General features: G+C 38.4%; 67 protein-coding genes and 1 other RNA gene (1 of these 68 running past the window's edge). 54 read left to right on the top strand and 14 right to left on the bottom strand.

Translation table 11 applies throughout. The features are described from left to right. Together adhE and H8R91_RS11115 are read right to left on the bottom strand one after the other, a co-directional pair. On the bottom strand, positions 1–747 hold the start of the coding sequence (gene adhE, locus H8R91_RS11120; protein WP_186936289.1) for a bifunctional acetaldehyde-CoA/alcohol dehydrogenase. Its footprint begins 1,875 nt before the window's first position; only the first 747 of its 2,622 coding nucleotides appear in the window; the start codon lies at positions 745–747; the stop codon falls past the left edge of the window. Positions 748–808: 61 nt separating this feature from the next. Beyond that, positions 809–1,531, bottom strand: coding sequence for a leucine-rich repeat domain-containing protein (locus tag H8R91_RS11115; protein WP_186936287.1), 723 nt, complete (start codon positions 1,529–1,531; stop codon positions 809–811). A gap of 493 nt (positions 1,532–2,024) precedes the next feature. Here H8R91_RS11115 and H8R91_RS11110 point away from each other — a divergent pair, with 493 nt between their 5' ends. The 3 genes from H8R91_RS11110 to H8R91_RS11100 all read left to right on the top strand — a co-directional run bounded on the left by H8R91_RS11110 (position 2,025) and on the right by H8R91_RS11100 (position 5,513). Further along, positions 2,025–3,290, top strand: a complete 1,266-nt coding sequence (locus H8R91_RS11110) for a cation:proton antiporter (protein ID WP_186936286.1) — start codon at positions 2,025–2,027, stop codon at positions 3,288–3,290. A 318-nt stretch (positions 3,291–3,608) separates the two neighbouring features. Next, the gene (locus tag H8R91_RS11105) at positions 3,609–5,180 is read left to right on the top strand and encodes a peptidoglycan-binding protein (RefSeq protein ID WP_186936283.1); all 1,572 of its coding nucleotides are present in this window, start codon (positions 3,609–3,611) and stop codon (positions 5,178–5,180) included. A gap of 96 nt (positions 5,181–5,276) precedes the next feature. Continuing rightward, positions 5,277–5,513 (top strand): DUF896 domain-containing protein, encoded by a 237-nt coding sequence (locus tag H8R91_RS11100; RefSeq protein WP_186936282.1) that lies wholly within the window; start codon positions 5,277–5,279, stop codon positions 5,511–5,513. 161 nt (positions 5,514–5,674) lie between these two features. Here H8R91_RS11100 and H8R91_RS11095 read toward each other — a convergent pair whose 3' ends face one another. Both H8R91_RS11095 and H8R91_RS11090 read right to left on the bottom strand, forming a co-directional pair. Continuing rightward, positions 5,675–6,952 carry a CobW family GTP-binding protein gene (locus tag H8R91_RS11095; RefSeq protein ID WP_186936280.1) on the bottom strand — a complete coding sequence of 426 codons (1,278 nt, stop codon included), beginning with the start codon at positions 6,950–6,952 and terminating at the stop codon, positions 5,675–5,677. A 178-nt stretch (positions 6,953–7,130) separates the two neighbouring features. Next, positions 7,131–8,510, bottom strand: coding sequence for a TrpB-like pyridoxal phosphate-dependent enzyme (locus H8R91_RS11090; RefSeq protein WP_022234597.1), 1,380 nt, complete (start codon positions 8,508–8,510; stop codon positions 7,131–7,133). 213 nt (positions 8,511–8,723) lie between these two features. Here H8R91_RS11090 and H8R91_RS11085 point away from each other — a divergent pair, with 213 nt between their 5' ends. From H8R91_RS11085 to H8R91_RS11015, 15 genes are all read left to right on the top strand, one after another. After that, complete coding sequence (locus H8R91_RS11085) at positions 8,724–9,650, top strand: substrate-binding domain-containing protein (protein WP_186936278.1); 927 nt, start codon at positions 8,724–8,726, stop codon at positions 9,648–9,650. Further along, complete coding sequence (gene pstC / locus H8R91_RS11080; protein WP_186936276.1) at positions 9,647–10,516, top strand: phosphate ABC transporter permease subunit PstC; 870 nt, start codon at positions 9,647–9,649, stop codon at positions 10,514–10,516. Before H8R91_RS11085 ends, pstC begins: the two co-directional genes overlap by 4 nt. Continuing rightward, a complete protein-coding gene (gene pstA / locus H8R91_RS11075; RefSeq protein WP_186936275.1) occupies positions 10,509–11,399 on the top strand; it encodes a phosphate ABC transporter permease PstA in 891 nt (296 codons plus the stop codon). Before pstC ends, pstA begins: the two co-directional genes overlap by 8 nt. Before the next feature lie 17 nt (positions 11,400–11,416). Continuing rightward, positions 11,417–12,169, top strand: a complete 753-nt coding sequence (pstB, locus tag H8R91_RS11070) for a phosphate ABC transporter ATP-binding protein PstB (protein WP_022234601.1) — start codon at positions 11,417–11,419, stop codon at positions 12,167–12,169. Further along, entirely contained in the window at positions 12,169–12,810 is a 642-nt protein-coding gene (gene phoU, locus H8R91_RS11065) for a phosphate signaling complex protein PhoU (RefSeq protein ID WP_186936273.1), read from the top strand. The genes pstB and phoU overlap by 1 nt, the downstream gene beginning before the upstream one ends. 100 nt (positions 12,811–12,910) lie before the next feature. Then, positions 12,911–13,582 carry a response regulator transcription factor gene (locus H8R91_RS11060; protein WP_022234603.1) on the top strand — a complete coding sequence of 224 codons (672 nt, stop codon included), beginning with the start codon at positions 12,911–12,913 and terminating at the stop codon, positions 13,580–13,582. A 3-nt stretch (positions 13,583–13,585) separates the two neighbouring features. Next, complete coding sequence (locus tag H8R91_RS11055) at positions 13,586–15,256, top strand: sensor histidine kinase (RefSeq protein WP_186936271.1); 1,671 nt, start codon at positions 13,586–13,588, stop codon at positions 15,254–15,256. Positions 15,257–15,448: 192 nt separating this feature from the next. Continuing rightward, positions 15,449–17,215, top strand: a complete 1,767-nt coding sequence (locus tag H8R91_RS11050) for a Na/Pi cotransporter family protein (protein ID WP_186936269.1) — start codon at positions 15,449–15,451, stop codon at positions 17,213–17,215. Between the two features lie 115 nt (positions 17,216–17,330). Next, entirely contained in the window at positions 17,331–18,119 is a 789-nt protein-coding gene (locus tag H8R91_RS11045; RefSeq protein WP_186936267.1) for an MBL fold metallo-hydrolase, read from the top strand. Positions 18,120–18,128: 9 nt separating this feature from the next. Continuing rightward, on the top strand, positions 18,129–18,614 hold the full coding sequence (gene rlmH, locus H8R91_RS11040; RefSeq protein WP_207722768.1) for a 23S rRNA (pseudouridine(1915)-N(3))-methyltransferase RlmH: 486 nt from the start codon (positions 18,129–18,131) through the stop codon (positions 18,612–18,614). A 9-nt stretch (positions 18,615–18,623) separates the two neighbouring features. Further along, positions 18,624–20,360: an Rqc2 family fibronectin-binding protein gene (locus tag H8R91_RS11035; protein WP_186936265.1), complete on the top strand. Its 1,737-nt coding sequence runs from the start codon at positions 18,624–18,626 to the stop codon at positions 20,358–20,360. Between the two features lie 240 nt (positions 20,361–20,600). Then, positions 20,601–21,305: a gamma-glutamyl-gamma-aminobutyrate hydrolase family protein gene (locus H8R91_RS11030; protein WP_186936263.1), complete on the top strand. Its 705-nt coding sequence runs from the start codon at positions 20,601–20,603 to the stop codon at positions 21,303–21,305. A 144-nt stretch (positions 21,306–21,449) separates the two neighbouring features. After that, positions 21,450–21,968, top strand: coding sequence for a hypothetical protein (locus tag H8R91_RS11025; RefSeq protein WP_022234610.1), 519 nt, complete (start codon positions 21,450–21,452; stop codon positions 21,966–21,968). Positions 21,969–22,059: 91 nt separating this feature from the next. Next, the gene (locus H8R91_RS11020; RefSeq protein WP_186936261.1) at positions 22,060–22,626 is read left to right on the top strand and encodes a hypothetical protein; all 567 of its coding nucleotides are present in this window, start codon (positions 22,060–22,062) and stop codon (positions 22,624–22,626) included. Positions 22,627–22,650: 24 nt separating this feature from the next. Next, entirely contained in the window at positions 22,651–22,968 is a 318-nt protein-coding gene (locus H8R91_RS11015; protein ID WP_186936260.1) for a hypothetical protein, read from the top strand. Positions 22,969–23,128: 160 nt separating this feature from the next. Here H8R91_RS11015 and H8R91_RS11010 read toward each other — a convergent pair whose 3' ends face one another. Continuing rightward, positions 23,129–23,923: a hypothetical protein gene (locus H8R91_RS11010; RefSeq protein WP_186936258.1), complete on the bottom strand. Its 795-nt coding sequence runs from the start codon at positions 23,921–23,923 to the stop codon at positions 23,129–23,131. A 437-nt stretch (positions 23,924–24,360) separates the two neighbouring features. Here H8R91_RS11010 and H8R91_RS11005 point away from each other — a divergent pair, with 437 nt between their 5' ends. From H8R91_RS11005 to ssrA, 4 genes are all read left to right on the top strand, one after another. After that, on the top strand, positions 24,361–25,311 hold the full coding sequence (locus tag H8R91_RS11005) for a TAXI family TRAP transporter solute-binding subunit (RefSeq protein ID WP_186936256.1): 951 nt from the start codon (positions 24,361–24,363) through the stop codon (positions 25,309–25,311). Positions 25,312–25,331: 20 nt separating this feature from the next. After that, positions 25,332–26,519, top strand: coding sequence for a sodium/glutamate symporter (gene gltS / locus H8R91_RS11000; protein ID WP_186936255.1), 1,188 nt, complete (start codon positions 25,332–25,334; stop codon positions 26,517–26,519). A gap of 15 nt (positions 26,520–26,534) precedes the next feature. Then, on the top strand, positions 26,535–26,714 hold the full coding sequence (locus H8R91_RS10995) for a hypothetical protein (protein WP_022234618.1): 180 nt from the start codon (positions 26,535–26,537) through the stop codon (positions 26,712–26,714). A 153-nt stretch (positions 26,715–26,867) separates the two neighbouring features. After that, positions 26,868–27,214: a transfer-messenger RNA gene (gene ssrA / locus H8R91_RS10990) on the top strand. Between the two features lie 248 nt (positions 27,215–27,462). Here the strand turns inward: ssrA and H8R91_RS10985 are convergent. The 7 genes from H8R91_RS10985 to H8R91_RS10955 all read right to left on the bottom strand — a co-directional run bounded on the left by H8R91_RS10985 (position 27,463) and on the right by H8R91_RS10955 (position 33,061). After that, positions 27,463–28,503 (bottom strand): site-specific integrase, encoded by a 1,041-nt coding sequence (locus H8R91_RS10985; RefSeq protein ID WP_186936253.1) that lies wholly within the window; start codon positions 28,501–28,503, stop codon positions 27,463–27,465. 49 nt (positions 28,504–28,552) lie between these two features. Further along, positions 28,553–28,750 carry a helix-turn-helix transcriptional regulator gene (locus H8R91_RS10980; protein WP_186936251.1) on the bottom strand — a complete coding sequence of 66 codons (198 nt, stop codon included), beginning with the start codon at positions 28,748–28,750 and terminating at the stop codon, positions 28,553–28,555. Between the two features lie 260 nt (positions 28,751–29,010). Next, positions 29,011–30,150 carry a DUF8426 domain-containing protein gene (locus H8R91_RS10975; protein WP_186936249.1) on the bottom strand — a complete coding sequence of 380 codons (1,140 nt, stop codon included), beginning with the start codon at positions 30,148–30,150 and terminating at the stop codon, positions 29,011–29,013. Positions 30,151–30,302: 152 nt separating this feature from the next. Beyond that, the gene (locus H8R91_RS10970) at positions 30,303–30,641 is read right to left on the bottom strand and encodes a hypothetical protein (protein ID WP_186936247.1); all 339 of its coding nucleotides are present in this window, start codon (positions 30,639–30,641) and stop codon (positions 30,303–30,305) included. Between the two features lie 17 nt (positions 30,642–30,658). Continuing rightward, a complete protein-coding gene (locus H8R91_RS10965; RefSeq protein ID WP_186936245.1) occupies positions 30,659–31,951 on the bottom strand; it encodes a restriction endonuclease in 1,293 nt (430 codons plus the stop codon). Positions 31,952–32,041: 90 nt separating this feature from the next. Next, entirely contained in the window at positions 32,042–32,602 is a 561-nt protein-coding gene (locus tag H8R91_RS10960; RefSeq protein WP_186936243.1) for an ImmA/IrrE family metallo-endopeptidase, read from the bottom strand. 12 nt (positions 32,603–32,614) lie between these two features. Beyond that, positions 32,615–33,061: a helix-turn-helix domain-containing protein gene (locus H8R91_RS10955; RefSeq protein WP_186936241.1), complete on the bottom strand. Its 447-nt coding sequence runs from the start codon at positions 33,059–33,061 to the stop codon at positions 32,615–32,617. Between the two features lie 229 nt (positions 33,062–33,290). Here H8R91_RS10955 and H8R91_RS10950 point away from each other — a divergent pair, with 229 nt between their 5' ends. After that, positions 33,291–33,497: a helix-turn-helix domain-containing protein gene (locus H8R91_RS10950; protein WP_186936239.1), complete on the top strand. Its 207-nt coding sequence runs from the start codon at positions 33,291–33,293 to the stop codon at positions 33,495–33,497. Positions 33,498–33,655: 158 nt separating this feature from the next. Here the strand turns inward: H8R91_RS10950 and H8R91_RS10945 are convergent, their stop codons facing one another. Further along, positions 33,656–34,471, bottom strand: coding sequence for a DUF4393 domain-containing protein (locus H8R91_RS10945; protein WP_186936237.1), 816 nt, complete (start codon positions 34,469–34,471; stop codon positions 33,656–33,658). A 146-nt stretch (positions 34,472–34,617) separates the two neighbouring features. On the opposite strand from H8R91_RS10945, the gene H8R91_RS10940 reads away from it, so the two are divergent. Continuing rightward, the gene (locus H8R91_RS10940) at positions 34,618–34,830 is read left to right on the top strand and encodes a helix-turn-helix transcriptional regulator (protein WP_186936235.1); all 213 of its coding nucleotides are present in this window, start codon (positions 34,618–34,620) and stop codon (positions 34,828–34,830) included. A 203-nt stretch (positions 34,831–35,033) separates the two neighbouring features. Continuing rightward, positions 35,034–35,177, top strand: coding sequence for a hypothetical protein (locus H8R91_RS10935; RefSeq protein ID WP_186936233.1), 144 nt, complete (start codon positions 35,034–35,036; stop codon positions 35,175–35,177). Here the strand turns inward: H8R91_RS10935 and H8R91_RS10930 are convergent. After that, on the bottom strand, positions 35,174–35,362 hold the full coding sequence (locus tag H8R91_RS10930; RefSeq protein WP_186936231.1) for a hypothetical protein: 189 nt from the start codon (positions 35,360–35,362) through the stop codon (positions 35,174–35,176). The two genes, H8R91_RS10935 and H8R91_RS10930, sit on opposite strands and share 4 nt — an antisense overlap. 77 nt (positions 35,363–35,439) lie before the next feature. Here H8R91_RS10930 and H8R91_RS10925 point away from each other — a divergent pair, with 77 nt between their 5' ends. The 29 genes from H8R91_RS10925 to H8R91_RS10785 form a co-directional block, all read left to right on the top strand. Continuing rightward, positions 35,440–35,691, top strand: a complete 252-nt coding sequence (locus H8R91_RS10925) for a hypothetical protein (RefSeq protein ID WP_186936230.1) — start codon at positions 35,440–35,442, stop codon at positions 35,689–35,691. Between the two features lie 22 nt (positions 35,692–35,713). Then, positions 35,714–36,034, top strand: coding sequence for a hypothetical protein (locus tag H8R91_RS10920; protein ID WP_186936228.1), 321 nt, complete (start codon positions 35,714–35,716; stop codon positions 36,032–36,034). Continuing rightward, positions 36,034–36,255: a hypothetical protein gene (locus H8R91_RS10915; RefSeq protein ID WP_186936226.1), complete on the top strand. Its 222-nt coding sequence runs from the start codon at positions 36,034–36,036 to the stop codon at positions 36,253–36,255. Before H8R91_RS10920 ends, H8R91_RS10915 begins: the two co-directional genes overlap by 1 nt. Positions 36,256–36,266: 11 nt before the next feature. Next, a complete protein-coding gene (locus tag H8R91_RS10910; RefSeq protein ID WP_186936224.1) occupies positions 36,267–36,464 on the top strand; it encodes a hypothetical protein in 198 nt (65 codons plus the stop codon). Further along, on the top strand, positions 36,433–36,675 hold the full coding sequence (locus H8R91_RS10905; protein ID WP_186936222.1) for a hypothetical protein: 243 nt from the start codon (positions 36,433–36,435) through the stop codon (positions 36,673–36,675). The genes H8R91_RS10910 and H8R91_RS10905 overlap by 32 nt, the downstream gene beginning before the upstream one ends. A gap of 96 nt (positions 36,676–36,771) precedes the next feature. Then, entirely contained in the window at positions 36,772–37,116 is a 345-nt protein-coding gene (locus tag H8R91_RS10900; RefSeq protein WP_186936221.1) for a sporulation initiation factor Spo0A C-terminal domain-containing protein, read from the top strand. A gap of 145 nt (positions 37,117–37,261) precedes the next feature. After that, positions 37,262–37,444 (top strand): hypothetical protein, encoded by a 183-nt coding sequence (locus H8R91_RS10895; protein WP_186936219.1) that lies wholly within the window; start codon positions 37,262–37,264, stop codon positions 37,442–37,444. Then, positions 37,422–38,579, top strand: a complete 1,158-nt coding sequence (locus H8R91_RS10890; protein ID WP_186936217.1) for a hypothetical protein — start codon at positions 37,422–37,424, stop codon at positions 38,577–38,579. The genes H8R91_RS10895 and H8R91_RS10890 overlap by 23 nt, the downstream gene beginning before the upstream one ends. 136 nt (positions 38,580–38,715) lie before the next feature. Further along, positions 38,716–39,171 carry a methyltransferase gene (locus H8R91_RS10885; protein WP_366477527.1) on the top strand — a complete coding sequence of 152 codons (456 nt, stop codon included), beginning with the start codon at positions 38,716–38,718 and terminating at the stop codon, positions 39,169–39,171. Next, a complete protein-coding gene (locus H8R91_RS10880; protein ID WP_186936213.1) occupies positions 39,168–39,467 on the top strand; it encodes a nucleoside triphosphate pyrophosphohydrolase family protein in 300 nt (99 codons plus the stop codon). The genes H8R91_RS10885 and H8R91_RS10880 overlap by 4 nt, the downstream gene beginning before the upstream one ends. After that, the gene (locus H8R91_RS10875) at positions 39,467–39,646 is read left to right on the top strand and encodes a hypothetical protein (RefSeq protein ID WP_186936211.1); all 180 of its coding nucleotides are present in this window, start codon (positions 39,467–39,469) and stop codon (positions 39,644–39,646) included. Before H8R91_RS10880 ends, H8R91_RS10875 begins: the two co-directional genes overlap by 1 nt. Further along, positions 39,643–40,023 (top strand): VRR-NUC domain-containing protein, encoded by a 381-nt coding sequence (locus H8R91_RS10870; RefSeq protein ID WP_186936209.1) that lies wholly within the window; start codon positions 39,643–39,645, stop codon positions 40,021–40,023. Before H8R91_RS10875 ends, H8R91_RS10870 begins: the two co-directional genes overlap by 4 nt. Beyond that, a complete protein-coding gene (locus H8R91_RS10865; protein ID WP_186936208.1) occupies positions 40,010–40,441 on the top strand; it encodes a hypothetical protein in 432 nt (143 codons plus the stop codon). The genes H8R91_RS10870 and H8R91_RS10865 overlap by 14 nt, the downstream gene beginning before the upstream one ends. 3 nt (positions 40,442–40,444) lie before the next feature. Next, positions 40,445–40,819, top strand: coding sequence for a hypothetical protein (locus tag H8R91_RS10860; RefSeq protein WP_186936206.1), 375 nt, complete (start codon positions 40,445–40,447; stop codon positions 40,817–40,819). A gap of 96 nt (positions 40,820–40,915) precedes the next feature. Beyond that, positions 40,916–41,644 carry a rolling circle replication-associated protein gene (locus tag H8R91_RS10855; RefSeq protein WP_186936204.1) on the top strand — a complete coding sequence of 243 codons (729 nt, stop codon included), beginning with the start codon at positions 40,916–40,918 and terminating at the stop codon, positions 41,642–41,644. A gap of 45 nt (positions 41,645–41,689) precedes the next feature. Then, a complete protein-coding gene (locus tag H8R91_RS10850) occupies positions 41,690–41,905 on the top strand; it encodes a hypothetical protein (RefSeq protein ID WP_186936202.1) in 216 nt (71 codons plus the stop codon). A 253-nt stretch (positions 41,906–42,158) separates the two neighbouring features. Continuing rightward, positions 42,159–42,740, top strand: coding sequence for a hypothetical protein (locus H8R91_RS10845; RefSeq protein ID WP_186936201.1), 582 nt, complete (start codon positions 42,159–42,161; stop codon positions 42,738–42,740). Further along, on the top strand, positions 42,733–44,151 hold the full coding sequence (locus H8R91_RS10840) for a terminase large subunit domain-containing protein (RefSeq protein ID WP_186936199.1): 1,419 nt from the start codon (positions 42,733–42,735) through the stop codon (positions 44,149–44,151). Before H8R91_RS10845 ends, H8R91_RS10840 begins: the two co-directional genes overlap by 8 nt. Positions 44,152–44,168: 17 nt before the next feature. Beyond that, positions 44,169–46,076: a portal protein gene (locus H8R91_RS10835; RefSeq protein ID WP_186936197.1), complete on the top strand. Its 1,908-nt coding sequence runs from the start codon at positions 44,169–44,171 to the stop codon at positions 46,074–46,076. Next, positions 46,073–46,429 carry a ribosomal-processing cysteine protease Prp gene (locus H8R91_RS10830; protein WP_186936195.1) on the top strand — a complete coding sequence of 119 codons (357 nt, stop codon included), beginning with the start codon at positions 46,073–46,075 and terminating at the stop codon, positions 46,427–46,429. The genes H8R91_RS10835 and H8R91_RS10830 overlap by 4 nt, the downstream gene beginning before the upstream one ends. A 94-nt stretch (positions 46,430–46,523) precedes the next feature. Beyond that, a complete protein-coding gene (locus tag H8R91_RS10825) occupies positions 46,524–47,555 on the top strand; it encodes a hypothetical protein (RefSeq protein ID WP_186936193.1) in 1,032 nt (343 codons plus the stop codon). Positions 47,556–47,581: 26 nt separating this feature from the next. Further along, positions 47,582–48,652: a N4-gp56 family major capsid protein gene (locus H8R91_RS10820; protein ID WP_186936191.1), complete on the top strand. Its 1,071-nt coding sequence runs from the start codon at positions 47,582–47,584 to the stop codon at positions 48,650–48,652. 12 nt (positions 48,653–48,664) lie between these two features. Continuing rightward, entirely contained in the window at positions 48,665–49,120 is a 456-nt protein-coding gene (locus H8R91_RS10815; protein WP_186936189.1) for a hypothetical protein, read from the top strand. 85 nt (positions 49,121–49,205) lie between these two features. Next, positions 49,206–49,586, top strand: a complete 381-nt coding sequence (locus H8R91_RS10810; RefSeq protein ID WP_186936187.1) for a hypothetical protein — start codon at positions 49,206–49,208, stop codon at positions 49,584–49,586. A 105-nt stretch (positions 49,587–49,691) separates the two neighbouring features. Further along, on the top strand, positions 49,692–51,800 hold the full coding sequence (locus H8R91_RS12465) for a dockerin type I repeat-containing protein (RefSeq protein WP_186936186.1): 2,109 nt from the start codon (positions 49,692–49,694) through the stop codon (positions 51,798–51,800). Then, on the top strand, positions 51,800–51,979 hold the full coding sequence (locus tag H8R91_RS10800) for a hypothetical protein (protein ID WP_186936184.1): 180 nt from the start codon (positions 51,800–51,802) through the stop codon (positions 51,977–51,979). Before H8R91_RS12465 ends, H8R91_RS10800 begins: the two co-directional genes overlap by 1 nt. Continuing rightward, positions 51,969–52,799: a hypothetical protein gene (locus H8R91_RS10795; RefSeq protein WP_186936182.1), complete on the top strand. Its 831-nt coding sequence runs from the start codon at positions 51,969–51,971 to the stop codon at positions 52,797–52,799. The genes H8R91_RS10800 and H8R91_RS10795 overlap by 11 nt, the downstream gene beginning before the upstream one ends. Further along, positions 52,784–53,941, top strand: a complete 1,158-nt coding sequence (locus H8R91_RS10790; RefSeq protein WP_186936181.1) for a hypothetical protein — start codon at positions 52,784–52,786, stop codon at positions 53,939–53,941. The genes H8R91_RS10795 and H8R91_RS10790 overlap by 16 nt, the downstream gene beginning before the upstream one ends. Positions 53,942–53,950: 9 nt before the next feature. Continuing rightward, positions 53,951–56,999 (top strand): hypothetical protein (locus H8R91_RS10785; RefSeq protein ID WP_186936179.1); only part of this gene is annotated, 3,049 nt, incomplete at its 3' end.

Raw genomic sequence — 56,999 nt, 5'->3', positions numbered from 1 at the left:
AATCATACCGTTATCGAATGTCTTTGAGTGAATAATTGAGTTTACAGCAAGGAGAATATCTGCTGATTCGTCAATAATTGCAGGAGTGTTACCTGCACCAACGCCGAGAGCAGGCTTACCTGATGAGTAAGCAGCCTTAACCATGCCAGGACCACCTGTAGCAAGGATGCAATCAGCTTCCTGCATAAGCATATTTGTAAGCTCAAGGCTTGGAATGTCAATCCAGCTGATAATGCCCTCTGGAGCACCTGCAGCTACAGCAGCCTCAAGAACAACCTTAGCAGCCTCAATTGTGCTCTTCTTAGCACGTGGGTGTGGGCTGATGATGATACCGTTTCTTGTCTTTAAGCAGATAAGTGTCTTAAAGATAGCTGTTGATGTTGGGTTTGTTGTTGGAATAACTGCAGCGATAACACCGATTGGCTCTGCAATCTTCTTAATACCGAAAGATTTGTCCTCTTCGATTACGCCACATGTCTGAACATTTTTATAAGCATTGTAAATGTACTCAGAAGCGAAGTGGTTTTTGATAACCTTATCTTCAGCTACGCCCATGCCTGTTTCTTCAACAGCCATTTTAGCGAGTGGGATTCTCATCTTGTTAGCTGCGGATGCTGCTGCAAGGAAAATCTTGTCAACCTGTTCCTGTGTGTAGGTTGCGAAAATCTTCTGAGCTTCTTTAACTTTTGCTAAAGCTGCCTCAAAAGTCTCTGCGTTTTCTACGATCGGATACTCTTTTGTGCTCATTAAATCTACCTCTTATCTAGCATTTTGTATTTTATTCAGCAAAAAGCTGAAAATGGATGACTTATTCTTCAACAGCTTTAAATTCAAGCTTGTTGGTTTTTCCGTTGGTTTTTACATAGTTTTCTGCGTAAGAACCCTTTGGAGCATTTATTGTAACAGTGTTTGCGTTATCACAAACGCTGTATTCAGACATTTTAGTTACATTGGCAGGAATGTCGATTTCCGTAATGGCAGGGCACTGATAAAAAACATATTCTCTGATTTCTTCAAGACTGCCTGATTCGATAGTTACTTTTTTAACTCCCGAACCCTGGAAAGTGAAAAGACCAAGGTCTGTTACCGAACCCGGAACTGTAACTTCTTCAAGTGAAGTACAGAGGAAAAATACATTATTGCCTAATGTTTTAAGATTTTTGGAAAGTGTAACCGACTTAAGATTTGCACATGACTGGAAAGCATGACCCTCAATCTCAGTTACCGTATCGGGAATTGTTATACTCTCAATGTCCTTTTCGCTGAAAGCGTTAGGACCTATTGATGTTACTTTATAGTTGTTATAGGTATCCGGAATAACAATATTTTTTTCGTTACCTGTGTACTCTGTTACCATAAGCTCATTGCTGTTTACAATGTAATAACCAAAGCCGTTGTCTGTAAGGTCAGGCTTTGTAGCTTCAATGGTATAGCCGGGTTCGTTTTTATTCGAACAGCCACAGCCTGCAAGGCTGAAAACCATTGTTGCACACATTGCACCTGCAATAAGTGCGCATAATATTTTTTTCATAATTTGAAGGATCCTTTCAAACTTATACTGGTACTGATTTTCTAATTTTCAGTAATACCATTTTAACATCTTTGTTAAATATTTGTCAATGTTTTTTTCGTTTTTTTTTCGCTTTTTGTTACTTTTATCGCATTACATAATAAATTAGTATTGAGGTATGCTGTATTCTTACATATTCGACAAAATAATAAGAAATTATTTCTAATTACTAATTAAGAATAAAGGCTTAAATACTTGAATGTCTTTAAAATGGTAATTTAAAATACCATAAAAAAACAACTAATTTTCTAAAATTTTAAAATCAATTATATATAGATAAAAAATACATAAATATTATAGATAAATACTAAAAAATGTAAATAATGACAAAACTGTTGCTACTGTTATAATATTAACAATACTGTCTTGAAATTTAAAGCAAAAGTGCTAAAATATATGGTGGAAAATTTTTAATATTTCCTATATTAATATGTATAGGGAGAAGGGGCGCACTATGGATTTAATGCTTATTCTAAGAAATCTTGCCATTATCCTTGTTGCTGCTAAGCTTTGCGGACTTCTTGCCCGTAAGCTCAAAGCACCGCAGGTTGTTGGCGAAATCATTGCCGGCCTTATTATCGGACCTTCACTGCTTAACCTTGTAGTTAAGGACGATTTTATTTCAGGTATGGCAGAAATCGGCGTAATTTTACTTATGTTCTCGGCAGGTTTGGGAACAGACCTTAAGGAACTTGTAAAAACAGGACCTGTTGCATTGTTGATTGCTTTGTCAGGTGTTGCTGTTCCTCTTGTAGGCGGTATGCTTGTTTATATGGGTTTTGGATTCGGTACTCCGGATACACGGCTTTACGAAGGCATATTTATGGGTACTGTTCTTGCGGCAACATCGGTTAGTATTACCGTACAGGCTCTTAAGGAAATGGGACATCTGAAAGGAAAGGTCGGCACAACGATACTTTCCGCTGCTATACTTGACGATATTATAGGTATCATTCTTCTTACCGTAGTTATCGGCTTCAAGAGCCCTGATGTTTCACCTGTTGATGTTTGCATCAAGACAATTCTTTTCTTTGTACTTGCAATTGTACTTGGTTTTGCACTTTACTTCCTCTTTAAATGGATCAGCAAGCACTGGCCTCATTCAAGAAGAATTCCGATTTTCGGACTTGTTCTTTGTTTTGCGGCAGCTTATTGTTCGGAAGAATTCTTTGGTATTGCCGATATTACAGGTGCTTATGTAGCAGGTATTATTCTTTGTAACATCAATGATGCTGGTTATATTGAAAGAAAAATGGACATCAGTTCATATATGATCTTCGGACCTATTTTCTTTGCAAGCATCGGTTTACAGACAAGTTTTGATAACTTTAATATGCAGATATTATGGTTCTCAATCGCTCTTGTTGCTGTAGCTCTTGTAACCAAAATTATCGGCTGCGGCGGTATGGCAAAAATTTGTAAGTTCAATATGACGGATTCGCTTAAAATCGGTGTAGGTATGATGAACCGCGGTGAGGTTGCTCTTATTGTTGCGCAAAAGGGACTTGACGCAGGTCTTATGGACGCTAAGTTCTTTACAGCTGTAATCATTCTCATTATTGTTTCTTCAATTCTTACTCCTATCCTTTTGAAGGTTCTCTATGCAAAGTGGCCTGACAAAAAAGACAGTGTGATTGAAAACGAAAGGAAACTTGCTCAGGAAGGTGTAGGTGCTACTTACAATATTTCTGACAATGATTTCGAACATGATGAAAAATAATTTAATTATTACAAATTCAGCCGTACTCGTCAGAGTGCGGCTTATTTGTTGCCTCGTGTTTAATAAATAATTATATTTACATATTTACAATTATTTCAAAATGTTACAAAAATTTACTTGATTTGTAATCTAAATGTGAATTAAAATTCTGATATTGAATTATAATAGCGTTTTTATTGTGCTTTTTAACAAAAAAGGAGAGGAATGCTAAACAAGGGGTTGATTTTTTCTTGAATATCTGCTATAATTATTACAAATTTGTTAATAAGTGTAATTTTGATGTAATTATTACACCTGACACAATTTGGAGGTAATACAATGCAGCGAAGTAAGAAAATTGCTTCTGTGCTGTTGAGTGTAACAATGCTTTCGGGTGCGTGCGCAGTCGCAGGCAGTACTACAGCTCATGCATCAGGCACAGGTGCAGGTCTTGCAGAGTGGGCGCTCAATGCATATTACAGCGGTTGGAGCTATGTTTACGGCGGAGCTACTCCCGGTACCGTAGATTGTTCCGGTCTTATTTATTCCTATTGCGGAGGCAACGCAAGAGGCGGAGATTCACAGCTGTATGCATCAAGCGCAAGTGGATATGTCAGCAACGGTATTCCACGAATACACGGACTCGGTCTTCATATGGATGGTCATGTCGGTGTATATATCGGCGACGGTATGGCAGTTGACGCAAGAAACGATGACGAAGATGTATGCTATGACACCGTAGATTATATGGGGTGGACACAGTGGTACAAGGTAGGCGCTATTGACTACATAGAAAACGGTTGGGAAGAGTTCAACGGTGATTATTATTACTATGAAAACGGCGAATACATTGTAGATACATCAAGAACAATTGACGGCACTACATATTACTTTGATTCAAAGGGCAGATCAAGCAATACTCCGTCAGATCCGTCTTCTTCAAATTCTTCCGACAATTCTTCTTCAAGTTCAGATAACAACTCTTCAAACAACACGGTTGACGATTCTTCAACTGACAGCGACAACAGCAGTTCGACTGAAGAGGTAAAAGAAGAAACACCTACAGAGCCTGTTCTTTACAGAAACGGCGATGAGGGTGACGAAGTAACGAAGATTCAGGAAAGACTTAAGGAGCTTGGCTACTATGATGGCGAAGTAAACGGTAAGTTTGACGATGCAACAGAAGCAGCTTACATTCAGTTCCAGCAGGCAGCAGGAGTAGATGTTGACGGTATTTCAGGTACAGACAGAGATATTCTTTACTCGGAAGATTGTCCTACCTATGCCGATGTTCAGGCAAAACTTGCTGAACAGACACCTACATATCAGTTGGGCGATCAGAGTAACTCAATTCTCACAATTCAGAACAGACTTGCTATTCTCGGTTTCTTTAATGAAATAGCTACCGGCTACTTCGGAGAAACTACAGTACAAGCTGTTGAGGCATTCCAGCTTGCAAATAATCTTGAAGCTACAGGTATTGTGGATCAGGATACATATCAGGCAATGTTCTCGGCAACAGCACTTTCAAGCAACGGTTCCGCACTTGCTTCTACAGTAAGCTACACAGGTCCGTATGCAATGCCGCAGGTAGGTTCATCACAATTTGTTTTGCAGAATACACAAAATCAGGATTATACACATTCAGCCGCAGTTGTAGCGCAGGCTGCAAATAAGGTTACAAAGGCTGCACTTTCAAACACATCAGCCAATACACCTGCTATTATTTCGGCAGTTGTAAAGCGCAATCTTAATGTTGGTCTTTGGTTTGTGGTAGTTCTTGCTTTACTTTCGATTTTTGGCGGTGTATATATTATTAAAAATATTAAGGCTTCAAAAAAAGGCCGCCGTACAAGAGCGAGAAGCAAAAAAGCATATACAAGAGTAAAAACCGAGGCTCGTTACTGGTAAAAAATTAAGCCGTATCTTATGGTTGTCCATATGATACGGCTTTTGTATTGCAAAATACTTTACAGTGTGGTATTATTAACATAGGAAGTGATTATTATGGATAAAGATTTAATTAAAAGAATAAATGAACTTGCAAAGAAAAAGAAAACACTCGGACTTAATGCCGAAGAACAGGCAGAACAGAAACAGCTTTATGCCGTGTATCTTGCCGAAATCAGAGATCAGTTTGATAATACTCTCGATAATGTAAGTATTAAACAGGAGGACGGTTCGGTTGTTCCGTTTAAATCCGCCGCCAAAAAGAAAACAAAAGAAGATAATAAATCAGAATAATTTATATTTTATATCAATAATTAAAAATTTAGGTTCTATTCTAAATGCGGAATACTTTTTCAAAACAATTTTAACTGTGTGCTAAATCATAAATTAATTACAATTTTTGATAAAAAACAGGGTTGATTCTATTTTCTGAATCAACCCTGTAATTATTTTTATTAATCGTCAAGACAATTGTCAAGTCTTTCAATAATATTCTGCTTATCCATATGCTGACCGATAAATACAAGTTTTGTTTCACGGTCGCCGTATTTTTCATCCCAATGCTCTTCAATATCAGGATACTCTTTAAAGTATTTCTTCTGCTCGCTCTTAGGGAATGCAGCAAGCCATTTGCCGTTTTCTGTAGCGGTAATCTGTACGCCTGCCTGCTCAAATACATAGAGGTAATCTCTCTTGTCTTTATCGGAGAACCAAAGAATACCCTTTGCACGAACAACGCCCTTTGGCCAATTGTTTACAAATTCCTGTAATTTTTCCTGATTGAACGGACGGCGGCTGTGGTACACAAAAGTACAGATGCCGTACTCTTCGTCATCGTCACCGTGGTGGTGATGGTGGCAACAGTGACCGTGCTCGTGGTCGCAGTGAGAGTGATCTTCGTCATCATGATGATGGTGATGCTCATGCTCGTCCTCGTCGTGGTGATGATGTTCGTGTTCATCCTCATCATGATCGTGATGCTCGTTTTTCTCGTCTTCGTCCTTATCGTAAGCCTGTGCCCAGCCTGCTGAACCTGCAGTTTCTTCAAAGTCATAAAGATTTGTATTGAGAATGTCGCCAACGCTTACCTTACCGTAGTTAGCCTCAATAATTTTAGCCTTTGGCTGAAGAGTTCTGATCATAGCTTTAACTCTGCCGAGCTGCTCCTCATTTACCATATCAACTTTGTTGAGAATGATAGTAGAACAGAACTCAATCTGCTGAATAACAAGGCTTTCAATGTCTTCTTCGTCAACATCGTCTTTAAGAAGATTGTCGCCGCAGCCAAACTCTGTAGCCATTCTGAGTGCGTCAACAACAGTTACAATGTTGTCAAGACGGCAGATAGCAGGAGTGCCTTCCTCTTCGTCACCCTCAAGTACAGCAATAGACTGTGCAATAGGGAGCGGCTCGCAGATACCGCTTGCCTCAATGAGAATATAATCAAATTTACCTGACTTTACAAGTTCTGCAATCTGATTGATAAGGTCAACTTTAAGTGTACAGCAAATACAGCCGTTTGAAAGCGGAACAAGGTTGTCATCTTTTTGAGTAACAACGCCTGCTTTCTGAATAAGTTCAGCGTCAATATTAACTTCGCCTATATCATTTACGATAACGGCACATTTGTAGCCCTCCTGATTGCCGAGGACATGGTTGATAAGTGTAGTTTTACCGGAACCAAGATAACCTGTAAGAAGTGTTACAGGAATTGGAAGCTTTGGTTTTGCCATATATGTCATTTCCTTTCAAGAATAATTTTCTACGAATGGAATAATAGCACAACAGAATTATTTTGTCAAGTAGTTACGAGTTAGTTATGACTAATTAAGTTGATATTTTTACAATTATTAATAAAAATTACTATAATAAAAAGGAGAGAGGAAAACCTCTCTCCATAATATAATTATATCAGTTTTCCGGAACATTCGGAAGACCGTCAAAGCCTTTCTGGAGTTCCTCGTCTGTCGGAATATAGTCGCTCATAAGACCGTCGTTAAACTTCTCATATGCAAGCATATCGAAGTAGCCTGTACCTGTAAGACCAAAGAGAATAGTTTTTTCTTCGCCTGTTTCTTTACATTTGAGAGCCTCATCAATTGCAACTCTGATTGCATGGCTGCTTTCCGGAGCAGGGAGAATACCCTCAACTCTTGCAAATTGTTCTGCGGCAGCAAATACAGATGTCTGCTCAACAGAAGTAGCCTCCATAAGACCGTCGTGGTAAAGCTGTGAAAGTGTACTGCTCATACCGTGGTAACGAAGTCCGCCGGCATGGTTAGCGGACGGAATAAATCCGCTGCCGAGTGTGTACATCTTAGAGAGCGGGCAAACCTTGCCGGTATCGCAGAAGTCATATGCAAACTTACCTCTTGTCAAGCTTGGGCAAGATGCAGGTTCAACGGCAATAATTCTGTAATCAGCCTCACCTCTTAATTTTTCGCCTACGAACGGAGATATAAGACCGCCAAGGTTAGAACCGCCGCCGGCACAACCGATAATGATGTCAGGCTTAACATTGTATTTATCAAGAGCTTTTTTAGCCTCAAGACCGATAACCGACTGGTGAAGAAGTACCTGATTGAGCACACTGCCGAGTACATAACGATATCCTTCTGTAGAAGTTGCAACTTCTACAGCCTCGGAAATTGCACAGCCAAGACTGCCTGTTGTGCCCGGGTGCTCCTTAAGAATTTTTCTGCCGACTGCAGTATCTGTAGACGGGGAAGGAGTAACACTTGCACCGTAAGTTCTCATAACTTCTCTTCTGAACGGCTTTTGTTCGTAAGATACTTTTACCATATATACCTTACAATCAAGACCGAAGTAAGAACAAGCCATTGAAAGGGCGGTACCCCACTGGCCTGCGCCTGTTTCTGTTGTAACGCCTTTAAGACCCTGCTTTTTAGCATAATAAGCCTGTGCGATGGCAGAGTTTAATTTATGACTGCCGCTTGTATTGTTACCCTCAAACTTATAGTAAATCTTAGCAGGAGTACCGAGAGCTTTTTCAAGGAAATATGCTCTGATAAGCGGGGACGGACGGTACATTTTATAGAAATCCTGAATTTCCTGCGGAATATCTATGTATGCGTCTGTATCGTTAAGCTCCTGTGCTACGAGTTCTTTACAGAAAACAGGATAAAGCTCCTCTGCTGTCATTGGTTTTAATGTAGCAGGGTTAAGAAGAGGAGCAGGCTTGTTTTTCATATCTGCACGAACATTATACCATTGAGTAGGTATTTCACTTTCGTCAAGATAAATTTTATATGGAATCTTTGTATTTTCCATTGGCTTCAGCCTCCTAAATATCAATATTTATAATATTATAACATATTATTTGCCTCTTGTCATCACTTTTTATAGAAAATATTATTTCATAACATAATTAAAATAATTTTTTACGGGTATTTTACAAATAGGAGGTAAATAGCTTTACAAAAATTAACTAAACTAAGACCGTACTCAAAAGAAGTACGATAATTATTTGAGGAGATTATATTTATGAAAAAAACAAGTACAAAATTATTATCGGTATTAGCAGCAGGCGTAATTATGGCAAGTGCATTTGCAGGCTGCGGCGGCAATTCTTCATCAACAGCATCAGGCGACAACTCAAGCAATGCCGGTTCATCAAACACAAGTGCTTTTGATACAAGCAAATCACTTTCTGTAATTACAAGAGAGCAGGGTTCCGGTACTCGTGATGCTTTCGTAGAGCTTACAGGTGTTCTTGTTAAAGACGGCGACACAAAGAAAGATACGACAAGAACAGATGCAGTTACAGTAAACGGTACTGAGGCTGTTATTACTAATGTAAAGGGCAATGACGCAGCAATCGGTTACATTTCACTCGGTTCACTCAACGACAGCGTTAAGGCTCTTAAGGTTGAAGATGTTGACGCAACAGCAGAGAATGTAAAGTCAGGCGAATATAAAATCAGCCGTCCGTTTAACATTGCATATAAGGGTGACTTAAGCGGTGTTGCTAAGGACTTTGTAGATTATATCTTAAGTTCAGACGGTCAGGCAGTAATTTCTAAAGAAGGTTATGTATCTGTATCTGAAAATGCAGCATATGCAGGAACAAAGCCGGAGGGCAAAATTACAGTTGCAGGTTCTTCTTCGGTATCTCCTGTAATGGAAAAACTTATTGAGGCTTACAAGCAGATTAATACAAAGGCAGAAATCGAACTCCAGACATCAGACTCTTCGGCAGGTATGCAGTCTGCACTTGAGGGTACTTGTGACATCGGTATGGCATCAAGAGAACTTAAGGATACAGAAACAGCTCTTACATCAACAACAATTGCAAAAGACGGTATTGCGGTAATCGTAAATACAAACAATACTACAGAAAATCTCACAATGGATCAGGTAAAAGCTATCTACACAGGTGAAGCTAAGGTTTGGAGCGATATAACTAAATGAGATTAAGCAATATTAAAGAAAGGGCTATGCAGGGAGTTTTCTTCCTGACAGCCCTTGCCAGCATAGCGGCGGTTGTGCTTATTTGTATTTTCCTTTTCTACAACGGTGTTCCGGCAATGGCAGAAATCGGACTTTTTAATTTTATAGGCGGCACAGAATGGGCACCGACAAATGTTCCTGCAAGCTACGGAATATTTACAATGATTATCGGCAGTATATATGTTACAGCCGGTGCGGTAGTAATCGGTGTGCCGATCGGAATTTTAACAGCGGTTTTCCTTGCTCGTTTTTGTCCGAAACCGTTATATAAGGTTATAAAACCCGCAACAGAATTACTCGCAGGTATTCCGTCAATCGTTTACGGCTTTTTCGGACTTATGGTAATTGTACCGTTTATCAGAGATAACTTTGACGTCGACGGTTCAAGTTTGCTTGCGGCGTCAATAGTGCTCGGAATTATGATTTTGCCTACAATTATAGGCGTTTCGGAGTCGGCAATCCGTGCGGTGCCCGAAAATTACTACGAGGGTGCATTGGCACTCGGCGCAACAAGAGAGAGAAGTGTGTTCAAAACAATGCTTCCTGCCGCAAAGTCGGGTATTCTCGCAGGTGTTGTGCTTGGCATAGGCAGAGCTATCGGCGAAACTATGGCGGTTATCCTGATTGCAGGCAACCAGGTACAGATTCCTACATCACTTACGGACGGTGTAAGAACACTTACAGCAAATATTGTACTTGAGATGGGTTACTCAACAGGACTTCACAGACAGGCACTTATAGCAACAGGTGTAGTTTTGTTTGTGTTCATATTAATTATTACACTTTCAATGCAGGCAATTAAGAGCAGGAGTGAAAAGAATGGCTGATAACAATGAAATAAAGGCAATCAATAAAACAGGATTTGCCCAAAGATTAAGAGAATATAAAAGAAAGCCGCTCTCACTTGTTTTGTTTATATTGGTTGTACTTGCAGCGGCAATATCAGTGCTTGCTCTGGTATTTTTAATTGTATATATTCTTGTAATGGGTGTTCCGCATATTACACCGGAGCTGTTTGCATGGGAATATAACAGTGATAATGTATCCTGTATGCCTGCAATTATCAATACTGTTGTGGTAACTTTGCTTACCTTGGTAATTGCCGTACCGTTTGGCGTAGGTGCTGCGATTTACCTTGCGGAATATGCAAAAAGGGGCAACAAGTTTGTAAAACTTATCAGAACTATGGCAGAAACTCTTTCGGGTATTCCGTCGATTGTTTACGGTTTGTTCGGTATGTTATTCTTTGTAACTACTTTGCAGTGGCGACTTTCATTGCTTGCAGGTTCTTTTACACTTGCAATTATGGTATTACCGACAATTATGAGAACTACAGAGGAAGCTTTGCTTTCTGTTCCCGACTCGTACCGAGAGGGCAGTTACGGACTTGGCGCAGGCAAGCTGAGAACAATTATAAGAATAATTCTTCCGAGTGCAATTCCGGGTATTCTTGCAGGTATAATTCTTGCAGTCGGCAGAATAGTCGGAGAAACTGCGGCTCTTTTATATACATCGGGTTCGGCGTCGGGTCTTGCAAAAGGTCTTATGTCTTCGGGCAGAACGCTTGCTATTCATATGTATGTACTTGCAAATGAGGGATTGCATACAGATCAGGCTTGGGCAACAGCGGTTGTATTGCTTGTGCTTGTACTTTTAATAAATACGCTTTCGGCATTTATCGCCAAAAAGCTTACAAGTAAAAATAAGTAAGAGTGGAAGGAAAATAAATGGATAAGTTTACAATTAAGGATATGAACCTGTATTACGGCAAATTTCACGCATTAAAGTCTGTAAACTTTAATATGGAGGCAAACCGTATTACAGCTTTTATCGGCCCGTCGGGCTGCGGTAAATCAACGCTCCTGAAATCACTTAACAGAATGAATGATTTGGTTGAGGGTTGTAAAATTACAGGTGATATCCGTCTTGATAACGAGGATATTTACGGCAAAAATATGGATGTAAATGTTCTCAGAAAAAGAGTGGGTATGGTTTTTCAAAAAGCAAATCCGTTTCCTATGAGCGTGTATGATAACATAGCTTTCGGTCCGAGAACACACGGTATAAGAAGCAGAAGAGAGCTTGACGAAATCGTAGAGCAGTCTTTGAAAGATGCCGCTATCTGGGATGAACTTAAGGACAGACTTAAAAAGAGCGCACTCGGCCTTTCGGGCGGTCAGCAGCAGCGTCTTTGCATTGCAAGAGCGCTTGCGGTAAAGCCTGAAGTTTTACTTATGGACGAGGCAACATCTGCACTTGACCCTATTTCCACAGGTAAAATCGAGGAACTTTGTATGAAGCTTAAAGATAAATATACCATTATTATGGTTACACATAATATGCAGCAGGCAATGAGAATTGCTGATAATACGGCATTCTTCCTGCTTGGCGAAATGATTGAATGCACTGATACGGCTACCTTGTTTTCTACTCCAAAGGATAAGCGTACAGAGGAATACATTACAGGAAGGTTCGGCTAATGAGAGAGTATTTTGATTTGGAATTAAAAGCACTTAACGATAAACTCATTGAAATGGGCGCTTTGGTTGAAGGTGCAATAAAAAATACGATAACCATTATTACAAACGGCGAATACGATAAACTTGAAACATCAAGAATGATTGAAGAAAAAATCAATAAGATGGAGAGAGAAATACAAAACTATTGCTTAAATCTCCTTCTTTTACAGTCGCCTGTTGCAGGTGACTTAAGAACGGTATCTGCGGCTCTTAAGATGATTACCGACCTTGAAAGAATCGGCGATCAGGCTATTGACATTGCGGAAATGTCAACTTATTTGAAAGACTGCGAAAACATTTATTCAATGACTCATCTTTCTGAAATGGCAGAGCGTTCTTCAAATATGGTAACAACTGCTATTGACGCTTTTGTTAAAAAAGACTTGAAACTTGCAAAGACCGTAGCTACTATGGATGACGCAATTGATGACCTTTTCAATAAGGTAAAACAAGAGGTTATCGATATTATAAACGCAAACAAAGAACTTGATCAGCAGGCTATAGATGTTTTGCTTATTGCAAAGTATTTTGAAAAAATCGGCGACCACGCAGAGAACATCGGTGAATGGGTTGTGTTTTCAATTACAGGAAAGACAGTATAACCTTTGATGATTTTTGTTGCAAATCAAGACTATTGTGATATAATTAGGTTTAAGGCGGAAGTATGTCTGCCTTAAATCTATATCGGGGAGTTAGAATTATATGTTAATTTATATTGTAGAAGACGATACAGACATCAGGGAGCTTGAAACTTACGCACTGAAAAACAGCGGTTATGAGGTTAAAAGCTTTGGAGAAAGCAAGAGCTTTTTTAAAGCGTGTGCGGAAATAAAGCCGCAGCTTGTTATTCTTGATGTAATGCTTCCCGATTTTGACGGATTGTCTGTACTTGAAAAATTAAGAAAAGACAAGTCTACAAAAAATATTCCGGTTATTCTTGTTACCGCAAAGTCAAGTGAGATGGATAAGGTAAAAGGACTTGATATGGGTGCCGACGATTACCTTACAAAGCCGTTCTCCGTACTTGAACTTATTTCAAGAGTAAGGGCAATTTTAAGACGCTGTACGGTAGAAGAAAAGCCCGAAACCGTGGAACTTGGCGGAATTGTTCTTGACGATTCAAAGCATATTGTAACTTCAAACGGAGAACAGTGCAGCCTTACATATAAGGAGTACGAATTGCTCAAATATTTGCTTAACAATAAAGGTATGGCACTCACAAGAGAGAACATTATCATTAATGTTTGGGGTTACGATTTCGAGGGAGAGAGCCGTACGGTTGATATGCACATTACAACTCTAAGACAAAAACTCGGAGAATGCGGCAATCTTATTAAAACCGTGCGTAATGTAGGATACAAGGCAGGAGAATGATAAATGAAACTAAGAAAAATTCTTTTAAAAAGATTTATAATCACCGCTGGTGTATCCATTCTTTTGACGGCTGTTTTTTCAACAGCCGCTTTCTGGTTTATTTTTTCTTCTTCGGAAAAAACAACATTAAAAGATTATACAAATATAGCCGCAAATCTTTATAATAAAAACAGCAGCTATGAATTGCTGCACGATTTAAGTTCATCACGAATAAGAGTTACATTGCTCGACGGCAACGGAAATGTTCTTTTGGAAAGCGATGACGGCGTTGATGTTACAAAAATGGGAAATCACTCCAATCGTCCCGAATTTATAAATGCAATGAAAAACGGATACGGCGATGACAGCAGAAAATCAGAAACACTCGGCAATGTTACATATTATTATGCTGTAAAAACTTCAAACGGAAATGTTTTGCGATTGTCTGAAACTATGGAAAACGGCTACTCCATTTTTATGCACCTTGTTCCGATTTTGTTTGCCGTAATAATTATTGTATTTATTCTTTGCTGTGTGCTTTCAAAAAGGTCAACGAAAAAAATTATTGCGCCTATAGAAAATCTCGAAAGCAATGTTGACGGCAATCAATATGAAGAATTAAGTTCAATTTCCCGCACCATTTCAAGTCAGCAAAAGCAGATTAACAAGCAGGTTTCACGCTTACAGCTTGAAAAAGACAGAATAGACACGCTTATTCAAAATATGTCCGAGGGCTTTATAATGCTTGATATGGATAAGAATATGCTTATGTGTAATCATTCCGCTTCAAAATATCTCGGCACGGATTCAGAGGGCACTGTTGGCGAAAGTCTTATTTCATTTTCACGCAATGAGGTTTTGTGCGAATGTGTTGACAAGGCTTTCAGCGGTGAACGCAGTAGTAATGAAGGCAATATAAACGGCAGAGTATTGCAGATAATTGCAAGTCCGGTGTATTCCAACAGCGAACAAAAAGGTGTAATCTGTCTTATAATTGATATTTCGGCTAAACGAAAAGCCGAAAAAATGAGGCGTGAATTTACCGCAAATGTTACCCACGAGTTAAAAACTCCGCTCACTTCAATTTCGGGTTATGCGGAAATTATAGAAAGCGGAATTGTTGCACCGGAAGATATTGAAAGATTTGCCGGAAAAATTCATAAAGAATCAGGCAGACTGCTTTCTTTGATTGGCGATATTATAGAGCTTTCCGAACTTGACGAAAACACAAGACCCGTAAATTACGATAAGGTCGATTTGTCGGGACTTTCAAGAGAGGTAGCGGAAGATTTACATACAAATGCAAATAAACACGAGGTTGTCATTAAAGTTAATGCGGAAGATAAAATTTTAATAAACGGCAATCGTAACCAACTTTATGAACTTGTTTATAACCTTTGCGACAATGCGATAAGATATAACCGCAAGGGCGGAAATGTTACCGTTACTGTTAAAAAAGAGGACGAAAACGCCGTTCTCAGTGTTGCGGATACGGGAATCGGTATTCCGTTAAAACATCAAAAACGAGTTTTTGAGCGCTTTTACAGAGTTGACAAAAGCCGTTCTAAAGAAACCGGCGGTACAGGTCTTGGACTTGCAATTGTAAAACATATTGCCGAAAGACATGACGGTACTATTACATTAAAGAGTAATGAAAACGGTACGGTATTTACATTTAAAGTAAAAGCATTGTAAAAATTATAAAATGTACTTTTAGCAAAATTAAATATTAATATTTAATATTACGGCTGCGTCTTGTTTAAGTCTTACTTATAAACAGGGCGCAGTTGTTGTTGTGTAAAAAACTTTACATAGATTTTACAAATGCAAAATAAAACTTTGACTTAATACTAATATCATTACAAAGGAAAAGGAGAGTTTAGGGATATGGATATTTTTTCGATTCTTCAGCTGTTGAGTGGCTTGGCACTCTTTTTGTATGGTATGAATACAATGGGTGACGGCCTTGAAAAATTCTCGGGCGGTAAACTTGAAAAAACTCTTGAAAAAATGACTAACAATACTTTCAAGGGATTTTTGCTCGGTGCAGCCGTTACAGCTGTTATACAGTCATCATCCGCTACTACGGTTATGGTAGTCGGCTTTGTAAACTCCGGTATTATGAAGCTAAGACAGGCAATAGGAATTATTATGGGTGCTAATGTCGGCACAACAGTTACAGCGTGGATTTTGAGCCTCTCGGGTATTGAGGGCGACAGCGTATTTATGCAGCTGCTTAAACCGACATCTTTTTCTGCTGTTTTCGCTTTTATAGGCATAATTCTTATTATGTTTACAAAGAGCGACAGTAAGAAAAACCTTGCGTCTATTCTTTTGGGATTTGCAATTTTAATGTTCGGTATGGATTCTATGAGTTCTGCGGTAGCACCTCTTTCTGACGATCCTAACTTTGCAAATCTTCTTACAGTCTTTAATAACCCTGTATTCGGTATTATTGCAGGTGCATTGCTCACAGCAATTATCCAGAGTTCAAGCGCATCGGTCGGAATATTGCAGGCACTTTCAAAAACAGGTGCGATTACATACTCAATGGCAATTCCGATTGTAATGGGTCAGAATATAGGTACTTGCGTAACTGCCTTGATTTCTTGTATAGGTGCAAAGAAAAACGCTAAGCGTGCTGCTTTGGTACACCTTTATTTTAATATTATAGGTACACTTGTAATTTGTGCGCTGTTCTACGGTTCAAATTTAATATTCCAATACGGATTCCTGGACGATGTGGTTGCCGAGGCAAATATCGCTGTTATCCATACAGCATTTAACATTGCAGCAACAGCTATGTTACTTCCTTTTACACGCCAGCTTGAAAAACTCGCTTGCCTTACAATTAAGGATACGGAAGAAGAAAGTGAAGCACCATTCCTCGACGAGCGTTTCCTCAACACACCTTCACTTGCAACAGACCGTGCTTTAAATGTTACGGAAAAAATGGCAAGACTTTCGGAGGGTACACTTCTCGGCGCACTTGAAATGGTTGGTAATTATAACGAAAAAGCGGCTGACACCCTTTCTGAAAATGAAGACACAATTGATATGTACGAAGATGTAATTTCGACATATCTTGTAAAACTAAGTCAGAAAAATCTTTCTGAAAACGACAGTAAAAGTGTTCAGAGAGTTTTGCACGGTATAGGTGATTTCGAGAGAATCAGCGACCACGCAATGAATATTGTCGGTGCCGCAAAAGAAATTGAGGAGAAAAAAGCGGTTTTCTCCGAAGGGGCTATGGCGGGTCTTAATGTTATGATGGACGCTATAAAAGAGATTATAAATAATGCAACGCTTGCATTTATCAATAACGATGTAAAACTTGCGGCGAAAGTTGAACCTCTTGAACAGGTTATTGACCGCATCAGAGATAAACTTAAAGAGGCTCATGTTAAGCGTCTTACAAACGGCGAATGTACAATAGAACTCGGATTTATTTTCTCTGACCTTATTACAAGTATGGAAAGAGTTTCCGACCATTGTTCAAACATTGCGGTCGGTGTTATTGAAATCAACAACAACGGCTACGATGCACACGAATATTTGCACGAACTTAAAAATTCCGATGATATTCAGTACAACGCAGACTATAAGGAATACAAGAAAAAATATGCACTTCCCGCAGCTGCTTTGAAAAAATAATTTATTTAACCCACAGCAAATTTCAGCTGTGGGTTTTTTATTATGCAGATGACAAAATGCGAATTTTGTGTTATTATATATTATTATGATTATTATTGAATAGGAGTAGATTAGTTTGGCAAAAGCGGTCCCGCTTTTTAGCGGCAGTAAAGGTAACAGTTATTTTCTGGGTACGGCAACACAGGGCGTGCTGATAGACGCAGGTCGTTCATGCAAACAGATTGAAAATGCATTACTTACAAATTCAATAGATCCACGCATAATAGGTGCGGTATTTATTACCCACGAGCATACAGACCATTGCAGTGCCGTAAAAGTGCTTGCATCACGCTATAATTTTAAGGTGTATGCAAGTCAGGGTACACTTGAGGCGCTTGAAAGGGCAAATCGTCTGGATAAACGCTTTGAAACCGAGGTTATCGAAAACGAAGTTGCGGTAGGCGATATGCTTATTAAAAGAATCGATACTCCGCACGATGCCGCAGAGAGCTGTTGCTACAGTGTTACGCTTGCAGACGGAAAGACTGCCACAATAGCAACTGATATGGGATATATGACCGATGATGTAAGAAATGCCGTTGCACACAGCAATTTTGCGGTTATTGAGTCAAACCACGATGTTGATATGCTGAAAAACGGCCCGTATCCGTTTGTACTCAAAAAGCGAATACTCTCTAAATACGGTCATTTGTCTAATCCCGATTGTGCCGCCGAGCTTGCGGGACTTGTGCAGTCAGGTACTTTAAGACTTATGCTCGGTCACTTAAGTGAGCAAAATAATACTCCGTCAATAGCGCTTAATACAGCTGTAAACGAACTTTCAAAGTACGGAATGAATAGGGGAATAGATTATACTCTCGATGTAGCGCCCGTAGAAACTAATGCTAAATCGGTAATTTTTTAATGGTGAAAGATGATTAGAATAAATATAATTTGTATAGGAAAAATTAAAGAGAAATATTTTACAGACGCAATTTCCGAATACGCAAAACGACTTACTGCCTTTTGTAAATTTGCGGTAGTTGAACTTGCGGAAGAAAAAATAAGAAATAACAATCCGAACGGGGCTGAAATTTCAGAGGTAATTGAGGCAGAGGGAGAAAGAATACTTAAGAAAATCGGTGCAGGTGATTATGCCGTGGCAATGTGCATCGAGGGCAAACAGCTTTCAAGCGAAGAACTTTCTGCAATGCTCGACAATGCGGCAATTACAGGAAAAAGTACGGTGGATTTTATTATCGGCGGAAGTTACGGACTTAGCAATAAGGTGAAAAACAGAGCAGATTTCAAACTTTCTATGAGTAAAATGACATTTCCTCATCAGATGGCAAGAATGGTACTCTCGGAACAGATTTACCGTGCGTTTGAAATTTCTACCAACGGCAAATATCATAAATAGAGGTAAAAGATGGCTTTAGACGGAATTTTTTTAAGATATATAAAACACGAAATAGAAACCGAGGCGCTCGGTGCCAGGGTATCGCAGATTTATCAGCCGAACAGAGATGAACTTGTATTTGCGATGCGTACCTTTAACGGCAATAAAAAGCTTTTGCTTTCGGCAAGGGCAAATTCACCGAGGGTGCATTTTTGCGGCAATACACCTGAAAATCCCGCTTCACCGCCTATGTTTTGTATGCTTTTGCGTAAGCGTATCGGCGGCGGAAAGCTGGTTGCGGTTCGTCAACAGGAATGCGACAGAGTGCTGTTCCTTGATTTTGAATGTGTAAACGAACTTGGTGATACCGTTCTAATAACAGTAGTTTGCGAAATTATGGGAATGTACAGCAATATTATTATTGTGGATTCAAACGGAGTAATTATTGATTCTCTCAAGCGTGTTGACCTGACTATGAGCAGCCGTAGACTTGTGCTTCCAAATATAAAATACGAACTTCCCGAGGCGCAGGATAAACTTTCAATTCTTAAACATTCGGCAGAAGAAATAGCGGAAAAAACAGTTGATTTTGACGGTGAAATGATGCTTAACAAGGCACTGCTAAGGGCAATTCAAGGTGTATCGCCTCTTGTGTGCAGAGAACTTGAGTACAGAGTGGGCGAGGGCACAACTACCCGTATGGATAAACAGCATTATGACAGACTTGTTGATGTGCTCAATAATTTGTATGTAAATGTTAATAAATATGCAGGCAAACCGTGTATGGTTATAAGAGATGACGGCAAGCCGATTGATTTTACATTTACAGATATTGAGCAATACGGAAATTTTGCTCAAATAAAGCACTTTGACACATATTCACAACTTCTTGACAGCTTTTACGAAACCAGAGATTCAAGAGAGAGAATGAGGGTCAAATCTCAAGACCTTACAAAAATGCTTGTTAATTTAAGCGAAAGAATTTCCCGTAAACTTGCAAAGCAAAAGATTGAACTTAAAGAATGTGCAAATCGTGAACAGCTTAGAATAAACGGCGATTTGTTGCAGGCAAATCTCTACCGTATTGAGCGTGGCGCATCTTTTGCGGAAGTGGAAAATTTTTACGATGAAAATATGTCGCTTATCCGCATAAAACTCAATCCTGCAATTTCTCCGGCAGCAAATGCTCAAAAATATTATAAAGATTATCAAAAAGCGAAAAATGCAGAGCATATTTTGACCGAACAGATTGAGAAAGGCAGGTCAGAGCTTGAATACATTGATTCTGTACTTGATACGGTCAGCCGTGCGGAGAGTGAGCGTGAACTTGCGCAGATAAGGGAAGAGCTTACCGAGCAGGGATATTTACGCAAACAAAAGGGTAAGCAAAGACCGCAGGCGGCACTACCGCCGCTTGAATTTACTTCAAGTGACGGATTTAAAATTTTGGTAGGCAGAAACAATACTCAAAATGATAAACTTACATTAAAAATTGCAAATAAAAATGATATGTGGCTGCACACAAAAGATATTCACGGTTCGCATACAGTTGTTTTTGCGGAAGGCAGAGAAATTAGCGATACCGCAATTTTAGAGGCGGCACAGCTTGCCGCATATTACAGTAAAGCAAGAGAAAGCAGTCAAGTGCCTGTAGATTACACGCTTGTGCGTTATGTAAGCAAGCCAAGCGGTGCAAGACCGGGTATGGTTATTTATGTAAATAACAAAACTGTTTATGTCACACCAAAAGCAAATATTTCCGAATAAAAAACTTGGCAATCTTTACGGTTGCCGAGTTTTTTGCTGTCAGTCAATATAATCAAGATATTTTAAGAACCGTTTTACGGCAAGGGAGGCGGTCTTTTTGCCTTTCAGTCCGACATTTTCAGATAATTTGATTTCTTTCAATACTTGAAAAAATATTTACAGTGTGCTAAAATATTCTTATAAATTTGGACAAGGAAGTTCGGCAGGACTTTCTTGTCTTTTTTATTGGAGGTAATAGGTATGAAAAAGCCGTTAATAGGTGTTGTTCCGCTTTGGGACTCTGAAAAAAACTGCTATTGGATGTTGCCAAACTATATGCAAGGAATTGAAAAATCGGGCGGTATTCCCGTTATGTTGCCTTTAACCGAGGATGAAGAGATTATAAAACAGCTTGTAAATACTTGTGACGGATTTCTTTTTACAGGCGGACAGGATGTTGACCCAAAAATTTATAACCAAGTGAGAACAAAGCAGTGCGGAGAAAGCTGTACGCAAAGAGATAATATGGAAACAGAGCTTTTTCGTCTGGCTTATGAAAAAGACAAGTCAATCTTAGGCATTTGCCGTGGCATACAGTTTATTAATGCTGTTATGGGCGGTACGCTGTATCGGGATTTACAAACAGAGCATCCTACCTATACCGTGCATCATCAGCCGCACCCGTATGATAAACCTATTCACAGTGTAAAAATAATGAAAAATTCGCCTTTACATAAATTGTTGAATACAGATGCCTTAGAGGTTACAAGCCTGCACCATCAGGCAGTAAAAGATATTGCACCGAATCTTGAGTGTATGGCGGTTTCGGAGGACGGACTTATAGAGGCGCTGTTTGCACCCGACAAAAAATTTGTATGGGCGGTGCAGTGGCACCCGGAGTATTCTTTCTTTACAGATGAAAACAGCAGAAAAATATTTCAAAAATTTACAGACAGTGTTAGTTGATTACCTAAATATATTTCAAAGCCTTGCCTTGTGCAGGGCTTTTTTACTGCCCGAAACTTTACAATCTTTTACAAGAGTGATAAAAGAATATGACTGTATTATAAAATTACGGTGTTAGAATATCGTTAGAAAAGGGGAAGAAAAATGGAAGATAAAAGTAAAAACTCAAAAGTTTTGGTAATTGTTCTTATTGCGGTTATAGCAATTCTTGCGGCAGTAGGCATTACTATGGGTGTGTTGCTGATGAATAATAACAGCTCACAAACACAGGATACGGCAAAGCAGCAGGGCGTTGTGTTTGACAGTGACGCATCGCATTACGAACAGGAAGTTTCAAATGCGGGCGGCGCTGAACAGGGAATTAAAATTCCGGGTTATCCCGATATGACAATCTCAAGTGAAAGCACAGACTTTCCTATCACTCTTTTAAATCCCGAGGAAAATCCGTGTAATTTTAAATTTACGCTTTCTTTGCAGGAAACAGGTGAAACACTTTGCACTACAGACCTTGTAAAACCGGGTGATGCAATTAAGGGCGTAACTCTTGACAAACCGATTGAAAAAGGTACATACACTTTAATAATTAATATTTCAACATATTCTGTTGACAGCAATTCACAAATGAACGGCGCACAGGTTAAGAGTACGCTTACAGTTGAATGACAATAATCCCTTATGGGTTTATCATATATAAACAGCCGTCAATTTGGCGGCAAGGACATTAGAATTTGAAAATCTAAGGAGAAGAAAATTTATGAAAATCAATGCAAAAAGAATTACAGCAGTATTAATGGCAGCAGCTATGAGCGTATGCGCTACAACAGCAGCATTTGCGGCATCAACAACAGACACCCCGATTGTTGACGAAAACCACGCAACAGCAGACTTCCAGCAGAAAATTACATATTCAAAAAGTGAATCGGAAATCGTACCCGCTTACACTGTTTCTATCCCTCTCACAGCAGAACTTCAAAAAGAGTCATCAACACTTTCATATTCACTTGCACTTGAAAATGATACAGCCTTTGTTCCAAGCGGCAAAAAAGTAAGCGTAAAGATTGAGAGCGCAGGTTACTCCGGCAATCTTCACACTCTTGCAGTATGGGATTCAAGAAATCTTCAGGAGGCTGAATATGTAATCTACAATTCAGACGCTTTTGCAAATCCTACTTACTACACAATCGGTGACGAGATTGCTTCTTGGGACGGCTCAAACTTCGGTACAATCACAAGAAAAATCAAACTTAAAGACTACTATAGCGTAGGTGCCGGTAACTATAACGGTGTAATTAACTACACAGTATCTCTTGAGGACAAATAAGATAAATAAAACTCGAGGTTAATTATGAAAAAAACCGTTATTACCGTAGTTTTAGCTTTATGTGTTATTTCGACAGTTTGCTGCGCATATGCAGCGGCTGCCGAAAGTGCAAAAACAGATGTAATTCTTACAATCGAAGAAACAACCACACAATTCACTACAGTTCAGACTGCAACACAAACAACAGAAAATCAAAACACAGTTGTAGAAAATGATACTAACACAATCAAAACAGGCGCAATTGTAAGTTACACAACTGTTGTAACAGTATTTTTAATGCTCACAGCGACAGTATCATTTTTCTGGTTCTATAAAAAGAAAAAATTATTATGTAAGGAGTAACAATATGAAGAAGTTTTTATCAATCGCAACAGCACGCTGAAAAAGTTATCTAAACTTTTCCTTCCCTTACAGCAGATCGTTACATTACAGTAGCGGTCTGTTTTTATTTATAATATCTTTAATTTTCTAAAAAAGTATGTTACTATTGGAAATTTAATAATTAATAGTCTTTTCCTTCTATTAATACCGCTCCGTCATCAATTTTGTAATGTTCGGAAACCTCAAGGGTATTTGCAACCCATAAAGCAACATCTCCTGAAGAAATCTCGTTGCTATCATCAAAAGCACCGCATACTGAGTAATTATCGTCTCTATAACAATTAATAGCTTTATGCGTAATATCATCAACCAAGTATGAATATTCTACAGTAATAATTTTACCGTCTTTCCCTTGATATTCTGTATATTTAAAATCAGATGCCCACGTTTTGTTGCGCAGGGAATCAGGAATTTCATAATCAGGAAAGCTGTCAGGATCTGAAAGAATATTCAATAAATCTAAAAAACTGTACTTCGAGCCGGTTTCTCCGTCAGGTAAGCTGTCCAAATATTTGCTTATATTTATGTATTCAATGCTGTCGCTGATGATTTTTTCTATTCCGTCATATGTTCCTTTGAACAAATCTTCATAGCCCTGTTTGTATTCGTCTGATACCGGCAAAATATCATTTGTAGTATAGTTTGAAATAACTAAATAATCCTGAGAAATATAGTTTTTATATTCCTCCGATTCGTTTGATGATGGACTCCTGCAAATAAGTGAATCTTTATCTGCGGCTACAGTTGTCCAGCTGTCGGGCGACTCAAATGTAAAGGTTACTAAATCTAATTGGCTGTTTTCCGTGACCATTTTTGTTTCTACATAAGGCTTAATAATGGTATTATTCTGCTGACATCCTACAAGTGAAATCATAAGCACGATGGATATTATTGCTGATAAGATTTTGTTTTTCATTTGTATGCTCCTATTCCTATTATATATTTTAACTGGAAATTATTTGGGATTTTTTGATTTTATGCATTTAATATTACTAAATTGTGATATTTATTATACTTCTTGTATTGCTTTTTGTAAAGTAATAAAGGTAAGTATATCAGGACTTATGCAAAGTTACATCAGAAGGAGAGCCAAATGAAAGTATTTCTTTATATCCGTGTTGCCTGTGCGGATCAGCTTGCAGCGGCAAATCAGCGTGAAGAGCTGGAACGCTAACGATACTCCTACAACAGTTGAACTGACCTTTGTAAACGGCAACAAGGTTGAATTGAAACTTAATTAGCAATTTGCAGGTTTGACATTTTTACACGAAATATGTTATAATCAATTGTAAATATCGGGGAATTGTACGCTGTTTACAATTCCTCTTTTCTATTAAAAAAAGAGGCGATAAGATGAAAAAAATTATTGCACTTCTGCTTATTGTGTTAACTGTTTTGCTTTGCGGTTGTTCGATGGGGGACGGAAGTATTCGATTCGGAGCGGCAGGTTTGGGCGGTGTTTATCACCAGGCGGCAACTTCATTAAAACAGCTTGCCGAAAATGACAGCGCTCTTAAGATTGAAGTAAAGACCACAGCAGGCTCTGCGGCAAATGTTCGTTTGCTGTCACAAGGTTATCTTGATGCGGCAATTGCTCAATCTGATATTATAAGCGACGCATATAACGGAGAAAATTCATTTAAAACAGCATATAAAGATTACAGCGCTGTTGCGGCTCTTTACACCGAAGTGTGCCATATTATAGTAAGGGCAGATTCTGACATTAACAGCGTTGATGATTTACTCGGTAAAACGGTCAGCATCGGTGAAGAAGAATCGGGTTCACAACTCAATGCAAAACAGATTTTATCCGCATACGGTTTGAATGAAAAAATGGTTAAAGAGGAAAACTTTAATTATGCGGATTCAGCCAAGGCACTCGTATCGGGTGAGGTTGACGCTTTGTTTTGGACAGTCGGCATAAACGCCACAGTTGTGGAAGAGCTTTCAAGACAGTGCGACATAAAACTTCTTAGCATTGACAAAGAAGCGTCAGACAAGCTTAAATCAGCGTATTCGTACATTGACTGTAAGGTTGACGGAAACACATACAACGGTCAGACTAAGGATGTAAATACCGTTGGAGTAAAATCGGTACTTATTGTAAGTGACAGACTTTCAAATGATAAGGTGAAAACACTTACAAAACTTGTGTTTGATAACGCAAACGAACTTCAGCTTACTGTTTCGGCTGACCTTGATATTATAGAAAAAGATGCCGTAACAGGTGTAAATATTCCGTTCCACAGCGGTGCGGCAGAATATTACAGTGAAAAAGGCATTGAAGTAAAAACAGCAGAATAACTGCGAAAGGAATGTAAACATTGAGCATTACACTTGATATGTATCAGACAATCGCAGTTGCTGTAGTTGTACTGATATTAGGAGCTTTCCTTAAAAGAAAAATTTCTTTTCTTGAAAAATTCTGTATTCCCGCACCGGTAATCGGCGGATTGATATTCGCAATATTTACTTTGATTTGCTATTCTACAGGAATACTTGAAATTGATTTTGACGATACTTTAAAAGAAGTATGTATGGTATTTTTCTTTACCTCGGTAGGCTTCCAGGCAAACTTAAAGGTACTTAAAAGCGGTGGAAAACCGTTGCTTATTTTTCTTGTACTTGTAATTGTTCTTATAATAACTCAGAACTTCACAGCCATAGGACTTGCAAATCTCCTCGGGCTTGATTCGCTTACGGGTATGACAACGGGTTCAATCCCAATGGTAGGCGGTCACGGTACGGCAGGTGCATTCGGTCCGGTGCTTGAGGACTTCGGTATTAGCGGAGCAACAACTGTATGCACTGCGGCGGCAACATTTGGTCTTGTTGCAGGTTCGCTTATGGGTGGCCCAATCGGCAACCGACTTATTAAAAAGCACAATCTTCTTGAAACAATCAAAAATGATGACGATACTCTTCTTGTTGAAGAAGAAGAAAAGCACGAAAGACATTTTTCGATGTATGCGCCGGCTGTATTTCAGCTTATAATTGCGGTAGGTATCGGCACGATATTTTCAAAATTGCTCTCGCTCACAGGTATGACATTTCCAATCTACATCGGAGCAATGATTGCAGCGGCAATTATGCGTAATATCGGCGAATACACAGGCAAAATCACAATTCATATGGGTGAAATTAACGACCTCGGCGGTATTTGCCTTTCGCTTTTCCTCGGCATTGCAATGATTACACTAAAACTCTGGCAGCTTGCTGACCTTGCACTTCCGCTTGTTATATTGCTTGCAGGACAGGTAGCTCTAATGTTCCTATTCTCTTATATTGTGGTTTTCAATGTAATGGGCAGGAATTACGATGCGGCGGTATTAGTAGCCGGTACTTGCGGATTTGGTATGGGCGCAACTCCTAACGCTATGGCAAATATGCAGGCAATCTGTGAAAAGTATGAGCCTTCTGTAAAAGCATATCTGATTATTCCTATAGTAGGCAGCTTGTTTGCAGATTTTCTTAACAGCCTTACAATCACATTCTTTATTAATCTGTTGTAAAATGGAGGTAATATTATGAAGGATAAGGATAAATATTTTGTAGAAACTGAAAACCTTGCTTTTCCTGAAATTCACACAGGTAAGGTAAAGCAAATATCAAGCGAAAAACCTAATGCCGACGAATCTGTTATTTATGATACAGTGGCAGTTCCCGAAATTCATATAAAAAAGAAAAAAGATAAGCACAGCAAATAATAACAAAGAGCCGTACATTAATTTGTGCGGCTCATTTTGTCAGTCTTTAAATAAAATTTGATCATTTAGCATATATGACAAAAAGTGATTGACAATGCTTGTTATATATAGTATAATGATACTCCTAAAACAGGCTAAACTTTGTTTATATCCGGGGATGTAAAGGCTTCGACGGGGAGCGTGAACCTCGGTAAGCGAGCAGTGGTGCGGAGAGCCACTATAAAATCCGCAACTTTTAAAATAACTGACAAAACTACAGTTAGATTAGCAGCGTAAGCTGCTCGTTCCTGCACAGAGTACCACGGCTGTGTAAGGGGCGTCGATTAGTGGTAAATGTGAATACAGCAATGCTTCGGGCTGTGTCACACATTAGAAGCTACCGAGCCGTATAACCCGTTGTCGGGTGCTGCGGTAAGGGAATTTTAAAACGACAACTACGCTCGTAGAAAGCCTTGGCAAATACTTTTCGGACAGGGGTTCGATTCCCCTCATCTCCACCAAAACAAAAATCCAGCAGATAAGCCAAAATCCTTGGGAATGGCTTGTTTGCTGGATTTTTTAGTTTGCATATTTAATTGTAAAAAACAGAAATTAGCGGTAAAAATAGGTGTTTTGAGTATAAATGCAACACGAAATGCAACACGAATTTATAGAAAAAAGTGGCTGTAAATCGTGTTGCATTACTGTTATTGAATGATTAAGTTTTTGGCTTTTGGATAGCTTGTTGTCTTAAATACTTAACTTAGAATTATGCTTGGTTTTGTAGATTGCTTGAATCAGCGGTAAAATTATTCTGAAAAATGTTTATGATTTTCTTATTCATTTCTTCCTGCTTATCTCTTAGAGTGTGCTGATAGATATTTTGCAGTACTGCAACAGATTTCCAACCTCCGATTTGAGCTATGTGCTTGTCTGGGATACCGCAGGCGTGGAGTTCGGAAGCAAAGTAATGGCGTAGTTTGTGAAAGGATATATGCGGCACATTACATTGTTGTACAAGTCTGTTGAATGAGTCAGATAGCTTTGCCGGAGAGCAACCAAAGTATTTCCATTCTTTGACCTCTTTTATGATGTGAGGAGGCAAGGGAACAAAGCGATTACCTGCATTCGTTTTTGGCGGCTTTATTACGACATTATTGTTTTTGTCATAGACAGCTGCTTTATTTACCGTTACTCCGAGGTCGCTTACATCGTTGAGAGTTAGGGCACACACCTCGGAACGGCGAAGACTGCCGGAGCTTGCAAGCAGAATTGGCACTCTTATGAAATCGCTTGCGCTGGCGAGCAGAGTATTGATTTCTTCTGTAGTGGGAATTGTGTATGTAGGCTCTACTTTTTGCGGTAGGCGGGTAGTAAGAATTAGCTGAGGCTTGTATGCACGCAGAACCGCAGACAACAGTCCGTGGGAGTTGCGTACTGATTTAGGCGATTTTGTTGCTGACATCTCGTTGACAGCAAGCTGAATATGCTCTTGATTTATATTACTCAGCTTCATAGGCATTAGCGTTTTAAAATCGTTTCGCAAATTCTTTTCATAGCCGTCTATTGTTGAAGGGGCAAGAACCGATGACTTGCTGTCTATGTAACGGCGGTATGCTTCCTGCAAGGTGAGGTCATTGTATGTTTTAGCACCTCTTTGCTTGTTATGACTGTATTCCTTTGCCATATATTCTGCCTCTTTTTTAGTTGAGGCGGTAAATGACTTGTAATGCCGTTTATTGTTTTCGTCTGTATAATCATATTCAAGTACTCGCCAGTTGCCTGATTTTAATTTTTTTGCGTTTGCCACGGTATCAACTCCTTATGGTTTGAATTTTTGAAAGTGATATGGTTAAACTTTATTCATCTTTTAAAAGTGAATCAATAGTTATTTTAAAATATTTTGAAATTTCAATTATTGTTTCTATTGAAGGTTGCATTTTTCCTGCTTCGTAATTTGAAATTGTTGATCGACTTAAATTTAATATTTTACCTAATTCAGCTTGAGTCAATTTGTTTTTGGTTCTTAGCAATTTTAAATTTTCATTAAAAGGCATTTGCTCACTTCTTTTGTGCGTTTTATTTGAATTGTATTTACAAATTGATAAAAGTGTTATAATATTATAATAGGAGGTGGAGTAAATGAAAAAAAAATTACGAACATTTTATGGGGTTCTTTCATATATGATTTTCATTTTGCTTATTTTTTCTCTTATACTCAATATTATTGCTTTAATTGTAAATTTGAGTATTGATAATGATTTTACTGTAAGTGTATGGGAATGTGCTTTTTTGCCGTTAGTTATATACTTTACAATTAAGTATTATCATCCGTATTATCCTCGTTGTCTTGAATAAATTTTTCTATTTGTATAATATTTGAATTTGCCGGACGGACATTTAGCTTTTGTACTGAATCCAAGAGTTGAAGTTCGTCTGCTTTTTTTATCATTTGATCAAATTCTTTGTTAAGTTCTAACTCTTTAATCTCTAATTCTTTTTTTGTGATTTTTTGTTTAGTTTTTTCGTTTTCATATTTTAGTTCATTTATTTCTTTATATTTTATTTTTTTATATATCTTTTTTATGTGCCATAATAGTCCTGTTATTTCAAAATTGGTTTTTTTGGATTTTATTTTTCCTCCAAAAATCATAATGTATATTACAAGTATATATAGCAAATTATCTTTTATAAATGTTAATCCGTCAAAAATAAATTGAAAAGATATGTCACCGGGAGAATTAAGAGCTGTTGTTAGGTTTATGTCAGTATTTTCTTTATTGAAAAGATATATCAAATAGCTTGTAAAATTTGAAAAACTGATTGCGTCTATTTTTTCTTCTGAATCAATATGAAAAGTAAGAGATAGTTTATTTCCTACTACATATATTCCGTAACAGGCATTTAGAATGAGTTCTGCATAATCATTTAGCGAACTTAGACTGTGGTGATTACTGTAAATAGCTTTAGATAAGTATGGATTAAGAGCATAGATATTTGTTTTGCCGATTATTTCAATTTTTCGTCTTTTTACATATGGGCATAATATATCGTTTGTCTTATGTAAATTATTTTCAATTTGCTTATGTGCTTCAAGTTCACTTATATAGTTAAGGTTAGAATTGCTTTCTTCGTAATATTTACCTACTTTCGCAAAGGTTATTTCATAATCCCCAATAATTAAAACAATATCATTTTCTTTTAAGTCAAATATAAACTTATGACATTTATTTAATGATGTTTTGGGGTGCTTTTCGGGATATAATTCTTCTAATTTATTTTTTAATCTATCTTCCTCATTATTAATATTATTCTTTAATACAATATTCCAACCTATTGCAATATAGCCTTTTGTTATGTACTCATAATAGAAGGCACTTCTTTTAGTTCTTAACATCCAAAAATTAATGTTTTTGCTTATTTTTGGAATATGTATATACTCTTCTAATTCATTCATAGTTGTAACCTCACATCTGAGTAATAAAATATAGATTTATTAGTTCTGTTTATTTTGCTCGGTTTTATTTAAATTCTTCAGATATATTATATTCATTATTACTCATTTGTTTTTCCTCACATTTTAATTTTAAAATACAAATAATGATACTATTATTTTTCATATTTATGGACTGCGTAATAATAAAGTGCACCTAAAACAAACCATAGAATAATGGTAATAATGCCAAGATACATATACATATCATAGTCATAATATGATTTTGGCATAAAAAAGAGTGTGTTAATTTCTGCAATTGCTATTGAAACACCGCTGTAAATTGACGGAAGCCAATATAAATAATACTCTTCTGTCAGGTGCTTTCCTATTACCGCTAATAATACAGGAATAATTAACCACAAATTTTTTATATCAAAGTATGAACCTATAAGAAAACAAGGAGATAACAACGACCCATAAAAATAGAATCCGCTTACAAAACTTAGAAACATTTTAATTCCTCCGTGTATTAATTGTTGCCAAACCATTTAAAAGCTCTTCTAAAGCCTGCCTGCTCTGCTTCGGCTACTGTCATTGCGAAAAATTCACCTTCATTTTTTATTTGTGTTACATCATACTTTTGATCAAATGGCAAATGATATATTTTAGTTATTCCAAATTCATTGTGACCAATATTACATTTTATACAAGGATAGTCACCTTTAGGGACATTTTCTTTATAATCAATTTTTAAAAACTTAGCCATTTTTTTAGCAGTATCTGATAGCTCTATGTTGGTTATAAAAAGTCCTTTAACATCTTTTTGCTTAAGGTTGTTTTCGATACAATAGCTTGCTACTGTTCCGTAAAGCTGAGTAATATGCTTTTCATGAATCAGCTTTTTGGAACTCCAATATTTGCATTGGATAATAAGTGTTACATTATCTTTAGTGGCTATAATATCTCTGCCTAAATCTTCCAATCCCATATAAGAGCCAAAATAATCAATACTGTAACCTTTTATATAATAGCGGTAACCAATGTAAAGTTCGTAATCTCGCCCTATTTGCCATTTGCTTTTATTGTGTGAGTTTTTGTATCTGTCTAATGCAAGCTGATTTCTTTCAGTTGTGCTTAGATTATTATATTCATCTTCTGTTAAATAATCTTTTGTTGTATCATATTCTTTTAATTCATCAACTTTAATTAGTGGAAGTTGGTTGAAATCACATTCAATTACATCTTTAAGTGCAGGATAAAGAGTGAATAAGTATGCAAGTTGATACTGTGCATCTTTATTTTTTTCTACAATATTTTGAGCGTCTTTTCGTATTTCTCTAATTGATTTTACTTTGCTTAAACGCTGTACATTTTGACCCCAGTCTAATTCCTTAGCTAATTTTTCTATTCCATATGTTTCGTAATCAGCCATAATTTGTGACATATACGGAATTGCAGTCAGATTGGAATGAGTTGATTCTAAAAATTCTATTCTATTTTTTAACAATATTATTTCTTTTGCAGTATTTATATTATCACTTTTGGAAAGGCTATTTAATATTTCCGTAAGTGCGGCTCTTTTGTTAAGACTATTATCAAAAAGAGAGGATAGATCAACTAAAGTATCAATTTCTTTTTCTAACTCATTGATTTGTGTTTCTAACTCATTGATTTGTGTTTCTAACTCATTGATTTGTGATTTTAAATTTTTTATTTCTATTTTTGGCTCGTTCCATTTATCTTGAATATAGATTACTAATCGAATTATGAGAATTAATATAAAAAGACCTATAAAAAAACCAAAAACTGTTGACAACTCCATTATATATCTCCATAAATAAAATGTTAATTATTCGCACATCGAAATTTAAAAAATATACCGCTCGTTAGCGGTTACGTTATGCACGCTTGTTTAACAGGCGTGTATTTCTTTTTGTATATAATCTTCAAACAGTTTATATACTTTCTTTTCAATGTCACTTTTAAGGAACATTTGCCTTTTATATAAAACAGACATTCGTCTTGCTCTTGCAGCGGCTTGTTGAGATGTAAGGTTACACTGTTTTGAAATTTCATTTGTTGAATGTAAATCTAATCCCCATAATACACATGCCGGTGAGAGAAGTTTTGAGGCAAAAGAATTAGCTTCTTTTTCAAGCTTATAGTTATCGTGAACAAAGTGACCGTTTTTGAGCCTGTGTCCCAAGAAAATATGACCGAGTTCGTGTGCCACGACAAATCTTTTTTGTGATGAGGATAATGTGTCGTCATATATTATGTACCATTTATCTCCGTCACAAAGAGCTGCACCGAGTTCAGATTCTTTTAATTCATTTATCAGACTGTTTTTAATAACTTTAATATCTGCCGTTTTTGCAATTTGTAAAACATCAACAGGCAAAGAGTTAATTTTAAAATCTATTAAACATTGCCATGCGGAATTTCTGACATTCTTATATGCACCGTAAAACAATCCGTTCACCTCCTACAATTCATCAGTTGACGGTGCCTCTTCAAGTTTTTTACGCTGTTCATCCGTAAGTGTAATGTACTCCGGATTTTTGCCGTTACAAGCAGCACGAAAAACTTGCCCTACAACTTTATTTTCTTCTACTCCGAGAAGTCGGTCAACTGCCTGCTGCATTTCGGGCTTTGACCTGTATGCGGTTATTACTTCTTTTTCGTGTTCTGTTAATGTAAACGGAACTTGAAAGCTGGATTTATTATCTGAAATATACTCATCATAAAACACTTCCATCTTAACATTAAGTGCTTTACATATTTTAGCAAGAACTGAAATATCTACTTTCATATTATCCCTTTTGATAATACTGTATATTGTAGATGATGTAATACCGATTTTATCCGCCAATTCATTAGGATTACTGTTTTGTGATTTAAGAATTTCGGATAATTTTGCACCAATTCCCATATCAGTACCTCCTTTGTAATTATTATATAGCAAAAAATTGCATAAATCAACATAAAATAACGCATTTGCGTTAATTTAGAATATTTGCTAATAAACAAAATTGTTTTTTATGCAAGATACCAATATTTACGCAAATGCGTAAATATGTGTTGACAAATAACGCAAACGCACATATAATTATCTTAAAGATTACGCAGATGCGTAAATTAAAAATAAAGGAGGTTTAAAAATGTATCCTAATTTAGACAGAGAAATCAATGCAAATGGAATGTCATGGCGATCTGTGTCAGGTGCAATAGGAATGCCTGAGAGTACCTTCCGCAATAAAATAACCAAAGGCGACTTTTCTATTGGAGAGGCTTTTTCAATTAAAGAAAGATTGTTCCCTAAGTATGAACTGGAATACCTATTTGAAAAAGCAGAACAGCCGGCATAAGGAGGTGTGAAAAGTGAACTTATGTATAATTATGATACTAACAAATCTGTGTATATCTGTGGTATCCTTAACTATTGCAATAAAAATAATAGCTGTCCATTTGTATAAAACAATAGACAGCTACCTTGATAAGCACGACGCTCAAATTATGGATCTGATTAAGTGGGCAAAGGACGAAGACAAACATCAATGAACGCTTTTCCAACAGGAGTAAGTTTTGCTACTCCTTTTTGAAGTTCAATCTTCAAATTAGTATTATTTGATTTGTTTAGATACTCTATATAATTTTTATAATATCTTACTATGGGCAAGAAATCAAAAATCTTATAGAGTTCAGCATTGGTTAGATATTCATCATATGCAATACTTATCAAACCCATGCGAGATAGAGATGACATAGAAATCGATTGTTGCTCAATTGAATCGCAAAACTCATTACTACAAAAAATATTAGTTTGCAAAGTCTTCTGACCTTTATTTTCAAATATTTCTATTATTTCGCATATTGGCAAATTTTCTTCAACTGAAAAACATTTTAGGTTTTGGGCATCTATAGGCGACATTTGTTGAATGATGTCAGAAAAAGACGGATGAATTTTTTCGATTTTTCTACTGTCGAATGAATTGACGATTAACTTTTCAAACATTTCACGAATTTCGTCTTCATTCATAAAGTATTTCGCTTTTTCAAGAGCAGGTCCAATAATCGATTCTCTCGATTCAACTTTATGTTCTGTTGGAATATTATCTACACCATTTTGAATGTTAGCTTTAAAGTCTTCAAACTTTTTTTGGCGCTTTAATTCGGCTTTTATTGAAGCATAATGTATGCCACCTACAGTTAAGTTTATGAAATCGGCTAACAGACCACCTGCAACTTTTGTTGGTGGATTTGTAAGATTACTTACTGCTTCTGATTCTAAAACAGCTTTTGTAACACCATAAGCAGTATCATTTATGTTTTGGTCACTCATATGTGCACCACCTTTCTAAATAAATAATAACATTATTTGGGTAATAAAGCAATAAAATATCGAAAAGCAGGTGAGAAAATGGCAAAACTTAAACTTAGTTCTTCTTGATATTGATCCTAATGTTTTCAGACAACCGGCATAAGGAGGTGGCTAATATCAATTCGGTAAAATTAAAAGAAGAAATAAAAAAAGCCGGATATACACAAGTAAGGCTGGCAGAAGAACTTGAAATTACACAAAATTCGCTCTCATCTAAGATAACAGGAAAATCTGAATTTACTTTATCTGAGGCAATAAAAATTTGCGAATGTCTTAATATTACAGATATTAACAAAAGGGCAGAATTATTTTTGAGATAAAAAAACAAGCATCAACGGTCCTTTCGTTGATACTTGTTCCCAATTTTTTAACCTGTGCAAATTGCAGATAGAGTTAAATGTAAAGTTTTCTCTTAATTTTTTATACCGGTTAAGGTTCCGGTTATCTCTACATTAACATCTATCATCAGTAAAAGGACTACCAATTTGAAAAAGCAGAACAGCCGGCATAAGGAGGTGGAATAATGAAAGGTGAACAGGCTGCAAAAGTGATTGATTCACTTGTAAATTTTATTGAAAGAGTGGCAAATAAAAAACGACCTACAAAGGAAGAAGTGGAAGTTCTTCCCAAGGTCGTCAGAGCATTAAAAGAGTTTACTACTCTTTAGAGATTTGTTGTATCCAGATTTGAGTTACCGAGTGTTTCAGCAATACCGTTAAAAATTTCGGAATAAAACTCTGAAATGGCTTCTCCGCTTTCTGCGTCAACAGTGAAATTAAAGGACGAAGCCATTGCAACAACAATTTCTTTTGCAGTGTCAGCTGCAAATTTATCGATTTCATAATTACGCATAGTTACACCTCCTTTCAGTAATATAGTAGCACATAAAAAGAGGGGAGGCAAGAAAATAGAATAAGGAGGCGGAGAGAATGCCAAGACCACTTAAAAAGCCGGAGGACAAAATGAAAAGGCTGCTTATTGCAAACATTCAGTATGAATCGGAAATAAGAGAGATTGACCGAAAAGGGCAGGCACTTGTGGCTCACTGCTCGGAGGGGACATATCGCACAAGGCTTGAGGACCCGGGTAAGTTTACGGTTGAGGAGTTGAGCAGGTTTGCTAAAAAGTTCGGCATACCGATGGCGGACCTTTTTAAATCACGAAAGGTATGCGACGAATAAACAATTAAGGAGATTATTAATTATGAGAATTGCAATTATTACAAAAGAGAGTATGTATAAGCTTGTAAAGACATATGCAGGCAGTGAATACGAAAAAGACAATGAGGATTACTTTGCTATGGCAAAAAGTGCAGAGGACTGCAAGTTTGAATTGCGTAATGACAAAGCAGTGCTTAGATACAAGAACGATGATGAGTTTATAACGGCTACACTGTACAGGAGATGTTACCCTGACTATGAGGACGAGATGTGCTGTAGGTTATCGGTGAAGGTCGATAAAGAATTTGTTGAGTTTGAGGTAAGCGTGGACCTAATGGAACTTTGCGGGATGGTGGTTGAGTAATGGAAAATATACTTATTAATATCAAAGACGGCGAGGTAATGACATTGCAGGGGCTTGATACAGTGACAGCCGAAAGGCTCGAAGACATACTAAACTATGTAGCTGAAACTAAAGAGAGCCTCGACAACCACAAACTTTGCAACAAGGCAGTCGGATTTAAGCGTGTTGTTAAGAACTGCAAGAAGTTTATTAAGTGCTGTAAGTACGCAATAAGAACTTAACAGGAGTACATATGTTTAAAGTCAGATGTAAAGAAGATATATCAGAAGTCTTTGAAGTATATGATGTATGTCGCTTTAGAGCTCAAAACAAACAAGGATATGACATAAGATTTTTGATTTATGACGGATGTTTTAAGTATGTGACAGCGGATGTATTTGAGCCTGCGGAGGAAAGCAATGACAGCAGCAATGACAGCAGCGGAGATTAAAGAGGCTTTTATAAAAGAAGAGCCGGTTATTTTAAAATTGCCAAATGTAATTGAAAAGCGTTTTGACAAGATTAATGCAGTTATATACCGCAGAAGTCAGAAAGGTAAGCTAATGGTATCTGTAGAACTTGTTGAAACAGTTGATACAAATATGGGCAAAAGGCAGCATTTGATTGTTGCAAGAGGTGGAAACATAAAAAAGGAGCGTTGACACAGGGCAGTGATCAACGCTCAAGTAAGGCTTATTGCCAAATCTACATATTTATTATAGCAATAAGTTTTATAAAAATCAAGAGGTGAAATCAAAATGGAAAAAACTATTAAGAGAGCAAAGAAATTGTTGCTTACACTCGGAATTACTCCAAATTTAAACGGATACAACTATTCGACCATAGCTATTTGTAAGTTGTATGAACTTACAAATGCTTGCGAAGATATAAGTTTTTGCAAATTGTATGAAGATGTTGCAAATGAAGTTGCTTCGACGGGTTCACGAGTTGAGAGATCAATAAGACATGCAATCAACTATACATCTTCTCAAAATCTTGAACACTGGGAAAAAGTGCTTAATTGTAAGCTGCAAGACGGCATAACGGTAAGCAAATTCTTATCGTTGTGCGTAGAAAAGCTTTTGATGAATGAAGGCTTTTAATTAAGTTAGTAAGCTCCGCACGGCTTTACTATATATCAGAAAGTACAACTTTCGTTGATTATTCTTCCTAAAATATAATACTGACTTGCATAATGTTACTGCAGAGCAGGTGCGGCTGCTCTTTTGGTATTTAAGGAGAAATGATATGAAACGGAAAAAACTTGATCATCTTGATTTGGTATGTCTTGAGATTGCTAAGTATAACAAAATACATAACACATATTACAGCTACGGCGAATACACAGCTTTAGTGCGTGCAGGAAAGATTATATCAGATGTTGTGAGTGAAAAGAGAGTTAAGAAAAATGAGAAGAAAATGGACAGATGATGATGTCAACAGTTTGTGCGAAATGTGGGGCAATTCAAGTGTTGAAAGAATTTGTACAAAACTTGAAAGAAGCAAAAGTTCTGTAATTCAAAAAGTTAATAGACTTAAGCTGGGAGCTTTTCTTGATAATAGTATTTACATTACAAAACATCAATTGTTTGTTGCTTTAGGAATAAACTCAGATTCATATAAAAATGTATCCTGGCTTAAAAACAGAGGATTGAAAACACACAAAGTAAAGCGTGGAAAACAAACTTTTAATATGATTCTTATAGATGAGTTTTGGAAGTGGGCATATGAAAATATGAATTTTCTTGATTTCAGCAGCTTTCAGAGGAACAGTTTAGGTAAAGAACCAAAGTGGGTTGATGAAAAAAGGCGCAAAGATATAAAAAAATCATATCAGTTTAAAAGAACTCCTTGGAGTGAGTTTGAAGATAAAGAACTTATGCGATTGCTTAGTAAATATAAATACAGTTACAAAGAACTGTCTCTGAAACTTAAAAGAACTGAAGGAGCTATACAAAGAAGAATATGCGACCTTGGTATCAAAGAGCGACCGGTTAAGGCGGATAATCATATCAAATGGACCGAAAGCGAATATATGATGCTTGGCGAAATGATTAAGAACGGATACAGTTATGAACTTATATCAGAAAAAATATCTAAGTCTGTTAAAGCAATCAGAGGCAGAGTATACAATACATATCTAACAGAAAGACTTGATAAAGTAAGAGCAATTATCGGTGACGGTAATTCCGGGGATAACGCTGCTTCTAAACAGTTAAAACATAAAAACTTACTTAGTGCAGAAGAAAAGTCAGAAGTTAAAGAGTTGATGTCAAGATTTATAGCGTGCTTGAGTGCTGATTTAGACGAAATAAAAAAGTTTAATGTATATTTTCAAAAAGATATGTGCCAAAACTGGGACAAGTACAGAGGATGTAAAGCAAAAGAAAACGGCTGTGACGAATGTATATCATTTGTAAGATTAAAACCGCAATTTTGCAAAAGATGTGGCAAAGATTTTATTGAGCACGGAGAACACCTTTATTGTCAGAATTGCAGAGAAGCAAGATTAAAGCAAGCACAGAGAAAATATGCGATATTAAATCAAAAAGGAGAATATAGATGAGAGAAATATTATTTAGAGGTCAAACTCGCAGAAGCTGTTTTGATGATGATTGCACCGCTTGCATAAAACATTGGCTTGAGAGTGAGGCAGAAGAATGAAGGTACATCATTGCATAGATGTTTGTTGTGGAGGCCGTATGTTTTACTTTGATAAACATAACCCAGATGTAGTCTTCATGGATAACCGTAAATTTACTGATACTCTTTGTGACGGTAGAGCGTTTGAAGTCAAACCTGATGTTGTGGCCGATTTCAGGAATATCCCTTTTAAAGATGATACGTTTAATTTAGTAGTATTTGACCCACCTCATCTAATCAAAGTAGGGGATAAGTCTTGGTTGGCAAAAAAGTACGGTAAACTTAACCAACATACATATAAAGATGATTTATCTCAAGGGTTTAGGGAATGTTTCAGAATTTTGAAACCATATGGAATTTTGGTTTTTAAATGGAATGAAACGGATGTTAAAACTAACGAGATAATTAAATTATCACCAATACCTCCACTTTTGGGACATAAAAGTGGAAAATTGAATAAAACACATTGGCTACTTTTTATGAAAAATGGTACTGAAAGTGAGGCAGAAGAATGACATCAAAAGAGACTATGTATAAAGCAATCAATACATACGGTGTGGAAAATCAGTTGATAAAGACGGTCGAAGAGTTGTCTGAATTGTCGCAGGCTTTGTGTAAAAGCCTTATAAGATTAAATTATACTAAAGAAAAAATATCACTTGAATCTGTTGATAATATTTTTGAAGAAATAGCAGATGTTGAAATTATGCTTGAGCAATGCAAGATGATGTTTCAATGCGATAAAGAAGTGAGTGCATGGAAACATAAAAAGATTGAGCGGCTTGAAAGAAGATTGGAGAGTGGAAATTAATGACTCTTGACGAATTAAAAGCTGAAATATCCGAACTCATAGAAAGTGAACAGGAGAAGATGAGCGGATATAATGACAGCAAAAGCAGAAAGGACAAACATTATTACATAAGCGAAGGAATGGTGATAGCGTACGGAATTGTGGCTGATTATCTTGGTGATTTGGAGGTGCTTGAATGACAAATGAAGCGTATGAGCAGATTAAGCTATTCAACTGGGTTGCGTATGCGAGAAATACTTATCCGCAGCTTGACTTGCTGTATCATGTACCAAATGGTGGCAAGAGAAATCAGAAAGAGGCGTTTAACCTTAAAAGGCAAGGTGTGAGAGCCGGTGTGCCTGATTTGTGCCTGCCTGTATCGAGGGGGAAATATCACGCACTTTACATTGAACTCAAGGTGGGCAACAACAAAGCGACTGAAAAGCAGCGAAAATGGATAAAGAGACTGAGAGAGCAGGGCAATTTGGCGCTTGTTTGCTATGGCTGGGAGGAGGCCTCGGCTGTACTGCTTAAGTACATAAAGCTAAAGGCGGACAGTGAAGATGAAAAGCTGTGAGAATTGCAGGCATTTTACACGCTGCTCAGCGAGGAGCAGAGGTGTTGTGTGTAACTGCTACGAAAAATATACAGGAAGAAAGGACGGAATAAAAACGATGGCAGAGGAAAAGGTACTGGTTTTCAAGTACGCAGAGCCGCTCGGCTACAAGGACGAGATTAGAGGTATGGTTGAGATGATTGACAGGGTTGAGATTGAGAACTTTTTGAGGAGTGAGAAACTCAAAAACAAGGACTTGCTTAAAGGCAGAATTAAGATGATTTATTCGGGCAGCGGCAAGGATAATCTTGAGAACAAGGATACAGGCGAGGTTTACAAGGGAACGGTGATGTTTGTAGGCGTTTCAAGAGAGGACATTGTTAATCTTACTGATAATCAGATTAAGGCGATTAAGTGCGTTTACAGAAAGGTGGGTTAGAGAATGTACGGGGTTATTGTAATTGCACTATTTGCGGCTTATTCTTTTATCTTTTATGGAATTCACAGAATTGATAAAAGGGAAACAAAGGAAGAGATAGAAAACTTGAAAAGCTGCATTACTCACAGGGACAAGTTGATGGATGAAATGTCGGAAGAGGCACAAAAGCTCGCAGATGAAAAAGAAAAAGCTGTAAAGGCTTGCAGAAAGTACAGAGAAAAATTGAACCTTGTGTATGGAAATCTTAAGAATCTTAATGATACATACAGCAGCAATGAAGTGAACTTGTGCAAGGCGATTGAACAGAACATATACCTGAGCGGACAGCTGAAAACGTATAAGGACGCATATGGTGAGATAAAACAGAGCGAAAATTGAGATGTAACGAAAAAAAAAAGCGGCCATTGAGCCGCTTGACTTTCCTGCTAAAGCAATTATTTAAGTGACGAACTTTGAGAAAGGATATATAATATAATGTTTACATACAAAAGAACTATAAAAAGTGGTCCGCTCACTGAAATTGAATATTACAGATCCTTTCGCAAAATCGGGAAAAATTACGGGGGCAGAAAAATAAATCAAAGTCTTACACCCGAAAAGCAAAAAAGAGCTAACAGAATGCGAGCAATCAAAAATATGCAGAGGCTTATACTTTGCAATTTTACAAGCGGTGACTATTTTGTAAGGCTGAGCGTGCCAAGGGCGGAGCTTACGGAAGATAAATTTGAAAAGATTGCAAGCAAATGGAAAAGAAAAATGCGTGACGCTTTTCGCAAAATTGGAAAAAAGTTTAAGTACATATCGTTTACGGAGTGTGGAAAGCTGGGAAAGAACTGGCATATGCACATTATTGTTGAGCGTGAGGCTCTTGAGTTTGTAGAGAAATATTGGGAGTATGACGGAATAAACTTTACTGCACTGTATCAGAGCGGATATTATGAAAAACTTGCAGAGTACATCACCAAAGATGTGGCCGGAGAAAAGAGGATAAGGACAGCGAGATGTCTTAAAAAGCCTGATGTTACTGTAAAAGAGGCAGGGCGCAGGGAGATTAAGAAACTTGAGCGTGGTGAAATGATAAAAATTCCTGACGGATACTTTTTGCTTAAGGATGATGATAATTATAATTACAACGATATAACAGGTGCAAGCTGGTACTTTGCTTTTTTGCCTCTTGCGTACGAAAAATTTGATATTTCATAAACAAGCTGTCTGCGGACGGCTTATTGGTGCAGGGGGGTGAACGAAATGGTGGACAAGAGTACGAAAGCGATTTGCCCATTTTTTTGCAAAAGTGGGGATATGAGAATAAAATGTGAGGGGTTTTGTGAGGAAGTTGTTAAGCTCACACTTGAATTTGAAACGAAAAAGCAGCGGCAAGAATATGAAGTTAATTTCTGCAACTGCAAATGCTGGCGTGGGTGCTGCATTGCAAAAATGAATGAAGAAAGATACAAAGAATGAGAAAAGCGTGTGATTTATTTCGCACGCTTAAATTAATGTTTAAAATTACGCTTGATTTTGTTGGTTTTAAGTTGAAAATTAATAGCTACGCTATTAGAATGATAAATTTATGAAATATGTGTGCGACGGATTTGAATGGTTGCGTGTGATAAGAGGATAGCAGGGCGGTGGGGTTGATTTGGTCGCAGATTGCTTTAAAATTTAAGTAGATGTAGTTAAATTTGAGCAAAAAGCAAAAAAGAAAGTGGTGCAGATGAGTGATCAAAAGAGAATTGATTGGAAAAAAATCAAAGCTGAATATGTAACGGGCGAAATAAGTCTTGCAAATATTGCGAAAAAATACTGCGTGAGCGCTTCTGCTGTGCAGAAAAAGAGTGTAAAAGAAAAATGGGCAGCAGAAAAGCGCAAGCAGCACAAGAAAGCAGCGGACAAGGTGGCGAAAAAACTCAATGACAAGAATGTGCGAAAGACCGTAAGCGACATTGAGCGTGTATGTTCTGCTGCAAGCAAGCTGATTGCAAAGATTAACAGAGCTATCGATGAGGTTGACAGGCGTGAAAAAGTAACTGTGAGAACGAAAAAGACAAAGACAGAGGGCATTAACGATAAAGGGCAGGCAGAAGAAATTGAGGAAACCGCAAGGGAAACGGATATAGAAATCTACAAGGGGCTTGTGGACACAAAAAGTATAGCGGAAATATCGAAGAGTTTGCTTAACATTAAGCAGGTGCTTGCAGGTACGGAGCAAGAGGAGAGCAACAAGGAAATCAATATTATTGAGCTGCCCGAAATGCAGCTGCTCACTCCACCCGAGGAGGATATTTTGAATGATTAAAAACAAAATTTGGACGCCGCAACCTAAGCAGCGGCTTATGCTGAGCCGAGGCGAGGATGAGGGCTTTTACGGAGGTGCGGCAGGAGGTGGAAAATCGGACTATCTTGTGATTGAGGCAGTGCGGCAGGTGAATGTGGGCAATTACAGAGGACTTATTTTGAGAAAGACAGTGCCAGAACTTGAGCAGTTGATTGAGCGTGCAAGATATTATTACACACAGCTTTGTGCAGATGTTAAATTTAATGACACGAAGCACACATTTACATTTCCGAGTGGTGCTAAGGTACAATTCGGGTCGCTTTTCCGCACGCAGGATAAGTTTAAATACCAGGGATTGCAGTATGATTTTATCGGCTTTGACGAGTTGACACAATTTACTTTTGAAGAGTACAGCTATTTGAAATCACGAAACAGAGCAAGCGGCCCGGGCACAAGGGTGTATGTACGGGCAACAGGCAACCCCGGAGGTGTGGGGCACGGTTGGGTTAAGAAAGAATTTGTTACTGCCGGAAAGCCGTTTACTACGATTTGGAAAAAGTTAGCGGTAAAACAGCCTGACGGTACGCTGAAAAGCTATTGGCAATCGAAGGCGTTTGTACCGTCAAGCGTATTTGATAATAAGAAATTGCTTGAAAATGACCCGATGTACCTCAAGAGGCTTGCAGACCGCCCCGAGGCGGAAAGGAACGCACTCCTTTACGGCAGTTGGGATAGCTTTGAAGGACAGGTGTTTACTGAGTTTACGGACGATCCGCAGCATTACAATGACAGACGATTTACGCATGTGATTAATGACTTTAAAATTCCGTGGGGTTGGAAGATTATACGCAGTTTTGACTGGGGATATACAAGGCCGTTTTCGGTCGGGTGGCACGCTGTGGACAATGACGGTCGGTATTACCGCATACGAGAATACTACGGCTGTGCGAAAAACAGCCCTAATACAGGACTTAAAAAGAATTTTGACAAGCTGGCGCAGGAGATAAGAGAGATTGAGCAGAACGATGAAAATCTTAAGGGTAGGAAAATAATGGGTGTTGCTGACCCTGCAATTTTTGCGGATAATGGCAGCGGTGCAAGCATTGCGGCAAGTATGGCTAAATACGGCGTTTACTGGGAGCGTGGGGACAATGAGCGTATAGCAGGATTAATGCAGTTTCATTATCGCCTGGCGTTTGATAATGACGGAGTGGCGATGTACTACATTTTCAAGAGCTGCAGGGAGTTTATACGCACTATACCGAACCTTGTGTACTCTGAAAAATATGTTGAGGATATTGATACGGACGGAGAGGACCACCAATATGATGAGGCGAGATATGCGATGATGATGAATGTTATTAATCCACGCAGGAACGCACTTGAGCAGGTGCCGGAGTTTGATCCGCTTGACAGAAGTAATATTTTTTAGGAAATAAGGAGGAGAAAATGGAAGTAAAGAGAGATGAGAACGGCGTTATTATGCCGATACGCACATACTCGGCTGAGGCGGAGGGTGTGCACCCAAAGAAAAGTTTTAATGCGGTAGTAAAAAGTAGGGACATTAATGCAGTGGCAAATGGCGGTGCAGACTATGAAACCGATGAAGCAGCGGCTCAGGGCAGTACAAAGGCGATTGGCAGCGAAGAGATTGCAAAGGCGAGAAGTGTACTTAATGACTACATAGCGAGTAAGAAGAGCTATGATGTGCGGTACAAGAACAATTTTGATACATACAATTTGCTTTACACAGATAACGATAAACCGAAGAAGTACAAAAGTGAGGACGGCAGTATAAGAAATGAACTGATTCCGAAACGCCTGGGAGGTCAGACGCTTAATGTGATTATGAACAAACATGCAGACCTGATGGACAATTTTCCCGAACCTGTTTTCTTGCCGAGAGCGAGAGATGACGAGGAAACGGCTAAGATACTGAACAGTGTAATGCCGTGTGTACTTGAGCGCAACGGCTTTTTACAAGTTTACAGTGATGTGAATACTGACAAACTTGTCGGCGGTACAGGTGCGTATGCGGTAGTATGGAACGGAAAAAAAGATAATGGCGTTGGCAATGTAGAAATATGCAAGGCGGATATTCTGAGCCTTTTTTGGGAGCCGTTTATTGAGGATATACAGGACAGCAGAAATGTGTTTTATGTGCGGCTTTATGACCTTGAGGAAGTCAAGGAGATGTATCCACAGCTTGAAGATGTAAGCTCAAGTACAATGGGACTTGAGAATTACAGGACATATGACAACAGCAATAAGGAAAACGGTAAAGCAGCGGTTATAGACTGGTACTACAAGAAAAACGGCGTACTGCACTTTGTGAAGTTTTGCGGGGAAAAGGTACTTGAGGCTACGGAGAACGAGCCTGAAAAGTACCCGAACGGATTGTATAACCATGGGCTTTATCCGTTTTTCCTTGATCCTTTGTTTAAGCTGAGGGATACTCCGGCAGGATTTTCATTTGTTGACATTTGCAGGAGCTGTCAGAGCAATCTTGACGAGCTTAAAAGGGATATTCTAAAGAACATAAAGGTAAATTCTCAGACGAGGAGCATTATTAATTCAAATGCAGGACTTAATATTGCTGACCTTAACGATTTGAGCAAGGATTTTATTGAGGCACAGAGTGTTGAGAACGCAACAAAGCCGTTTGAAACTAAGGACATTGCGGCAGGTGCGCTGAATATGTACAATGCACTGATAAATGAAATCAAAGAAACAACCGGTACTAATGACGCAAGCAACGGTGCCGGCAGTGCGGGTGTGACATCGGGTTCGGCTATTGCGGCACTGCAAGAGGCAGGCGGAAAGATAAGCAGGGATATTAATAAGAGCGGTTATCATATATTTACAGAAATTTGCAGCTGCATTATTGAGCTGATGAGGCAGTTTTACACTCTACCGAGATTTTACAGAATTACGGGAGAGGACAACAAGACAGAGTACATTGATTTTGACAACTCGCAGCTTATGAAACAGCAGACAGATGAAAGCGGACAGATATTTGACCGTATGCCGATTTTTGACATTAAAGTAAAAGCGCAGAAAGCGAGCCCGTTTGCAACGGCTGCAAGCAATGAAATGATGATGAACCTTTACAAGCTCGGATTTTTTAATCCGCAGAATGCAGATTCTGCGCTGATTGCTCTTGAGGGTATGAGCTTTGAGGGGAAGACAAAAGTAGAGGAAATGATAAAGAAAAATCAGACGCTTGAGCAGACGGTTCAGGAGCTATACAACAAAAATCAGATGATGAGTGAAATGCTTGCAAACAAAGAGGCAGTAAATCAAAATCCTATGCAGGCTCGGAATAATGCGGTTATGAATGGAGGTGTAGCGGTATGACAGAGATAAAGACGCAGATAGAGTTTGATTTTGAGCAGCCGAGCACAGCAGTTTTTGAATTTGAATGCAAGGGTCACTGTACGCACGATGTGTGCGTGAGTGTAAGTGCACTTGTGAGCACGCTTGTGCAGATTGTTAAAGACACAGAGGCAAGACTTGAAGAGCTTGAGATTGTATACGAGTACGGCGATGTGAAAATTAAATGCGTATGCGAAAGAATGGTATTTGAGCTTAAGTTAAGACAGAAGATTGAGGCGATTATGACAGGCCTTGAGATGTTTGAGGAAAACTATCGTGACGAGATTGAAATTAAAAACGGTGGGGTTGTTTTTAAAAACAGCGAAATATTATAATTAAAATATAATGGTGAGAGTGAGTGGAGCTTATCGCCCGGCACGCCGGAAAGACGGTAGGACACCTCGGAAAGACGAGAGAATGGAGAAACTTATGGAAAAATATACGAAGGTCATTATTAACCTTTTTGACGGTGAAGGTGCAGGAACAGCAGACGGAAACGGAGAAGGGGCAGGTGATGGCAGCGGTGCGACCACAGGCACACAGGAAACTGAAATAAAGCAGGAAACCAAAGCTAAAGCGCAGAGGCTCGGGCTTAGTGATGATTTGCTTGAGAGCTATCAGAATGCTTACGGCTACAAGGAAGGGGAAGAACCTGCGGCTGAAAGTACAGAAAGACAGCAGGCGGAAAATCTTGACGAGGAATTTGAAAGCCTAATTAAAGGCAAGTACAAAGACCAGTTTGGCAAGAAGATGAACACTTCATTTTCTGAGAGATTTTCTAAAGCAAAAAATCAGATTGACACGCTTAAAAATCAAGTAAGTACCGACAATGAGATTTTGAGTATTATTGCGAACAAATATAATATTGACAGCAACGATACTAATGCTTTACTTGAGGCTGTAAAGGGTGATTCGAGCTACTTTAGCGAAAAAGCACTTGGCAGCGGTATGACTGCCGAAGAACTGCAGGATAAGTATTTCAGTGACAAAGAAGTAAATGAAACCAAGGAAGAGCTTAACAGATTAAGACAGGAAAAGGCGATGGCAGAGCTTGATACAAGACTGCAAAACATGGCGCTGAAAACAAGAGAAACTTACCCTGATTTTAATTTGCAGGAAGAGATGAATAATCCTGCATTTACGGCTGCGCTTGATTTTATTGCTAAGAGAAATACGGAGAAAAATAAGTCCACAGGCAAAAATGATGAAGTGTTTGACACAACATTCGCATATGAGATGGCGCACGCTGATGAACTGAGGCAGCAAATGGTGAACAGAAGCGCAAAGGCTGCGATGAGTGCTGCTACTAAGCATATGCAGGCTAATGCTAACAGAATAAGCGAGAATGTTAATCAGAGAAGTTCAAGAGCTGTGGCGAAGAGTGTAAAAGATATGAGCGACAGTGAATTTGATACGCTCGTAGAGAACATTAAGAACGGAACGGCACATATTCCGAGATAAGACGCCGTTTCGGGAAAGGAACGGATATGAAAAAGTTTATTGAAATTAAATTAAATCTCTTTGATGTTACGGTAGACGCAGGTGGTGTGAACCGCTCAAACGGCTATGTGGTGAACGCATACGGTAACACTGAGGAAACAAGCGGCAATGATTTTACACCGGAAAAGGCGGTGTTTTACAACAGAGTGTTTCTGAAAAACCATCAGGAAAAGCTGGTGCACGCTCAGTTTGGCAAGAGGGAAACATTCCCAAAACATAACGGCGGTATTGTAAACATCAGAGGTCTTACACCGTACCCGACTGCAACTACACCGCTTACCGAGGGTGTTACACCTCCGGGTAATCAGATGAATTTCTATTACATTGAAATTCCGGTAAACCAGTACGGTGCGTACACTCCTGTGACCGATTTTGCACAGTTTGCGAGCCGTGATGATATTCTTGTGCATGACGCAGAAGAGCTTGCAAGTCAGAGCGGACGAACACTTGAGGAGATTGACGCAGCGGCACTTAACACAGGTACATCGGTTATTTATGCACCTGCGGTTGCAAGTGACGGTACAGAAACCGAGGTAACCACACGAAAGGGTGTTACTAAGCTGTCTACCCTTACGGTTGATGTGCTTTACAGAGGATTAAACTACCTTGAAATGCAGAATGCCGAGCCGATTGGCGACAGTTTTGTAGCGATTATTCACCCGAATGTAAAGTATGACCTTATGCGTTCTAAAGACTTTATCGAGGTTACAAAATACTCGGCAACTGAGAGAATTTTTAAAGGCGAAATCGGTATGATTGGCAACATTCGTTTTGTGAAGTCGAATATGTCTTGTGTGTTCAAGAAAGCAGGTGCTGAGGGCATTGATGTTTACAGCACACTCTTGCTCGGTAAAGAGGCGTACGAGGTGCTTGAGATTGAGGGCGAGGGTATGAAAACAATAATTAAACCTCTCGGCTCCGGCGGCGCTACCGACCCACTCGACCAAAGAGCAACACAGGGTTGGAAGTGTACACACGGTATCGGTATTATTGCACAGACCTGTATGGTGCGAATTGAGAGTGCGAGCAAGCTCAGCACAACAAAAATTACAGCGTAAGGAGTGAGAGTGATGGCAACTAAAGCAGCGGAAAAGGTTACTGCCGAGGGTGAGAAGATTGAGATTGACAAGTCACAGCTTGACAGTATTCTTGCTCAGCAGGAGGAAATGAAAGCAACGATTGCTCTGCTTACTAAGCAGACACAGAGGGACGCTGAAAAACTTGAAGCCGATGACAGGGAAAAAACCGAGGAAAAAAGACTTTTACAGCTTGTGAAAAAGGCAAATGAAGAGGCAGAGGAGCTTGTGGAGGCACATATTGATATGGGTTCACTAAAGAGCAACAAGAACCTTGAGCTTAACATTAACGGCGTGCAGTCGATTATTCCAAAGGGTCAGACGGTGACTATTCCAAAAAAGGCAAAGGAAATTATCGACAACGCTAAAGAGCAGCAGGCGATTGCACTCGGCATTCAGAGCAAAAGAGCAAAGGAAGCAGAGGACGCTATTGCCGAGGAAAGAATTTAACAACAAGTTCCATTTGGAAATCTCTAATAATCTGAAACGGACGGTGGCGGTGGCTATCGTCCGTTTTGCGTATGGGGTGATATTGATGACTATTGAACAGGTAATTGACAATGTGAAAAGGCTCAAGAGAGATTATGCGGTGAGTGATGAGCAGATTATTGCAGATATAAATAAGGTTGAGATGTACATTGTTTTGAATGTTGCAGCAAACAGAGAGGGCGGAAATGAGATTGCAAGAGAGTACGGAAAGTATGATTTGCAGACGGACAGAGGAAAAGAGCTGCTTGTGCCTGCGCCTTATGACGGAATATACGAGGCGTTTTGTGCAAGTATGATTGACCTTGAGTACGAGGACAGCGAAAGATATGTGAATGACAGTATAGTGTATAAAGACCTGCTAAATGACTTTACAAGCTATTGGTACAGAACGCACAGGCAGACAAGGTATAACAGATATTATATGTAAGGGGTGAAAGGAATGTTGCCGGAGCTTAACAATATAAGGAGAGCGACAAGTGAGATAACTGTATTTAAAGGTTTAAACAGGACAAGCAATACAGGATTTTCGAGAGTGTCTACATCAAGCACTACTTTGTATACGGAATTTAAGGATATGAAGAATATGAGCGGTGACAATTTTCCTATTCTTTCGCCGAGAAAGAATAGGGCAAGAGTTACTGCGAGAGAAAGTGCAAGGATTGTAAGTAATGTGATATGCGCTAATGACGGACTTATTTACCTTGACAGCAGAGGCTATTTGTGCAACAACGGCAGACTTATTGAGATTAATGAGTATGATACAAAAATAGAACATCAACTTGTCCAATACGGCAACAATGTATTGATTTTTCCTGATAAAAAGTATGTAAACCTTAGCAGCGGCGCTGTAACGGATATTGAAGTGCATAATAATGGAATACAATGCAAGGCTGCGCAGGACAGCGAGTATAACGGCTTTTATTGTTCGATTGACAAAATTGCGCTTAACACAAGCGTTAAGCCAAGAAAAAAGGTGATGTCGATTGCGGCTTACATTAATTTTGCGGACAGCAGTGAGCAAAAAGGAAAGGAAGGCAGAGCAAACTATGCAGAGTTTATAAGCAAAATTGAAGTAGGCGATACGATTGAGGAATGTAAAAGTGTGCCGAGTAAATTATGGATGTGCACAAGTGAAGAAACAAATACGCAGTATTATAATAACAAGTTGAAACATTTTACAGAAATTGCAAGCTATTACTTGAAAATAAGTGCTGATAAAATCGGGGCAGGACTTAAAGTCGGCGATTTTGTAAAAATATCCGGTATAGAGCACAATGTAGGCGAAGCAGAATGGGACATTGGTACAAGCTATGTTGATACGCTGAATAACAAATTTTTTAAATTGTATGATGTGGCTAACGATTATATTGTGATTAAGGCAAGTATTGATTCAAGTGTACCATACTGCGGAATAATTAATCTTGAGAGAATTATGCCTGATTTGGAAACCGGCATGATAATGGAAATTGACAACAGACTGTGGGGATGTTCAAGTAAGAGTAATGAGATATATGCCTGCAAGCTCGGTGACTGTGAAAACTGGTATGCGTACAGTGACGGCATAGCAACGGACAGCTTTGCGCTGACTGTGGGGGTTGAGGGTGAATTTACAGGAATTGCAAAGATGAACAGTTCTGTTATTTTCTTTAAGGAGAATTACGCACTGAAAATATATGGCACAAAGCCATCTAATTTTACTCTTACAACATACAGGGTTAGCGGAGTTGAGAAAGGCAGCAGGCAAAGCGTAGTGAATATGGGAGATTATCTGCTGTATAAAACGAAAAACGGAATTGCGCAATACTCAGGCGGTACGGCTGTGTTGATTTCGGAAAGTGCGTTTGGAAACGAAAAGTACAGAAACGCTGTGGCAGGAAAGCACAAGAGCAAATATTATGTAAGTCTTGAAAACATTAAAGGTGGAAACGAGATGTTTTGCTTTGATGTGCAGAAAGGTTTATGGCACAAGGAAGACGATACAAGGATGCTTTGTACAGCGACATATAATGATACGATGTACTATGTGAATGATGAGAATAACTATATTGTGTGTGTTGAGAGCGAAAACAGCTTGCTTGACAACATTATGTATTACGATACAAAAAAGTGCGGAAAAGAGTTTGAAGACGGTACAGGCAGAATATACGGCGATATTGATGATGACGGTGTGGTAACTGCTGATGATTTGCAGTTACTTAAAGATTATATAGCAGCTGAGAAAGAACTAAATCAAAGTCAGATTGAAACAGCTGATGTTAATGATGACAACAGTATTGACGCAAGAGATGTAACACTGTTGCAGACATATTTGACTAAGCAGAAACTTGAAATTGAAAACAGTTTTGAGTGGTTCTGCGAAACCGGAGATATGTATGACAGCGACTTTGACACGAAGTTTATAAGCAAGGTTGCAATAGGGATTAAGCCTGAAAAGGACACGAAGGTAAGAGTGCTTGCGAGGTTTAGCGAAAGCGGCGAATGGAGCGAGCTGTATAGGATATATTACGATGAGAAAAAGCCGAGGGTGATACCTGTGCCGCTTAGGAGAGCTGAATTTTTAAGACTTAAAATCGAAGGTGTGGGGTATTGTGAGATATACGGCATTAACATTACATATCAGAAAGGAAGTGCGGTGAGATAATGGCAGTACTTAGAATTGACCCTCCGCCTGCGAGCAATGATCCGGGTGTGCTGAGGAATTACATTGCAGACCTTTACGAGGCGCTTACGGGAGTGCTGTACAGTCTTGATACGGATAATATGAGCGAGGACTTTTTGAAGAATATAAGCACGAAAGGGGACGATGAGAGTGGCATATAACATTTATGACGCAAACAGCGTGAATGACGCTACAAGAGCATACAACAATGTTGCAAACAATGCGCCCACATTTGCGGAAAGCACGCCAACAAAGCAGGCAAGAGCGCAAGCAGATAATTATGCTAATTCGTACAAAAACAGAATAGACGGCGGATATAAGAGTAATTACAGTGATACTTTGAATAGTCTTGCGGACAAATATATGAACAATGAATTTAAATTTAATGCAAATGACAGTTCGGAATATCAGCAGTATAACGACAAATACAAGCGTGAAGGAGCGACGCAACAAGAAAATGTGCAAGGGGCTTACTCTGCAAATACGGGCGGTTATACAAATTCGTATGCGCAAGCAGCAGGACAGAAAGAGTATAACAACTTTATGGACGAACTGCAAAATAAGATACCGACTCTGAAAAATAATGCATATCAGAATTGGAGCAGTCAGCAGGAGGATACGCTTAATAAGATAAGTACATTGCAAGGCTTTGATAATGCACAGTATCAAAGATACAGGGATAAGGTGCAGGATGACTACGATTTTATGACCTATTACGAAAATAAGTACAGCACAAGCAAGGGCCTTGATATGAGTAACTTCCAAAATGAGCTTGCGAGGTGGCAGGCTCAGATGTCGGCAGCGACAAGCAATTTGAGTAATATACGAAACCTTGCAGAGCAGCAGTATGAGCACAATAATGTTTCTGCTGATACGCAGGCGAGTATTGACAGTTCAAAAAGGCAGAATGACGCTTATTATAATTATTTGAACGGTAAATTGCAGAATGATTGGGAGAATAACATATGGGAAAAGATATGAAGTATTTGGATGTGGCTGAGGACAATGCAGCAAAGGCGGCGACGGAAAGCGGAACATACAGTGGTTCTTACGGTGATAAGATTGATACAGCTATTAACAGCTGGCTTAGCAACAGAGGATTTGACTATAATACGAGCAATGACAAGGACTACCAAAAATATGTTGAACAGTACAAAGACAACACGCAAACGGGCGCACAGTTAAGCAGACAAACAGCTGCACAGCTTGCAAACGGTTATGAACCGAGCTATGCGGATATAGTGGCGGGTGAGGTTGCCAATAAGCAGATGGAGAATGTGAGCGACGCAGTGCCGACTTACAAGCAGATGGCGCAACTTGACTATAACGCTGAACAGAACAGGCTTGCTAATGCAGGCAATATATATTCTCAGCTTGACAGTACCGAATACAGCAGAAACAGAGATTTGACACAAGACTACAAAAATCAGCTTAATACTTTATATAACAGATATGTTGCAGACAGACAGAGCAACTTACAGCTTAACGAGCTTAACAACAATATATATGAAACTAAGCTGAATGCTGAACAGAACAGAATTGAGGACGAGAGAAACGCTGAAAACAGCAGATACATTTACAACACACAGAGTGCAGACAGCAAAGCGCAGATAGCGCAAGCTGAGGAGGAAAACGACAGGAAAATACAGTACAACAAGTCGCAGGATGCATACAACAACTGGCTTGCGAGAGTGAGTGAAATGCAAAAGGCTGATGAGAACAAGGGAAAAACGAGAAATGCCGAGGCGGTATTTGCTGCTATGGGTGTTACGGAGAATGACTTTAAGGAAGACGGGGACAAATATGACGAGAAAGGCATTAACAACTATGTGACATACTCAAAGGCGTATATTGACGGAGCACTTGAGGCAGGAAGAATTAACAGCGACGAAAGAGATTATTTGTACAATAAGATTGGCGTTACATCAGATGATGAAAAGTACAATAACGGTATTGCAGAAAGTTTTATTAATGCTTATTTGAAGAAAGAAGATAAAAACGGAAATGTATCGTATGCAAACGAGGCGTTCACGAAAAAGCAGCTTGAGATTGGTTTTGATAAGGGCCATATATCTAAAGATGATGTAGCGTATATTGCTGCCAAATTGGGAATTAACATATAGGAGGAAAAAATGATTAGTAATATTGATAAGACAGAGAGTGAAAGACTTAATCAAAAGCTTAGAGATATAGTGACAGGTAAATATCAAAGTCCTGCGAAGCAGAGAAATAATTTTTTCAGTACAAATCTTAATCATGTACAGAACGAAGACAGTAATTTAAGTATTGTGCCAAATGGAACGAAAGATTCCAACGGAGTAAAACATTACACTCTTGAAAAGAATGCACCTGCATATTTACCCGGTGCAGAGAAACTGTTTACTGTTCGTAACAATATTGTTGAAAATCAAATTAAAAGCATAAACAAGCAGTCGGAACGAAACGAATATTATACACAGAAGTATAAGGATACTCCAAAAACTTATGAGGGGTATATGAATCATGCTGCATATGTAGGTGATGATGAAAAGCGTTGGCTTGAAGAACAAGCTGCACAGTATGCGACAGCGGATGATTACAAGAGAGAGGCCGCAAAAGCAAAGGCGGATTATAATTATTATAAAATTTTGGGTGAAAAAGTAAAAAATGAGTCTGTATATTACCAATATGTAAGTGCAAGCAAATATGCTCAACAAAAACAATCAGACCTACAAAACAGTGCCGATAAAATTGAAAAACGAATGAATGAAGCTCAAGATTCCGAAAGAATTGCCGAAAGCAAAGGAAAAGAAAAGTATTACGAGGAAAAATATAAAGACACTCCAAAGACATATGAAGGATATATGAAGCATGCGCCTTATGTAAGTGAAGAAGAAAGACAATGGCTTGAAAGTCAGGCGGATGAGTTTGCAACAAGTGAGGATTACAAGAAAGAGATTGAAAAAGCAAAAGCTGAACATGCTTATTTATATAATATATATAAGGAAAACGAGAGTAATGGCACTACTGCATCAAAAAGTGATGCAAAGGTCGAAGACAGTATTATTTCTAAACTAAATGAAATAAGCAAATACGAAAGTAAATTAAGAAAAAAAGAGTATGAAGAAAAGACAAAAGATATTATTGAGGGTGACGCAAGGGTAAGGAGTATTGTACAGCAGTATTATGCTTATCAGAAAAATTCTGAACAGAGAAAGTCTGATAATGATGAGGCTGTGAGAATTGATTTAAAAAGCGGAAATAAATACACTCCTGAGCAGGAACAAAGAATTGTTGAGAACTTTAACAATCTTGCAAACGAGGGATATGATCCGAAAGAATTATACACTTATTATGACAGAGCTATGCAGGAGCAGGCATCTATTGAAAACTTGCAGAAAATTCAACAGGACGCAATGAACAATCCTGTAGGTGCGAGTGCGTGGAGTGTACTTGATAATGCCGTTGGCTCTGTAGGTGACGCATTTAAGTATATTGGTGCCGGTATTGCAGAAGAAGTAACAGGAGAGTATCAATGGATTAATACATATGATACCGCAGCGGCAAGGGTTAATACTGTAAGAAGCACGGTATCTGACAAAATAGGTGCGGATATCGGGAATGAAACTGCCGGCAAGGTTGCGTCATTTTTATATCAAACAGGTATGAGCCTTGCTGACTTTGCTGCAACCTTACCGCTCAATCTTGTACCCGGTGTCGGTACAGGTCTGCAAATGGTTTTGCTTTCGACAGAGGCAGGAACAGCAGCGGCAAAAGACGCATATGAAAATACAGGTAAAGCCTCTAATGCACTTATGACCGGTGTTGCGGCAGGTATTGCGGAGGCGTTTTTTGAAAAATTCAGTATTGAAAATTTAAAAGCATTTGAAGCGGTAAGTCCCGACAGCTTGAAAAGTGTTTTAAAAAATGCAGGAAAGCAGATGTTTACGGAAGCAAGCGAGGAGGGATTAACCACTATTGTTAATACTATGACAGACTGTATTATTAACGGTAATATGTCATCTATAGCACTTGAATACCAGGGGTACATTGATGAGGGTTACACAAAAGAGGAAGCAACAGCAAAATGCGCAGGAAGTTTTGGAAAACAGGTGTTACTTGATGCAGCAGGCGGTGCTGTAAGCGGCGGTGTACTCGGCGGTTCGGTAAGCGGCATAAGTTATGCCAAAGGCAAAATAAACACCAATATTGATATGAAAAAGAGTGCGGAAGAGATTGGCAAAGAGGTTATGTCAGGTGAGAACTTTGACATTAATCTGCTTTTGGAACAGGCAAAAAACAGTAGTAACGAAAAAGCTGAGAATATTGCTAAGTCGATTGAGAAGAAGATGAGCGGCAACAAGAACTACAAGGTAAACAGCGTTGATGTTGGCAACCTTATGAAACTTATCGGTGCTGAAAGTTTAAAAAATACGATTAGTGAAAACACTGATGTAAAAAATGACGGAGTTACCGCAAATGAAGAGAATATCAACACTATAAGCAAGGAAGAGATTACAGAACATATAAAATATAACTTTGGCAACAGTCATAAAAACGGCATTACGGCAACAGACAATAAAGGCAAGAGTGTTGTTATTGTAGGATTTGAAAGCAGTGCGAGATATTACGGAGAAGCGGATAATAAGGTGCGTGTTATTGCTGATGACGGCAGGGTATATAATGCAGACAGTTTGACTTTTAATCTTCCGGAATATCAAAGTCTTATGAATGCTGCGAAAAACTTTGATACAAACGGTGCGGGCACGCTTGTGCAGGAATACGGCGATTATGTTAATTTTAAAGGCAAAGAAAGCGATATTAATAATTATATAGATACATTTACACAGTTATACGAAGCGGGAAAAATGGGAGCCCGTTATAACAGAGTAGCCGCAATGAAATATTACGGGAAATATATTGACGCAATCGGTCCGCAGAGAGCAATGCTTGCGGTTGAGGCGGGCAATAAAGATTCTGATTTATTCTTCAACAATGAAGAAAAACTTGCGAGAATAGACAGAAGTTCAAATGTAAAGGCTAATGTGTATGTTGAGAAGAGTGCCGAGGAAACGGTAAACCTTGATGAGGGTACAAGACTTGCACTTGAAAAATTAAGTGAAATGACAGGCAAGGAGATTATACTCACTGCCGATATGGACGAAAACGGAAGAATTGATTTTAGAAACGGTAAAATATACA

The organism is Ruminococcus intestinalis (assembly GCF_014288065.1).
Lineage (GTDB): Bacteria > Bacillota > Clostridia > Oscillospirales > Acutalibacteraceae > Ruminococcoides > Ruminococcoides intestinale_A.
The sequence above is the reverse complement of the archived record's forward strand: the minus strand, read 5'-3'. Positions and strand labels throughout refer to the sequence as shown.

Bases quoted from the DNA above. Each gene is read 5' to 3' on its own strand.
- H8R91_RS11115 (WP_186936287.1), bottom strand. From the start codon at position 1,531: ATGAAAAAAATATTATGCGCACTTATTGCAGGTGCAATGTGTGCAACA.
- H8R91_RS11110 (WP_186936286.1), top strand. From the start codon at position 2,025: ATGGATTTAATGCTTATTCTAAGAAATCTTGCCATTATCCTTGTTGCT.
- H8R91_RS11105 (WP_186936283.1), top strand. From the start codon at position 3,609: ATGCAGCGAAGTAAGAAAATTGCTTCTGTGCTGTTGAGTGTAACAATG.
- H8R91_RS11100 (WP_186936282.1), top strand. From the start codon at position 5,277: ATGGATAAAGATTTAATTAAAAGAATAAATGAACTTGCAAAGAAAAAG.
- H8R91_RS11095 (WP_186936280.1), bottom strand. From the start codon at position 6,952: ATGGCAAAACCAAAGCTTCCAATTCCTGTAACACTTCTTACAGGTTAT.
- H8R91_RS11090 (WP_022234597.1), bottom strand. From the start codon at position 8,510: ATGGAAAATACAAAGATTCCATATAAAATTTATCTTGACGAAAGTGAA.
- H8R91_RS11085 (WP_186936278.1), top strand. From the start codon at position 8,724: ATGAAAAAAACAAGTACAAAATTATTATCGGTATTAGCAGCAGGCGTA.
- pstC (WP_186936276.1), top strand. From the start codon at position 9,647: ATGAGATTAAGCAATATTAAAGAAAGGGCTATGCAGGGAGTTTTCTTC.
- pstA (WP_186936275.1), top strand. From the start codon at position 10,509: ATGGCTGATAACAATGAAATAAAGGCAATCAATAAAACAGGATTTGCC.
- pstB (WP_022234601.1), top strand. From the start codon at position 11,417: ATGGATAAGTTTACAATTAAGGATATGAACCTGTATTACGGCAAATTT.
- phoU (WP_186936273.1), top strand. From the start codon at position 12,169: ATGAGAGAGTATTTTGATTTGGAATTAAAAGCACTTAACGATAAACTC.
- H8R91_RS11060 (WP_022234603.1), top strand. From the start codon at position 12,911: ATGTTAATTTATATTGTAGAAGACGATACAGACATCAGGGAGCTTGAA.
- H8R91_RS11055 (WP_186936271.1), top strand. From the start codon at position 13,586: ATGAAACTAAGAAAAATTCTTTTAAAAAGATTTATAATCACCGCTGGT.
- H8R91_RS11050 (WP_186936269.1), top strand. From the start codon at position 15,449: ATGGATATTTTTTCGATTCTTCAGCTGTTGAGTGGCTTGGCACTCTTT.
- rlmH (WP_207722768.1), top strand. From the start codon at position 18,129: ATGATTAGAATAAATATAATTTGTATAGGAAAAATTAAAGAGAAATAT.
- H8R91_RS11035 (WP_186936265.1), top strand. From the start codon at position 18,624: ATGGCTTTAGACGGAATTTTTTTAAGATATATAAAACACGAAATAGAA.
- H8R91_RS11030 (WP_186936263.1), top strand. From the start codon at position 20,601: ATGAAAAAGCCGTTAATAGGTGTTGTTCCGCTTTGGGACTCTGAAAAA.
- H8R91_RS11025 (WP_022234610.1), top strand. From the start codon at position 21,450: ATGGAAGATAAAAGTAAAAACTCAAAAGTTTTGGTAATTGTTCTTATT.
- H8R91_RS11020 (WP_186936261.1), top strand. From the start codon at position 22,060: ATGAAAATCAATGCAAAAAGAATTACAGCAGTATTAATGGCAGCAGCT.
- H8R91_RS11015 (WP_186936260.1), top strand. From the start codon at position 22,651: ATGAAAAAAACCGTTATTACCGTAGTTTTAGCTTTATGTGTTATTTCG.
- H8R91_RS11010 (WP_186936258.1), bottom strand. From the start codon at position 23,923: ATGAAAAACAAAATCTTATCAGCAATAATATCCATCGTGCTTATGATT.
- H8R91_RS11005 (WP_186936256.1), top strand. From the start codon at position 24,361: ATGAAAAAAATTATTGCACTTCTGCTTATTGTGTTAACTGTTTTGCTT.
- H8R91_RS10995 (WP_022234618.1), top strand. From the start codon at position 26,535: ATGAAGGATAAGGATAAATATTTTGTAGAAACTGAAAACCTTGCTTTT.
- H8R91_RS10980 (WP_186936251.1), bottom strand. From the start codon at position 28,750: ATGCCTTTTAATGAAAATTTAAAATTGCTAAGAACCAAAAACAAATTG.
- H8R91_RS10975 (WP_186936249.1), bottom strand. From the start codon at position 30,150: ATGAATGAATTAGAAGAGTATATACATATTCCAAAAATAAGCAAAAAC.
- H8R91_RS10970 (WP_186936247.1), bottom strand. From the start codon at position 30,641: ATGTTTCTAAGTTTTGTAAGCGGATTCTATTTTTATGGGTCGTTGTTA.
- H8R91_RS10965 (WP_186936245.1), bottom strand. From the start codon at position 31,951: ATGGAGTTGTCAACAGTTTTTGGTTTTTTTATAGGTCTTTTTATATTA.
- H8R91_RS10955 (WP_186936241.1), bottom strand. From the start codon at position 33,061: ATGGGAATTGGTGCAAAATTATCCGAAATTCTTAAATCACAAAACAGT.
- H8R91_RS10950 (WP_186936239.1), top strand. From the start codon at position 33,291: ATGTATCCTAATTTAGACAGAGAAATCAATGCAAATGGAATGTCATGG.
- H8R91_RS10945 (WP_186936237.1), bottom strand. From the start codon at position 34,471: ATGAGTGACCAAAACATAAATGATACTGCTTATGGTGTTACAAAAGCT.
- H8R91_RS10935 (WP_186936233.1), top strand. From the start codon at position 35,034: ATGAAAGGTGAACAGGCTGCAAAAGTGATTGATTCACTTGTAAATTTT.
- H8R91_RS10930 (WP_186936231.1), bottom strand. From the start codon at position 35,362: ATGCGTAATTATGAAATCGATAAATTTGCAGCTGACACTGCAAAAGAA.
- H8R91_RS10925 (WP_186936230.1), top strand. From the start codon at position 35,440: ATGCCAAGACCACTTAAAAAGCCGGAGGACAAAATGAAAAGGCTGCTT.
- H8R91_RS10920 (WP_186936228.1), top strand. From the start codon at position 35,714: ATGAGAATTGCAATTATTACAAAAGAGAGTATGTATAAGCTTGTAAAG.
- H8R91_RS10915 (WP_186936226.1), top strand. From the start codon at position 36,034: ATGGAAAATATACTTATTAATATCAAAGACGGCGAGGTAATGACATTG.
- H8R91_RS10910 (WP_186936224.1), top strand. From the start codon at position 36,267: ATGTTTAAAGTCAGATGTAAAGAAGATATATCAGAAGTCTTTGAAGTA.
- H8R91_RS10905 (WP_186936222.1), top strand. From the start codon at position 36,433: ATGACAGCAGCAATGACAGCAGCGGAGATTAAAGAGGCTTTTATAAAA.
- H8R91_RS10900 (WP_186936221.1), top strand. From the start codon at position 36,772: ATGGAAAAAACTATTAAGAGAGCAAAGAAATTGTTGCTTACACTCGGA.
- H8R91_RS10895 (WP_186936219.1), top strand. From the start codon at position 37,262: ATGAAACGGAAAAAACTTGATCATCTTGATTTGGTATGTCTTGAGATT.
- H8R91_RS10890 (WP_186936217.1), top strand. From the start codon at position 37,422: ATGAGAAGAAAATGGACAGATGATGATGTCAACAGTTTGTGCGAAATG.
- H8R91_RS10885 (WP_366477527.1), top strand. From the start codon at position 38,716: ATGTTTTACTTTGATAAACATAACCCAGATGTAGTCTTCATGGATAAC.
- H8R91_RS10880 (WP_186936213.1), top strand. From the start codon at position 39,168: ATGACATCAAAAGAGACTATGTATAAAGCAATCAATACATACGGTGTG.
- H8R91_RS10875 (WP_186936211.1), top strand. From the start codon at position 39,467: ATGACTCTTGACGAATTAAAAGCTGAAATATCCGAACTCATAGAAAGT.
- H8R91_RS10870 (WP_186936209.1), top strand. From the start codon at position 39,643: ATGACAAATGAAGCGTATGAGCAGATTAAGCTATTCAACTGGGTTGCG.
- H8R91_RS10865 (WP_186936208.1), top strand. From the start codon at position 40,010: ATGAAAAGCTGTGAGAATTGCAGGCATTTTACACGCTGCTCAGCGAGG.
- H8R91_RS10860 (WP_186936206.1), top strand. From the start codon at position 40,445: ATGTACGGGGTTATTGTAATTGCACTATTTGCGGCTTATTCTTTTATC.
- H8R91_RS10855 (WP_186936204.1), top strand. From the start codon at position 40,916: ATGTTTACATACAAAAGAACTATAAAAAGTGGTCCGCTCACTGAAATT.
- H8R91_RS10850 (WP_186936202.1), top strand. From the start codon at position 41,690: ATGGTGGACAAGAGTACGAAAGCGATTTGCCCATTTTTTTGCAAAAGT.
- H8R91_RS10845 (WP_186936201.1), top strand. From the start codon at position 42,159: ATGAGTGATCAAAAGAGAATTGATTGGAAAAAAATCAAAGCTGAATAT.
- H8R91_RS10840 (WP_186936199.1), top strand. From the start codon at position 42,733: ATGATTAAAAACAAAATTTGGACGCCGCAACCTAAGCAGCGGCTTATG.
- H8R91_RS10835 (WP_186936197.1), top strand. From the start codon at position 44,169: ATGGAAGTAAAGAGAGATGAGAACGGCGTTATTATGCCGATACGCACA.
- H8R91_RS10830 (WP_186936195.1), top strand. From the start codon at position 46,073: ATGACAGAGATAAAGACGCAGATAGAGTTTGATTTTGAGCAGCCGAGC.
- H8R91_RS10825 (WP_186936193.1), top strand. From the start codon at position 46,524: ATGGAAAAATATACGAAGGTCATTATTAACCTTTTTGACGGTGAAGGT.
- H8R91_RS10820 (WP_186936191.1), top strand. From the start codon at position 47,582: ATGAAAAAGTTTATTGAAATTAAATTAAATCTCTTTGATGTTACGGTA.
- H8R91_RS10815 (WP_186936189.1), top strand. From the start codon at position 48,665: ATGGCAACTAAAGCAGCGGAAAAGGTTACTGCCGAGGGTGAGAAGATT.
- H8R91_RS10810 (WP_186936187.1), top strand. From the start codon at position 49,206: ATGACTATTGAACAGGTAATTGACAATGTGAAAAGGCTCAAGAGAGAT.
- H8R91_RS10800 (WP_186936184.1), top strand. From the start codon at position 51,800: ATGGCAGTACTTAGAATTGACCCTCCGCCTGCGAGCAATGATCCGGGT.
- H8R91_RS10790 (WP_186936181.1), top strand. From the start codon at position 52,784: ATGGGAAAAGATATGAAGTATTTGGATGTGGCTGAGGACAATGCAGCA.